The sequence below is a fragment of the Shinella sp. AETb1-6 genome (assembly GCF_009826875.1).
Taxonomy (GTDB): domain Bacteria; phylum Pseudomonadota; class Alphaproteobacteria; order Rhizobiales; family Rhizobiaceae; genus Shinella; species Shinella sumterensis.
Window position 1 is genome coordinate 228,527 of the sequence record NZ_WUMM01000008.1, and the last position, 48,195, is coordinate 276,721.

General features: G+C 65.5%; 46 protein-coding genes and 1 riboswitch (1 of these 47 running past the window's edge). Of the genes, 26 read left to right on the forward strand and 20 right to left on the reverse strand.

What is annotated here, in order from left to right; all coding sequences use genetic code 11:
- Positions 1 to 990, reverse strand: partial view of a glucan ABC transporter ATP-binding protein/ permease gene (locus GR158_RS16270; protein ID WP_160871790.1) — the 5' portion only. 771 nt of this gene lie to the left of the window's left edge; only the first 990 of its 1,761 coding nucleotides appear in the window; the start codon lies at positions 988 to 990; its stop codon lies beyond the left edge, outside the window.
- A gap of 304 nt (positions 991 to 1,294) precedes the next feature.
- On the opposite strand from GR158_RS16270, the gene GR158_RS16275 reads away from it, so the two are divergent.
- The 3 genes from GR158_RS16275 (at position 1,295) to GR158_RS16285 (ending at position 6,292) form a co-directional block, all read left to right on the forward strand.
- Positions 1,295 to 2,035, forward strand: coding sequence for an autoinducer binding domain-containing protein (locus GR158_RS16275; RefSeq protein WP_160871791.1), 741 nt, complete (start codon positions 1,295 to 1,297; stop codon positions 2,033 to 2,035).
- A 115-nt stretch (positions 2,036 to 2,150) separates the two neighbouring features.
- Positions 2,151 to 5,609, forward strand: coding sequence for a pyruvate carboxylase (gene pyc / locus GR158_RS16280; RefSeq protein WP_134648308.1), 3,459 nt, complete (start codon positions 2,151 to 2,153; stop codon positions 5,607 to 5,609).
- A 131-nt stretch (positions 5,610 to 5,740) separates the two neighbouring features.
- Positions 5,741 to 6,292 carry a GNAT family N-acetyltransferase gene (locus GR158_RS16285; RefSeq protein WP_160871792.1) on the forward strand — a complete coding sequence of 184 codons (552 nt, stop codon included), beginning with the start codon at positions 5,741 to 5,743 and terminating at the stop codon, positions 6,290 to 6,292.
- Positions 6,293 to 6,425: 133 nt separating this feature from the next.
- Here the strand turns inward: GR158_RS16285 and GR158_RS16290 are convergent, their stop codons facing one another.
- The 3 genes from GR158_RS16290 to acnA form a co-directional block, all read right to left on the reverse strand.
- Entirely contained in the window at positions 6,426 to 6,800 is a 375-nt protein-coding gene (locus GR158_RS16290; RefSeq protein WP_134648304.1) for a DUF2794 domain-containing protein, read from the reverse strand.
- Positions 6,801 to 7,126: 326 nt separating this feature from the next.
- On the reverse strand, positions 7,127 to 7,885 hold the full coding sequence (locus tag GR158_RS16295; protein ID WP_371731717.1) for a DUF1223 domain-containing protein: 759 nt from the start codon (positions 7,883 to 7,885) through the stop codon (positions 7,127 to 7,129).
- A gap of 210 nt (positions 7,886 to 8,095) precedes the next feature.
- Positions 8,096 to 10,789 carry an aconitate hydratase AcnA gene (acnA, locus tag GR158_RS16300; protein ID WP_160871794.1) on the reverse strand — a complete coding sequence of 898 codons (2,694 nt, stop codon included), beginning with the start codon at positions 10,787 to 10,789 and terminating at the stop codon, positions 8,096 to 8,098.
- A gap of 265 nt (positions 10,790 to 11,054) precedes the next feature.
- Between acnA and ccmA the strand changes: the two genes are divergently transcribed.
- The 5 genes from ccmA to GR158_RS16325 all read left to right on the forward strand — a co-directional run bounded on the left by ccmA (position 11,055) and on the right by GR158_RS16325 (position 14,159).
- Positions 11,055 to 11,696, forward strand: a complete 642-nt coding sequence (gene ccmA, locus GR158_RS16305; RefSeq protein ID WP_160871795.1) for a heme ABC exporter ATP-binding protein CcmA — start codon at positions 11,055 to 11,057, stop codon at positions 11,694 to 11,696.
- 181 nt (positions 11,697 to 11,877) lie between these two features.
- On the forward strand, positions 11,878 to 12,537 hold the full coding sequence (gene ccmB / locus GR158_RS16310; protein ID WP_134648296.1) for a heme exporter protein CcmB: 660 nt from the start codon (positions 11,878 to 11,880) through the stop codon (positions 12,535 to 12,537).
- 85 nt (positions 12,538 to 12,622) lie between these two features.
- A complete protein-coding gene (locus GR158_RS16315; protein ID WP_160871796.1) occupies positions 12,623 to 13,384 on the forward strand; it encodes a heme ABC transporter permease in 762 nt (253 codons plus the stop codon).
- Positions 13,381 to 13,548: a heme exporter protein CcmD gene (ccmD, locus tag GR158_RS16320; RefSeq protein ID WP_134648292.1), complete on the forward strand. Its 168-nt coding sequence runs from the start codon at positions 13,381 to 13,383 to the stop codon at positions 13,546 to 13,548. The genes GR158_RS16315 and ccmD overlap by 4 nt, the downstream gene beginning before the upstream one ends.
- The gene (locus GR158_RS16325; protein WP_134648290.1) at positions 13,545 to 14,159 is read left to right on the forward strand and encodes a DsbE family thiol:disulfide interchange protein; all 615 of its coding nucleotides are present in this window, start codon (positions 13,545 to 13,547) and stop codon (positions 14,157 to 14,159) included. Before ccmD ends, GR158_RS16325 begins: the two co-directional genes overlap by 4 nt.
- A gap of 48 nt (positions 14,160 to 14,207) precedes the next feature.
- On the opposite strand, the gene rlmN is transcribed toward GR158_RS16325, so the two are convergent.
- Both rlmN and GR158_RS16335 read right to left on the reverse strand, forming a co-directional pair.
- Positions 14,208 to 15,446 (reverse strand): 23S rRNA (adenine(2503)-C(2))-methyltransferase RlmN, encoded by a 1,239-nt coding sequence (rlmN, locus tag GR158_RS16330; RefSeq protein WP_160871797.1) that lies wholly within the window; start codon positions 15,444 to 15,446, stop codon positions 14,208 to 14,210.
- Between the two features lie 128 nt (positions 15,447 to 15,574).
- Entirely contained in the window at positions 15,575 to 16,495 is a 921-nt protein-coding gene (locus GR158_RS16335; RefSeq protein ID WP_160871798.1) for a LysR family transcriptional regulator, read from the reverse strand.
- Positions 16,496 to 16,621: 126 nt separating this feature from the next.
- Between GR158_RS16335 and GR158_RS16340 the strand changes: the two genes are divergently transcribed.
- Complete coding sequence (locus GR158_RS16340) at positions 16,622 to 18,034, forward strand: MFS transporter (RefSeq protein ID WP_160871799.1); 1,413 nt, start codon at positions 16,622 to 16,624, stop codon at positions 18,032 to 18,034.
- Positions 18,035 to 18,086: 52 nt separating this feature from the next.
- Here GR158_RS16340 and GR158_RS16345 read toward each other — a convergent pair whose 3' ends face one another.
- The 5 genes from GR158_RS16345 to GR158_RS16365 all read right to left on the reverse strand — a co-directional run bounded on the left by GR158_RS16345 (position 18,087) and on the right by GR158_RS16365 (position 21,741).
- Positions 18,087 to 18,590, reverse strand: a complete 504-nt coding sequence (locus GR158_RS16345; protein ID WP_134648282.1) for an invasion associated locus B family protein — start codon at positions 18,588 to 18,590, stop codon at positions 18,087 to 18,089.
- Positions 18,591 to 18,904: 314 nt separating this feature from the next.
- On the reverse strand, positions 18,905 to 19,294 hold the full coding sequence (locus GR158_RS16350) for a YkvA family protein (protein WP_134648280.1): 390 nt from the start codon (positions 19,292 to 19,294) through the stop codon (positions 18,905 to 18,907).
- Between the two features lie 71 nt (positions 19,295 to 19,365).
- Positions 19,366 to 19,674 carry a 4a-hydroxytetrahydrobiopterin dehydratase gene (locus tag GR158_RS16355; protein ID WP_160871800.1) on the reverse strand — a complete coding sequence of 103 codons (309 nt, stop codon included), beginning with the start codon at positions 19,672 to 19,674 and terminating at the stop codon, positions 19,366 to 19,368.
- Between the two features lie 73 nt (positions 19,675 to 19,747).
- Positions 19,748 to 20,473: a beta-ketoacyl-ACP reductase gene (locus GR158_RS16360; RefSeq protein ID WP_134648276.1), complete on the reverse strand. Its 726-nt coding sequence runs from the start codon at positions 20,471 to 20,473 to the stop codon at positions 19,748 to 19,750.
- Between the two features lie 86 nt (positions 20,474 to 20,559).
- Positions 20,560 to 21,741, reverse strand: a complete 1,182-nt coding sequence (locus GR158_RS16365) for an acetyl-CoA C-acetyltransferase (protein WP_160871801.1) — start codon at positions 21,739 to 21,741, stop codon at positions 20,560 to 20,562.
- A 294-nt stretch (positions 21,742 to 22,035) separates the two neighbouring features.
- Between GR158_RS16365 and phaR the strand changes: the two genes are divergently transcribed.
- Complete coding sequence (gene phaR, locus GR158_RS16370; protein ID WP_134648272.1) at positions 22,036 to 22,614, forward strand: polyhydroxyalkanoate synthesis repressor PhaR; 579 nt, start codon at positions 22,036 to 22,038, stop codon at positions 22,612 to 22,614.
- A gap of 34 nt (positions 22,615 to 22,648) precedes the next feature.
- On the opposite strand, the gene GR158_RS16375 is transcribed toward phaR, so the two are convergent.
- The 4 genes from GR158_RS16375 to mtgA all read right to left on the reverse strand — a co-directional run bounded on the left by GR158_RS16375 (position 22,649) and on the right by mtgA (position 25,036).
- Positions 22,649 to 23,056: a hypothetical protein gene (locus GR158_RS16375; RefSeq protein ID WP_160871802.1), complete on the reverse strand. Its 408-nt coding sequence runs from the start codon at positions 23,054 to 23,056 to the stop codon at positions 22,649 to 22,651.
- Positions 23,057 to 23,227: 171 nt separating this feature from the next.
- Positions 23,228 to 23,413: a 50S ribosomal protein L32 gene (gene rpmF / locus GR158_RS16380; RefSeq protein WP_134648268.1), complete on the reverse strand. Its 186-nt coding sequence runs from the start codon at positions 23,411 to 23,413 to the stop codon at positions 23,228 to 23,230.
- Positions 23,414 to 23,560: 147 nt separating this feature from the next.
- Complete coding sequence (locus tag GR158_RS16385; protein ID WP_160871803.1) at positions 23,561 to 24,208, reverse strand: glutathione S-transferase family protein; 648 nt, start codon at positions 24,206 to 24,208, stop codon at positions 23,561 to 23,563.
- Positions 24,209 to 24,280: 72 nt separating this feature from the next.
- Positions 24,281 to 25,036 (reverse strand): monofunctional biosynthetic peptidoglycan transglycosylase, encoded by a 756-nt coding sequence (gene mtgA / locus GR158_RS16390; RefSeq protein WP_202402305.1) that lies wholly within the window; start codon positions 25,034 to 25,036, stop codon positions 24,281 to 24,283.
- A 136-nt stretch (positions 25,037 to 25,172) separates the two neighbouring features.
- Between mtgA and GR158_RS16395 the strand changes: the two genes are divergently transcribed.
- The 3 genes from GR158_RS16395 (at position 25,173) to GR158_RS16405 (ending at position 28,064) form a co-directional block, all read left to right on the forward strand.
- Positions 25,173 to 26,090 carry a polyprenyl synthetase family protein gene (locus tag GR158_RS16395; RefSeq protein WP_160871805.1) on the forward strand — a complete coding sequence of 306 codons (918 nt, stop codon included), beginning with the start codon at positions 25,173 to 25,175 and terminating at the stop codon, positions 26,088 to 26,090.
- A gap of 4 nt (positions 26,091 to 26,094) precedes the next feature.
- Entirely contained in the window at positions 26,095 to 27,150 is a 1,056-nt protein-coding gene (gene hisC, locus GR158_RS16400; protein WP_160871806.1) for a histidinol-phosphate transaminase, read from the forward strand.
- Positions 27,151 to 27,419: 269 nt separating this feature from the next.
- Complete coding sequence (locus GR158_RS16405) at positions 27,420 to 28,064, forward strand: LysE family translocator (RefSeq protein WP_160871807.1); 645 nt, start codon at positions 27,420 to 27,422, stop codon at positions 28,062 to 28,064.
- Between the two features lie 15 nt (positions 28,065 to 28,079).
- On the opposite strand, the gene ispG is transcribed toward GR158_RS16405, so the two are convergent.
- The 4 genes from ispG to GR158_RS16425 all read right to left on the reverse strand — a co-directional run bounded on the left by ispG (position 28,080) and on the right by GR158_RS16425 (position 33,738).
- Complete coding sequence (gene ispG / locus GR158_RS16410) at positions 28,080 to 29,333, reverse strand: flavodoxin-dependent (E)-4-hydroxy-3-methylbut-2-enyl-diphosphate synthase (RefSeq protein ID WP_134648258.1); 1,254 nt, start codon at positions 29,331 to 29,333, stop codon at positions 28,080 to 28,082.
- Positions 29,334 to 29,540: 207 nt separating this feature from the next.
- Positions 29,541 to 30,284, reverse strand: coding sequence for a Bax inhibitor-1/YccA family protein (locus tag GR158_RS16415; protein WP_160871808.1), 744 nt, complete (start codon positions 30,282 to 30,284; stop codon positions 29,541 to 29,543).
- A 191-nt stretch (positions 30,285 to 30,475) separates the two neighbouring features.
- Positions 30,476 to 33,028: an ABC transporter permease gene (locus tag GR158_RS16420; protein ID WP_160871809.1), complete on the reverse strand. Its 2,553-nt coding sequence runs from the start codon at positions 33,026 to 33,028 to the stop codon at positions 30,476 to 30,478.
- The gene (locus GR158_RS16425; RefSeq protein ID WP_160871810.1) at positions 33,025 to 33,738 is read right to left on the reverse strand and encodes an ABC transporter ATP-binding protein; all 714 of its coding nucleotides are present in this window, start codon (positions 33,736 to 33,738) and stop codon (positions 33,025 to 33,027) included. Before GR158_RS16425 ends, GR158_RS16420 begins: the two co-directional genes overlap by 4 nt.
- A 59-nt stretch (positions 33,739 to 33,797) precedes the next feature.
- On the opposite strand from GR158_RS16425, the gene GR158_RS16430 reads away from it, so the two are divergent.
- From GR158_RS16430 to GR158_RS16465, 8 genes are all read left to right on the forward strand, one after another.
- Positions 33,798 to 34,442 (forward strand): arylesterase, encoded by a 645-nt coding sequence (locus GR158_RS16430; RefSeq protein WP_134648250.1) that lies wholly within the window; start codon positions 33,798 to 33,800, stop codon positions 34,440 to 34,442.
- An 82-nt stretch (positions 34,443 to 34,524) separates the two neighbouring features.
- Entirely contained in the window at positions 34,525 to 35,106 is a 582-nt protein-coding gene (gene thpR, locus GR158_RS16435; RefSeq protein WP_134648248.1) for an RNA 2',3'-cyclic phosphodiesterase, read from the forward strand.
- Positions 35,107 to 35,223: 117 nt separating this feature from the next.
- Complete coding sequence (locus tag GR158_RS16440) at positions 35,224 to 35,544, forward strand: hypothetical protein (RefSeq protein ID WP_160871811.1); 321 nt, start codon at positions 35,224 to 35,226, stop codon at positions 35,542 to 35,544.
- Between the two features lie 253 nt (positions 35,545 to 35,797).
- Positions 35,798 to 38,875 (forward strand): helicase-related protein, encoded by a 3,078-nt coding sequence (locus GR158_RS16445; protein WP_160871812.1) that lies wholly within the window; start codon positions 35,798 to 35,800, stop codon positions 38,873 to 38,875.
- A gap of 3 nt (positions 38,876 to 38,878) precedes the next feature.
- Positions 38,879 to 39,298, forward strand: coding sequence for an RNA-binding S4 domain-containing protein (locus GR158_RS16450; protein ID WP_160871813.1), 420 nt, complete (start codon positions 38,879 to 38,881; stop codon positions 39,296 to 39,298).
- A gap of 218 nt (positions 39,299 to 39,516) precedes the next feature.
- A complete protein-coding gene (fdxA, locus tag GR158_RS16455) occupies positions 39,517 to 39,855 on the forward strand; it encodes a ferredoxin FdxA (RefSeq protein WP_134652966.1) in 339 nt (112 codons plus the stop codon).
- Between the two features lie 369 nt (positions 39,856 to 40,224).
- Positions 40,225 to 40,794 (forward strand): CarD family transcriptional regulator, encoded by a 570-nt coding sequence (locus GR158_RS16460; RefSeq protein WP_119257839.1) that lies wholly within the window; start codon positions 40,225 to 40,227, stop codon positions 40,792 to 40,794.
- Positions 40,795 to 41,025: 231 nt separating this feature from the next.
- The gene (locus tag GR158_RS16465; RefSeq protein WP_160871814.1) at positions 41,026 to 41,886 is read left to right on the forward strand and encodes an RNA polymerase factor sigma-32; all 861 of its coding nucleotides are present in this window, start codon (positions 41,026 to 41,028) and stop codon (positions 41,884 to 41,886) included.
- Between the two features lie 96 nt (positions 41,887 to 41,982).
- On the opposite strand, the gene GR158_RS16470 is transcribed toward GR158_RS16465, so the two are convergent.
- Entirely contained in the window at positions 41,983 to 42,162 is a 180-nt protein-coding gene (locus tag GR158_RS16470) for a hypothetical protein (protein WP_160871815.1), read from the reverse strand.
- Between the two features lie 188 nt (positions 42,163 to 42,350).
- Positions 42,351 to 42,462: riboswitch (TPP riboswitch) on the forward strand.
- 36 nt (positions 42,463 to 42,498) lie between these two features.
- Here GR158_RS16470 and thiB point away from each other — a divergent pair.
- The 5 genes from thiB (at position 42,499) to GR158_RS16495 (ending at position 48,001) form a co-directional block, all read left to right on the forward strand.
- Positions 42,499 to 43,506, forward strand: coding sequence for a thiamine ABC transporter substrate binding subunit (thiB, locus tag GR158_RS16475; RefSeq protein ID WP_160871816.1), 1,008 nt, complete (start codon positions 42,499 to 42,501; stop codon positions 43,504 to 43,506).
- A 16-nt stretch (positions 43,507 to 43,522) separates the two neighbouring features.
- Positions 43,523 to 45,151: a thiamine/thiamine pyrophosphate ABC transporter permease gene (gene thiP, locus GR158_RS16480; protein ID WP_160871826.1), complete on the forward strand. Its 1,629-nt coding sequence runs from the start codon at positions 43,523 to 43,525 to the stop codon at positions 45,149 to 45,151.
- Positions 45,144 to 45,863, forward strand: a complete 720-nt coding sequence (gene thiQ / locus GR158_RS16485) for a thiamine ABC transporter ATP-binding protein (RefSeq protein ID WP_160871817.1) — start codon at positions 45,144 to 45,146, stop codon at positions 45,861 to 45,863. The genes thiP and thiQ overlap by 8 nt, the downstream gene beginning before the upstream one ends.
- A gap of 297 nt (positions 45,864 to 46,160) precedes the next feature.
- The gene (locus GR158_RS16490) at positions 46,161 to 47,582 is read left to right on the forward strand and encodes a M48 family metalloprotease (RefSeq protein ID WP_246665686.1); all 1,422 of its coding nucleotides are present in this window, start codon (positions 46,161 to 46,163) and stop codon (positions 47,580 to 47,582) included.
- 134 nt (positions 47,583 to 47,716) lie between these two features.
- Positions 47,717 to 48,001 (forward strand): GIY-YIG nuclease family protein, encoded by a 285-nt coding sequence (locus tag GR158_RS16495; protein WP_160871819.1) that lies wholly within the window; start codon positions 47,717 to 47,719, stop codon positions 47,999 to 48,001.
- The last annotated feature ends 194 nt before the right edge of the window (positions 48,002 to 48,195 follow it).

Below are 48,195 nucleotides of genomic sequence, written 5' to 3' on the forward strand. Positions count from 1 at the left end.
GCCGAGGTCGCCGGCGTCGCTCGGTTCCTCGCGATCCTTGACGGCATCCTCCAGGGTGAAGAAGTCCTCCAGCTTGGCGCGGGCTTCGAAGATCTGTTCGACGAAAGCCTTCATCTGGTCGAGACGGCCGATCAGCAGGCCGGCAAAGCCGATGAACGCGATGACGTCGCCCACCTTGATCTCGCCGCGCTGCACCAGGACCGTGCCGATGACGAGGATGACCATCATGGAGAGGGTCGAGGCGATGCGGTTGAGCGCACTCGCCAGCGCCCACCAGTCGAGCACGGGATACTGGGCGTTGATCAGCCGCTCGGCAAAGCGCTTCAGCTCGCGCGTCTCGGCTTCGATACGGTTGTAGCTGTGCACCACCGAGACGTTGCTGATGGAATCCGATACGTGGGAGAACACGGTGTGATAATGGTTCTCCACCGACGCCTGGCCTTCGCGGGTGCGGTTCATCACCACCTTGCCGATCAGCACATAGAGCGCGCCGAGCACGACCAGGACCATCGACAGGCGGTAGTCCATGGCAAATGCCGTGGGCACGAGCAGGACGAGCGCGACGGCCGTCGCCAGATGCGTGCGCATGAATTCCAGCCACAGGCCGAACAGCGTTTCGCAGGCGCGCAGCAGCGTATGCAGGGCGTTGGAGGTGCCGCGCTGGCTGTGCCAGGCAAGCGGCATGGAGATGATGCGGCCGAACGCTTCCGTCAGCAGGCTCGCGCGGCGGCCATGGGCCAGCCGGTCGGCCTCGCGGGCGACGAGAACGAAGGCGATGGTGTTGAACAGGCCGAAGCCGGCCCACATCAGCAGCAGGGGCGTGACATGCCCGTCAGCGCTGGAGATGGCATCGATGATACGGCCGAACAGGATGGGTTCGGCAATGGCGATGACTGCAAGCACGACGTTGGCGGCAACGACCGAGCCGACGCGCAGCTTGTAGACGCTCAAGTAGCTGAGAGCTCTTGCATAAACCTGAAACAAAGACACGAATTCGGGCCTTTCCGGCAAAACCTGTTGTGCGGTGCAGTGCGAGCACCTCGATCCCTTCGCTCCTGTGATTGGGTAACACGGGAGCGAGCGAGAAGTTCTTCACGCGTGTGAGAATCTCATGATGCAACTTGAAACGTGCACGATGGCTTTCTTTTGCATGGCGTGTCGTCCTTATCCGATTGATTTTCATCGCTCGATCCTGCCAATTGTATGTGGGGCAACATGAATGGGACATGACTGACCGGGGGCACCGGTCGGACATTTCCTCGAATTTGAGCGGGCGCTTCCGGGCGCGGGGTATATGAAAGTCAATTTGCTGGTGCAGTTTCTTGCACTGCTTGAGGAGATGCGCGGCCACGCGGAGACGACGTCCGAGTTCCAGCGCCTGCTCGAATTCTATGGTTTCGACTATTACGCCGTCGTCCGCGTGCCGCTTCCGGTGGACACGCCCGACGCGCTGCTTCTGGCCGGCCGCTGGCCGAAGGGCTGGCCGGAGACCTATGTGCGCAAGCGCTACATGCAGGTCGATCCGACCGTCCGCTATCTCGGCCACGCGCGGGAAGGGTTCCGCTGGCGCGACACGCTCGATGTCTATCGCGCCAGTCCCGACCGCAAGCGCATGGAGCGCATGATGGTGGATGCCCGCCAGAACGGGTTGGAGGACGGCTATATCTTCCCGGTTCACGGCCGGCGCGGCCTCTTGGGCAGCCTCAGCCTGGGCGGGCGGCCGGTGGATCTCGAAAGCATCGAGATGAGCCTGTTCGACGGCATCGCAAGACGCCTCTACTGGAAGCTGATCCACGAGATCGATCCGGAGATGGCGGCGCGCTCCTCCGCAGTCGTCGACGTGGACCTGACGCGTCGCGAGATGGAGGCGCTGATGCTGCTGGGCGCGGGCATGACCTCACCCGAGATCGGTCGGGAACTGGGCATTTCCAGTCATACCGTCGACTGGTACATGAACGGCATCCAGGAGAAGCTCGGCGCGCGCAACCGGCACCATGCCATCGCGATCGCGTTCCGGCTGGGGCTCGTTTCGTGACGACGCAAATCTTGCGTCTCATGACGAGTCCGAAATTGCACTTTGCAAATTAGCCGCTAATAATTCTCTTCGCGGGTGCAGCATTTCCCGCTTTCAAGTCATTGAGGAGTCCGACTTGCCCATTTCCAAGATTCTTGTCGCCAACCGTTCCGAAATCGCCATCCGCGTGTTCCGCGCAGCCAATGAGCTCGGCATAAAAACGGTGGCGATCTGGGCGGAAGAGGACAAGCTCGCGCTGCACCGTTTCAAGGCGGACGAGAGCTACCAGATCGGCCGGGGACCGCATCTGGCACGCGATCTCGGCCCGATCGAGAGCTATCTGTCGATCGAGGAGGTGATCCGCGTCGCCAAGCTTTCCGGCGCCGACGCCATTCACCCCGGTTACGGCCTTCTGTCGGAAAGCCCGGAATTCGTCGATGCCTGCGATGCCGCCGGCATCACCTTCATCGGCCCGCGCCCGGCCACCATGCGCCAGCTCGGCAACAAGGTCGCCGCGCGCAATCTCGCCATTTCCGTCGGCGTGCCGGTCGTGCCCGCCACCGATCCGCTGCCGGACGACGATGCGGAGATCCACCGCCTCGCCGAGGAGATCGGCTATCCCGTCATGCTCAAGGCGTCCTGGGGCGGCGGCGGGCGCGGCATGCGCGCCATCCGCGATCCCAAGGACCTGATCCGCGAGGTCCGCGAAGCCAAGCGCGAGGCCAAGGCCGCCTTCGGCAAGGACGAGGTCTATCTGGAAAAGCTCGTCGAACGTGCGCGCCATGTCGAAAGCCAGATCCTCGGCGATACGCATGGCAATGTCGTGCATCTCTTCGAGCGCGACTGCTCCATCCAGCGCCGTAACCAGAAGGTCGTGGAGCGCGCGCCCGCTCCCTATCTTTCGGAGGCGCAGCGCCAGGAGCTGGCCGACTATTCGCTGAAGATCGCCCGGGCGACGAACTATATCGGCGCCGGCACGGTCGAGTATCTGATGGATGCCGACAGCGGCAAATTCTACTTCATCGAGGTCAATCCGCGCATCCAGGTCGAGCACACCGTCACGGAGGTCGTGACCGGCATCGATATCGTCAAGGCGCAGATCCACATCCTCGACGGCGAGGCGATCGGCACGCCGGCATCCGGCGTTCCCGCGCAGGCGGACATCCGCCTCAACGGCCACGCGCTGCAATGCCGCATCACCACCGAGGACCCCGAGCACAACTTCATTCCGGACTATGGCCGCATCACCGGCTACCGCTCGGCGTCGGGCTTCGGCATCCGCCTCGACGGCGGCACGGCCTATCCGGGTGCGGTCATCACCCGCTTCTACGATCCGCTGCTCGTGAAGGTCACGGCCTGGGCGCCGAACCCGGTGGAGGCCATCGACCGCATGGACCGCGCGCTGCGCGAGTTCCGCATCCGCGGGGTTGCGACCAACCTCACCTTCCTCGAGGCGATCATCAGCCACGAGGCCTTCCGCAACAACACCTATACGACCCGCTTCATCGACACGACGCCGGAGCTGTTCCAGCAGGTGAAGCGCCAGGACCGCGCCACCAAGCTGCTCACCTATCTCGCCGATGTCACGGTCAACGGGCATCCCGAGGCGAAGGGCCGGCCGAAGCCGCCGGCGGATGCCGCGAAGCCCGTCGTGCCCTTCATCGAGGGCGACATCGTCGCCGGCACCAAGCAGAAGCTCGACGAACTCGGCCCGAAGAAGTTCGCCGAATGGGTGCGCGGCGAAAAGCGCGTGCTCATGACGGACACGACGATGCGCGACGGCCACCAGTCGCTGCTCGCCACCCGCATGCGCACCCATGATATCGCCCGCGTCGCCGGCACCTATGCGCGCGCGCTGCCGCAGCTCTTCTCGCTGGAATGCTGGGGCGGGGCGACCTTCGACGTCTCCATGCGCTTCCTGACGGAAGACCCGTGGGACCGTCTTGCCCGCATCCGCGAGGATGCGCCGAACCTGCTGTTGCAGATGCTGCTGCGCGGCGCCAACGGCGTGGGCTACAAGAATTACCCGGACAATGTCGTGAAGTACTTCGTGCGCCAGGCGGCGAAGGGCGGCATCGACGTGTTCCGCGTGTTCGACTGCCTGAACTGGGTCGACAACATGCGCGTCTCGATGGATGCGGTCGTCGAAGAGAACCGCATCTGCGAGGCGGCGATCTGCTACACCGGCGATCTGCTCAATTCGGCGCGCCCGAAATACGACCTGAAATACTACACCGCCCTTGCCGCCGAGCTGGAAAAGGCCGGCGCGCACATGATCGCGGTCAAGGACATGGCGGGTCTCCTGAAGCCCGCGGCCGCGCGCGTCCTGTTCAAGGCGCTGCGCGAGGCGACCGACCTGCCCATCCATTTCCACACGCACGATACGTCGGGCATTGCGGCCGCCACGGTGCTGGCGGCCGTCGAATCCGGCGTCGACGTGGTCGATGCGGCGATGGATGCCCTCTCCGGCAACACCTCGCAGCCCTGCCTCGGCTCCATCGTCGAGGCGCTGAAGGGGTCGGAGCGCGATCCGGGCCTCGATCCCGAATGGATCCGCCGCATCTCCTTCTACTGGGAGGCTGTGCGCTTCCAGTACGCCGCCTTCGAAAGCGACCTCAAGGGGCCGGCCTCCGAAGTCTACCTGCATGAAATGCCGGGCGGCCAGTTCACCAACCTCAAGGAACAGGCCCGTTCGCTCGGCCTTGAGACCAAGTGGCACAAGGTCGCCCAGGCCTATGCCGACGCCAACCAGATGTTCGGCGATATCGTCAAGGTCACGCCGTCCTCCAAGGTGGTGGGCGACATGGCGCTGATGATGGTCAGCCAGGATCTCACCGTCGCCGATGTCGAGAACCCGGCCAAGGACATCGCCTTCCCGGAATCGGTCGTCTCGATGCTGCGCGGCGATCTCGGCCAGCCTCCGGGCGGCTGGCCGGAAGGCCTGCAGAAGAAGGCGCTGAAGGGCGAGGCGGCCTATACCGAGGTGCCCGGCTCGCTCCTGCCGCCGGCCGATCTCGATGCCGAGCGTACGGCGATCGAGGAGAAGCTGGAGCGCAAGGTCGACGATTTCGAATTCGCCTCCTACCTGATGTATCCGAAGGTCTTCACCGACTATGCGCTGGCCGCCGACCTGTACGGCCCCGTCAGCGTGCTGCCGACGCCGGCCTACTTCTACGGCCTGTCGGCCGGCGAGGAACTCCAGCCCGAGATCGAGAAGGGCAAGTCGCTCGTCATCCTGCACCAGGCGACGAGCGAGCCGGATGCGCAGGGCATGGTGAAGGTGTTCTTCGAGCTGAACGGCCAGCCGCGCCTCATCAAGGTGCCGGACCGCAACCGCGCCGCCTCGTCCGCCGTACGCCGCAAGGCCGACAACGGCAATGCCGCCCATCTCGGCGCGCCAATGCCGGGCGTCATCTCGACGGTCTCCGTTTCGGCCGGCCAGGCCGTCAAGGCCGGCGACGTGCTGCTCTCCATCGAGGCGATGAAAATGGAAACGGCGCTGCATGCCGAAAAGGACGGCACGATCTCCGAGGTGCTGGTCAAGGCCGGTGACCAGATCGACGCCAAGGACCTCCTCATCGTCTACGGCGCCTGATCGCCCGCGGCGGAGCCATAAAGCAATGAACCGGTTCGGGGGTGAGGGTTAACCTCACCCCCGACTTCGTCTTGATTTCTGCCCGGCGCGGACGCAAAAGGCATCGAACCGTTCAACAGCTGCCGGCGCCCATGAACTTCATCATCCGCACCGCCGTTTCCGGCGACATCGCCGCCTTCACCGAGATCTACCGCGAATCCGTGCTGAACGGCGTGGCGAGCTACGAGATCGATCCGCCGTCGCCCGACGAGATGGCGGCGCGCTTTGCGGCGATCACCGGCAAGGGCTATCCCTATATCGTGGCGGTGGAGCAGACCGGCCTCATTCTGGGCTATGCCTATGCCTCCGCCTTCCGTACGCGCCCGGCCTATCGCTGGCTTGTCGAGGATTCCGTCTATCTGGCGCCGGAAGCACGCGGCAAGGGCGTCGGCCGCGCGCTTCTGGCGGAGCTCATCCGCCGGTGCACGGCGCTCGGCTTCCGCCAGATGGTGGCCGTCATCGGCGGGGCGCATCCCGCCTCCATCGCCGTTCACGCCGCCGCAGGTTTTGCGCACAGCGGCCACATGAAGGCGACGGGCTTCAAGCACGGCCGCTGGCTGGATACGGTGTTCATGCAGCGCGCGCTCGGCGACGGCGCGGAGACGGAACCGTCGGCGACGGATTACCCGGGCACGATGGCATGAAAACGCGGTGGTGAAATCCCGGGGCGCTGCCTAGAGCATTTCCAGCCGAAGCGAAGTCGCTTCGGCGTCGGATAATGCGGTAAAAACAGGAACCTAGAGCTTTTCCAGTGAACCGGAGTTCACCGGAAAAGCTCTAGGTCTCGACGAGACGCAGCACCTTGTCGAAGACCTTGAGCACCTGCTTCAACTCGTGGCCGCGCTTCAGGATCGTGCCGTGCTGGTTGATGACGCTGTAGGCCCCCTGCTTGGCGGCGAGCTTGGGGTCCTTCTCGATGCGGTAGAGCGGCATTTCGCCGGAGCGCTTGAAGATGGAAAACACCGCCCGGTCGCGCATATGGTCGATCGCGTAATCGCGCCAGGCACCCTCGCCGACCATGCGGCCATAGACCCAGAGGATTGCGTCGAGCTCCCTGCGATCGAAGGTGACCGGCAGCGGATCCTTGCTGCTGCGGTATTCCCTGAGGTCGACCACGACGTTGGACGCCTGCAAATCCGGCTGATCTGTCATCGAATCTCCGTACCTGCTGTATGACGGCACGGTGACAGTTTGCCTGAGTGGCCTTGAAATGCAAGCCGAAGCGCCGAGACCTGCGATTTCGCAAAAAAGCGGTCCCGCCGCATTTCAGACAAACAGACGCCCAAATTTGAGACGACAGTCCCGCTGTCCGCTCCCGCCGGCCTGCTGCCTTGTGCACAAAGCAGGTTTCGGGGAGTGCGTCACTCGGAGCTGCCTTGTATTCCGTTGCCGGCAGCTTCGTCCAGGTCCGGTCCGTCTCTCTTCGAACCCTCAAGCCCCAGCCCCTCGAGGAAGCCGGGCCGGACCTCCCTCCAGGCCTATCGCGAAGCCTTTTCGCCCGTCAGCACGGTGGCGCCCAGAATGGCGCCGGGCGTGTCCGCCGTCTTCATGCGCTGGACCAGCACGGCGCAGCCGCCGGCCTTCTTTTTCTTCTTCAGCATGTCGGCCGGAAGCACGAGATTGGTCTCCTTGCCTTCCCACATGCCGATCGTTTCCATCGAGGTCACGGCGTGCCAGTAGTTGACCGTCTTGCCGCGGTTTTCGCCCTTGTCGATGTTGATCGTCCGCTCGCGCTCGAAATAGGCGATGACGATATTGGCCTTGCCTTCGCCGGCGCCGACGCGGATACGCAGCTCGTCGTTCGCCACAGCCACGTCGACCGGAACCTTCAGGCCCTTGCCTTCGGTGGACAGGGCGCTGATGCGGTCGCGGATGCCGGAAATATTGGCCCCGTTGAGGTGCTCGCGGCCGTTCAGCACGGCCTGGGGCGTGTAGACGCCGTTGCGGCCGAACATGCGGGCATAGGCATATTGCCGGTCGGTATTGTCCTTGGAGGCGAGCGTGTCGGCCCAGCCGAGATAGTTCCAGTAATCGACGTGATAGGCAAGCGCCACGACCTCGCCCTCGCGCACCAGGGTTTCCAGCGCCTTGTCGGCGGGCGGACAGGACGAGCAGCCCTGGCTGGTGAAGAGTTCGACCACACCCTTGGGCGCGACGGCCTCCTGCGCATGGGCAGCGCCGGCAGCGAGCGTCAGCAGGATCGCCAGACATTCCGGAAGATGCGGTCTCGGCATGATCATTCCCAATGGAGCACCGGCACGGGCCGGCCTTTTCGAGCCCGTCATACGCCGTTGCGGCTTCAACAGGAAGTCACGATGGAGTGAGATTTTCGGGGGCCAAATCCGGCAAACATGAACCGATTTTGCGTTCGGAACGGCGAAACGCACCCCGAAAACGGAAAATGCCGGGGCAAAAGCCCCGGCATCGTGTCTTTCACGCCGGATCGTTCAGGCGGCGAGGTCGCGAAGAACGGTCTGCAGGATGCCGCCGTTGTTCATGTACATGACCTCGTCGAGCGTATCGATGCGGCAAAGCAGCGGTACGTCCTTCACCGTGCCGTCGGAGTAGGTGATCTTGGCGATCTTCTTCTCGCGCGGCTTGATGTCGCCTTCCAGGCCCTCGATCGTGACGATCTCGTCGCCCTTGAGGTCGAGCGAAGCCCAGGTCGTGCCTTCCTCGAAGACGAAGGGCACGACGCCCATGCCGACGAGGTTCGAGCGGTGGATGCGCTCGAAGGACTGGGCGATCACGGCCTTGACGCCGAGCAGGTTGGTGCCCTTTGCCGCCCAGTCGCGTGACGAGCCGTTGCCGTATTCGACGCCGGCGAAGATGACGAGCGGAACGCCCTCGGCCTTGTATTTCATGGCCGCATCGTAGATCGAAAGCTCTTCCTTCGTCGGGTAATGGATGGTGTAGCCACCTTCCTTGCCGTTCGGGCCGAGCATGTGGTTGCGGATGCGGATATTGGCGAAGGTGCCGCGCATCATGACTTCATGGTTGCCGCGGCGCGTGCCGTACTGGTTGAAGTCGGCGACGGCGACGCCGTTTTCCGTGAGGTAGGCACCGGCAGGCGAGGCCGCCTTGATCGAACCGGCCGGCGAGATGTGGTCGGTCGTGATCTTGTCGCCGAAGAGACCCAGGACGCGGGCGCCCTTGATGTCCTTCAGGCCCGAGCCGGTCTTGCCCATGCCCACGAAGTAGGGCGGGTTCTGCACATAGGTCGACTGGTCGTCCCATGCATAGGTCTGTCCATCCGGCACCTGAACGGCCTGCCAGTTGGCGTCGCCCTTGAAGACGTCGGCGTACTTCGCGGCATAGAGCGCGCGGGTGACGTATTTCAGGATGAATTCCTGGATTTCCTGCGAGGTCGGCCAGATGTCCTTGAGGTAGACGGGGTTGCCGTTCTGGTCTTCACCGAGCGGTTCCGTCGTCAGGTCCTTCTGGACCGTGCCGGCAAGGGCGTAGGCCACGACGAGCGGCGGGGAGGCGAGGTAGTTCGCCTGCACGTCCGGCGAGATGCGGCCTTCGAAGTTGCGGTTGCCGGAGAGAACGCCGGCGGCGATCAGGCCCTTGTCGTTGATCGTCTTGGAGATCGGCGCCGGCAGTGGGCCGGAATTGCCGATGCAGGTCGTGCAGCCGAAGCCGACGAGGTTGAAGCCGAGCTTGTCGAGATCGGCCTGGAGGCCGGACTTGGCGAGGTATTCGCCCACCACCTGCGATCCCGGTGCCAGCGACGTCTTGACCCAGGGCTTGGTCTTCAGGCCCTTGGCGACGGCGTTGCGGGCGAGCAGGCCGGCGGCGATGAGGACCGACGGGTTGGACGTGTTGGTGCACGACGTGATGGCCGCGATGGCGACGTCGCCATGGCCGAGATCGTAGTCGGTGCCTTCGACCGCGTAGCGGGTGGAGAGCTGGCCGGGCTTCTTGTAGTCGTTCTCAAGTGCCGTGGCGAAGCCCGATGCGATGTTCTCGAGCGGGATGCGGCCTTCCGGACGCTTCGGGCCGGCCATGGCCGGAACGACGTCGCCGAGGTCGAGTTCGAGCGTGTCGGTGAAGACGAGGTCGGCGCCGTCGCCGTCACGCCACATGCCCTGGGCCTTCGAATAGGCTTCGACGAGTGCGATGCGCTGCTCTTCGCGGCCGGACATGGTGAGGTAGTTGACGGTTTCGCTGTCGACCGGGAAGAAGCCGCAGGTCGCGCCGTATTCCGGGCCCATATTGCCGATCGTCGCGCGGTCGGCGAGCGTCATGTTGTCGAGGCCGGGGCCGAAGAATTCGACGAACTTGGAGACCACGCCCTTCTTGCGCAGCATCTGCACGACCATCAGCACGAGGTCGGTCGCGGTGACGCCTTCCTTGAGCTTGCCGGTCAGCTTGAAGCCGATGACCTCGGGCAGCAGCATGGAGACCGGCTGGCCGAGCATGGCGGCTTCGGCTTCGATGCCGCCCACGCCCCAGCCCAGGACGCCGAGACCGTTGATCATGGTCGTGTGGCTGTCGGTGCCCACGCAGGTATCCGGGTAGGCGATGGTCTCGCCGTCTTCTTCCTTGGTCCAGACCGTCTGGCCCAGATATTCCAGATTGACCTGGTGACAGATACCCGTGCCCGGAGGAACGACGCGGAAGTTCTTGAAGGCCTGCTGACCCCACTTGAGGAAGCGGTAGCGCTCGCCGTTGCGCTCGTATTCGAGCTCGACGTTGCGGGCAAAGGCGGTCGGCGTGCCGAATTCGTCGACGATGACGGAGTGGTCGATGACGAGGTCGACGGGAACGAGCGGGTTGATCTTTTCCGGATCACCGCCGAGCGAAACCATCGCGTCGCGCATGGCGGCAAGGTCGACGACGGCGGGAACGCCGGTGAAGTCCTGCATCAGAACGCGCGCCGGGCGATAGGCGATCTCGTTTTCGACGGTGCCCTTGTTCTTGAGCCATTCGACGACGGAGAGGATCTGCTCCTTGGTGACCGAGCGGCCGTCCTCGAAGCGCAGCAGGTTTTCCAAGAGCACCTTCATGGAGTAGGGCAGCTTGGAGATGCCGGCGAGGCCGTTCGCTTCAGCCTTGGGCAGGCTGTAATATACGTAGTCTTTGCCGTTGACCGTGAGGACCGAACGACAATTGAAACTGTCTAGGGATTTGGACACTTGATACCCCGTCTCGTCTGGCGCCAGAAATCTGACGTACGAACGCCCGTGCGCGTTGAGCGCGAATGGGATGCGGGTGCGGTCATTTCCGCTGTCCGTACGCGGAAATCATTCCCGTGTTCGGCGCTTGGATGATATTCACGCCGACCGCTGGCGTGTTGCGGGCGTTATAGATAATTTCTAAGGAACGATCCAGAGCGCCGAACGGTAAAACGGCACAATTTTTTGCATTGCGACCCGGGTCGTAAAGGGAAAGTGAAGCACCATGCGGCTCGTCGCCGAAGGATTGAGCGCCAGGCGCGGCGAAGACCTGATTTTCCGGGATATTTCCTTCGAGATCGCCGGCGGCGAAGCGCTTGTCGTCACGGGTGCGAACGGCTCGGGCAAGTCGACGCTCCTGCGCGTGCTGGCCGGATTGCTGGCCGCCGAGGCCGGCACGGCGCGGCTTCTTGCTGCAGCGCAACCGGTGGAGCGTCTTGCCGAGGCCGCCCATTATCTCGGCCACCGCAACGCCATGAAGCGCGAACTGACCGTCGACGAGAACCTCACCTTCTGGAAAGCCTTCCTCGGGGATTTCGCCGGCGGCGCGGGCCTGTCCGTCGATGAGGCGGCCGACAGGGTGGGACTTGGCGGCATCGTGCATCTGCCCTTCGGCACGCTCTCCGCCGGCCAGCAGCGCCGCATGGCGATGGCCAAGCTGCTCGTCGCCTGGCGCCCGGTCTGGATCCTCGACGAGCCGACGGCTGCGCTGGACGTGGCGGCCGAAAGCATGTTCGCCGGGCTGGTGACGGCCCATCTGTCGCGCGGCGGCATCGCGATCGCCGCAACGCACCAGCCGCTCGGGCTCGACGGGGTGAGGGAACTGCGGATGACGGGGTTTACGGGCGTGGCGGAGACGGTGTGGTGATGACGCCTGCATATGCCACTATCCCCCCTCATCCGCCTGCCGGCCCCTTCTCCCCGGTGGGGAGAAGGGGAAAATCGCAAACGTTTCCTGTTTCCTTCTCCCCACCGGGGAGAAGGTGGCCCGAAGGGTCGGATGAGGGAGGCGAACAGGCGCCACCGCTGCTGTTCACCAAGGTTCCCGCATGATCGCCCTCCTCGCCCGCGACCTCAAACTCTCCATGCGTGCCGGCGGCGGGGCGCTGATCGGCGTGCTGTTCTTCATGACGGTCGTTGCCGTCATTCCCTTCGGCGTGGGGCCGGACCTCAACCTTCTCGCGCGCATCGGACCCGCCATTCTCTGGATCGGCGCGCTGCTCGCCTCGCTGCTCGGGCTCGACCGGCTGTTCCAGGCGGAGCGCGAGGACGGTTCGCTCGATCTTCTGTTGATGCAGGAGACGCCGCTGGTGCTCACCGTCTTCATCAAGTGCCTGGCGCACTGGCTGGCGACCGGCCTGCCGCTCGTCATCGCCTCGCCGCTGCTCGGCCTCTTCATGAACATGGACGAGGTGGCGATCGGTGCGACGACGCTGACGCTTCTGGTCGGCACGCCGGCGATCACCTTCATCGGTGCGGCCGGGGCCGGCATCGCCGTTGCCTTGCCGCGCGGCGGGCTGCTCGTCTCGATCCTGGTGCTGCCGCTCGCCATTCCCGTGCTGATCTTCGGCGTCTCCGCCGTCTATGCGGCGATCCAGGATCCCGCCCCCTTCCTGCCGCCCTTCCTCATCCTCGTGGCGCTCAACCTGTTCTTCGCGGTGATCGGCCCCGTGGCGGCGGCCGCCGCGCTTCGCCTGTCCAGCGATTGACGGGCCGATTGACAGGCCGAATTGACAGGAATGTGATTGCGGCAGATCAATTGAAGAGACGGGGCTGACGCGTTAAAGAACCATCATGAGCGAACCGAGCCTTGCCATCCGAAAATTCAGCGACCTTGCCAACCCGACGCGGTTCCTGGCGCTGGTCGCCATCGTCTGGCCGTGGCTTGCCGCGCTGACGGTCTGTCTGTTCGCCGTCGGGCTCTACCTCTCCTTCGCATCGGTGGATGATTATCAGCAGGGCCAGACCGTGCGCATCATGTATGTGCATGTGCCGGCCGCCTGGCTGTCGATGATGTGCTACACGGTCATGGCGCTGTCGGCGCTCGGCACGCTGGTCTGGCGCCACCCGCTGGCCGATGTCTTGGCCAAGGCCGCAGCCCCGCTCGGCGCCGGCTTCACCCTCGTCGCGCTGATTACCGGCTCGCTGTGGGGCAAGCCGATGTGGGGCACATGGTGGGTGTGGGATGCGCGGCTCACCTCGGTCTTCGTGCTGTTCCTGATGTATCTCGGCCTCATCGCGCTCAACCGCGCCATGGACGACCCGACGCGCGCCGCCAAGGCCAGCGCCATCCTCATTCTGGTCGGCTTCGTCAACATCCCGATCATCAAGTTCTCGGTCGAATGGTGGAACACGCTGCACCAGCCGGCCAGCGTGATGCGCATGGATGGCCCGACCATCGACCCGGCCTTCCTGTGGCCGCTGCTGATCATGGCCGTCGCCTTCACCATGCTGTTCTTCACGCTGCATATCCTTGCCATGCGCAACGAGATCCTGCGCCGCCGCATCGCCGTGCTGCGCCGCCATGCCGCCCGTTCCGCCGGAGAGGCCGCATGAGCCACGCCTTCTACGTCACGGCGTCCTATATCGCCGCCTTCGCCGTTGTCTTCGGCCTCGTGCTGTGGGTCTGGCTCGACCATCGCGCGCGCCACCGCGAGCTTGCGCGTCTTGAAGCCGCCGGCATCCGCCGCCGCTCCGCGCGCCAGGAGAATGCGGGATGAGCGAGACCGAAGGCAATGCGGGAGCCGGCGGCAAGCGCATGCGCGTCATCCTGGCCGCCCTGCCGCTCGCCATCTTCGTCGGCCTCGCGCTGATCTTCTGGACGCAGCTCACCTCCGGCCGCAGCACATCCGAAATCCCGTCGGCGCTCATCGGCACCAAGGCGCCCTACCGTGATCTGGAGCCGCTGGCCGGCGCCATCAGGAACGGCGCGCCGGTGCCGGCGCTCACCACCGAAACCGGCAAGGGCAAGCTGACGCTGGTGAATTTCTGGGCCTCCTGGTGCGTGCCCTGCCGGCAGGAACACCCGATCATTCTCGCCCTCTCGCAGGACCCTCGGCTCAACGTCGTCGGCGTCAATTACAAGGATCGCGCGGAGGGTGCGCTCGGCTTCCTCGGCGAGCTCGGCAATCCCTTCTCGGCCATCGGCCTCGATCCCGTCGGCAAGATGGCGATCGACTGGGGCGTCTACGGCATCCCGGAAAGCTATCTCGTCGGCCCTGACGGCACGATCCTCTACAAGCGGGTCGGCCCGTTCGACGACAGGAGCCTGAAGGAAGGGCTGTTCCCGGCCATCGAGAAGGCACTGGGCACGCCCGCGCAGGCCGGCTGACGGCCGGTCCTCACCTCACGATGTCCTGCAATGGCCGACGCGAAGGCCTCAGTCGTCCTCGCCGTGGCCGACGATCATCATGGCCTCGAAGGCCATGCGCTCGACCTTGCGCATGCGCTCGGATTCCGATTTCAGCTGGCCGCAGGCGGCGAGGATGTCGCGGCCGCGCGGCGTGCGGATCGGCGAGGCATAGCCGGCCTGGTTGATGAAATCGGCAAAGCGCTCGATCTGCTCCCAGTCCGAACACTGGTAATTCGTGCCCGGCCAGGGATTGAACGGAATGAGGTTGATCTTGGCCGGAATGCCCTTCAAGAGCTGGATGAGCAGCTTGGCGTCTTCCAGGCTGTCGTTCACGTCCTTCAGCATCACATATTCGAAGGTGATGCGGCGGGCGTTCGACAGGCTCGGATAGGCGCGGCAGGCGTCGAGCAGTTCCTTCAGCGGATATTTCTTGTTGATCGGCACCAGCATGTCGCGCAGCTCGTCGCGCACGGCATGCAGCGAGATTGCCAGCATGACGCCGATTTCCGAGCCGGTGCGGTAGATTTCCGGCACGATGCCCGATGTCGACAGCGTGACGCGGCGCTTGGAGAGCGACAGGCCGTCGCCATCGGTTGCAATCAAAAGGGCGGTCTTGACGTTCTCGAAATTGTAGAGCGGCTCGCCCATGCCCATCATGACGATGTTGGAGACCTTGCGGCCTTCGGCGGGCACGATCGCGCCGGCCGGCGTGTCGCGGTCCGGGAAGTCGCCCAGCCGGTCGCGCGCCAGCAGGAGCTGGGAGAGGATTTCCTCCGCCGTCAGGTTGCGCACCAGCTTCTGCGTGCCGGTGTGACAGAAGGAGCAGGTGAGCGTGCAGCCGACCTGGCTGGAAATGCACAGCGTGCCGCGGCCTTCCTCGGGAATGTAGACGGTCTCGATCTCCACCGGGCGGCCGGCGCCGCGCGCGGGAAAGCGCAGCAGCCACTTGCGCGTGCCGTCGCTGGAGATCTGCTCGTCGACGATTTCCGGGCGTGCGATGGTGAAATGCGTCTTCAGCATTTCGCGCATGTCCTTGGAGACATTGGTCATGTCGTCGAAATCGGAGACGCCGCGCACATAGAGCCAGTGCCAGAGCTGGCTGACGCGCATCTTCACCTGGCGCTCGTTGACACCCTTTTCGACCAGCGCGCGGCCCATGTCCTCGCGGGAAAGACCGATCAGCGTCGGCTTTTCGGCGGCCGGGACGTTGCGGACGACGGGTGCCTTCACCGGCTCGGCCGTATTGAGAAAATCCATGCTTGCCATCGGGTCATTCCCCAGGAACAGGCTGCCCCGGCGCAGGCTTTTGCGCCACAAGCGGTCCATGCTCGACAGAAGTTACGACGGGCCAAACAGCGCGTGGTGATGCGGTTTGCGGCCCAGTTGCGCGCCCTTTAGCACTGTTCCGGCGGAAAGTCACCAGTCTTGCCCGTGCACACCTCGCGGAAGCAGGCGCGCAGCCAGCGGTGCGCCGGGTCGGCATCCATGCGCGGATGCCACAGCATGGAAACCGTGAAGTCCGGCAGGTCCACCGGCAGCGCGAAACTCGCGACGCCCTCGCGGAAGGCAGCCGTCGCACGGTCGGAGACCTGCGCGATGAGGTCGGAGCTGCGGGCAAGCGCCACGGCCTCGGAAAAGCTCGCGACGGTCACGGCGATGCGGCGCTTCAAGCCCATCCGTTCCAGCGCCTCGTCGACGGGCCCGCGCTCGCGGCGTCCGCGCGAGACGAGGATATGGCCGCCCCCGGCATAGCGCGCCGCGTCCAGCGGGCCGTCGAGCAGCGGATGGCCCGCGCGCACGATGCCGATGAAGCGGTCGCGAAACAGCGCCTGCGCGCGCACCTCCGGCCCCGTCGTGTCGCCGATCACGCCGGTTTCGAGATCCACCGTGCCGTCGCGCAGTGGCGTGCTTTCCTTGTCGGGTTTCGCCACGAAGCGCAGCACGACGCGCGGCGCCTCGCTGGCGATGCGGGCGACGAGTGCGGGGCCGAACGTCTCCACGAAGCCCTCGCGGTTGCGCAGCGTGAAGGTGCGCTCCAGCGTTTTGAGATCGAGGCTGCGCGCCGGGCGCAGCAGCGCTTCGGCGTCCTCCACCACTTGGCCCACCAGCCCGCGCAGTTCCAGCGCACGCGGTGTCGGCACCAGTCCGCGCCCGGCGCGCACCAGCAGCGGGTCGCCGGTGACGTCGCGCAGCCGCGCCAGCGCCCGGCTCATGGCGGAGGGGCTGAGCCTCAGCCGTTGGGCGGCCCGCGCGACATTGCCTTCGGCAAGCAGCACGTCGAGCGTCACGAGGAGGTTGAGGTCGGGTCTGGCCATGCGGGCCATCCTAGCACGGCTGCGAGACGATGACATGGCGTCAGGCGCATGAATGAAGTGCAAAGGATGCGCCTTCCGCCATATTTCGCACAGTCTTATCTCTCTGCGCAAACAGAGGATCAGACCATGGACCATATGCACGTCATCGCAACGGATCGATCGGGCCGGATGGGCGCGCTGGCGGGCCTGTCGCTCGCCATTCTGCTCTCGTCGCTCGGCACCAGTATCGCCAATGTCGCCCTGCCGACGCTTGGCCACGTCTTTTCCGCCAGCTTCCAGCAGGTCCAGTGGGTCGTGCTGGCTTATCTGCTCGCCAGCACCGTGCTGATCGCGGGGATCGGGCGTCTCGGCGACCTCTTCGGCCGGCGTCTCCTGCTGCTCGGCGGGCTTGCGCTCTTTTCCGTCGCCTCGCTGCTGGCGGCCGCCGCACCGTCGCTCGCGGTGCTGATCGTCGCCCGCGCGTTCCAGGGGGCCGGGGCTGCCGCGATGATGGCGCTCGCCATGGCCTTTGTCAGCGAAACGGTGCCGCAGGAGCGTATCGGCAGCGTCATGGGGCTGTTCGGCACGACATCCGCCGTCGGCACGGCGCTCGGTCCGTCGCTCGGCGGCCTGCTGATCGCGACCTTCGGCTGGCCGTCGATCTTCCTCGTCGCGGTCCCCTTCGGCATCCTGGCCTTCGCGCTTGTGTGGCGCTTCGTGCCCGCCGGGCAGGTGGCGAAAGGTGCGGGCCGCTTCGATCTGGCCGGCGCCGCGCTGCTCGCCGCAGCACTCGGCGCCTATGCGCTGGCCATGACGGTGGGTGCGGGCGGTATCGACGCCTGGAATGTGGGCCTGCTCGCCACGGCAGCGGTGGCGGCGGCGCTCTTCGTCATCCGGCAGCGCGGGGCGGCTTTCCCGCTCATCCGCCCCGCGGCGTTTCGCCGCCCGGGCTTTGCGGCCAGCCTCGTTGCCAGCATGCAGGTGGCGACGGTCATCATGGTCACGCTGGTCGTCGGGCCCTTCTACCTGTCGCGCACGCTCGGCCTCGGCCCCGCCCATGTCGGCTTCGTCCTGGCGACCGGCCCTGTGGTCTCCGTGCTGACCGGGGTCGTGGCGGGGCGCATGGTCGATCGCTTCGGTGCCGTCAGGATGACGCTTGCCGGGCTTGCCGCCATGGCGGCCGGTGCGGGCGCACTGCCCGTGCTTTCCGAACTCTTGGGCCTTGCCGGCTATATCGCGGCCATCGTCGTGCTGACGCCCAGCTACCAGCTTTTCCAGGCGGCGAACAATGCGGCCGTCATGTCCGGCGTGCCCGAGGGCGAACGCGGCGTCACGTCAGCGCTCCTGAACCTGTCGCGCAATCTCGGCCTGATCACCGGGGCATCGCTGATGGGCGCGATCTTCACGCTGGCGGTCGGAACCAAGGATGTGGCCAATGCCGGCGGTGCCGCCGTCGCGACCGGCCTTCATGCCACCTTCGGCGTGGCGGCGGCGCTTCTCTTGGCTGCGCTCGCGCTGATGGCTTTCCGTTTCGCGTCCAACCGGTCCGGCACCGCCTGAAACGACAAAGGCCGGCGTGACGCCGGCCTTTGCGTGGATTGGACGAGCGCGCTCAGCGGCAGGTTTCGATCTGCTTCAGCGCCGCCGAAATGCCCGAGAGCGAATAGGAATAGTTGGTGCCGGTGCCGCGGCGCGAGGTCGCCTGCACCTTCATGTCGCGGCCGCTGCGCATGGCGTTGACGAGGGCCGGTTCTTCGGCGGCGTTCTCCACCCAGGCAGAGTTGCCCTTGACGAACATCACGAAGTTGCGGCCGTCGATGTTGACGTTGACCTTGGAGCCTTCCTTCAGCGGATAGCCCATCATGGCCTGCGGCTCGTAGGAGATGTTCTGGCCCGGGCGCTGCGAGACGAGGAAGAAGATGTCGCCGTGGTCGACGCCGGCCGGGTTCTTCTCCTTGGGAACGGAAAGGACGTAGCACACCTTGCCGCCATTGGCCTGGTAGGAATAGGCACCCCAGGCATTGAACTGCTGAATGCGCGTCGGCGACTGCGCCGAGGCAACGCCTGCGGTCGCGAGAACGAGGGCGAGTGCGGTTGCGAGCTTTCTTACAAACATGTTTTCCTGCCGGTTGTCTTGCCAGTGGTTGCGGCCGAAGGCGATGCCTGTCCTGCCGGTGTCGGCCATGCATGGTGACGATTTGATTTATTTTGACTTAATTCAGGTTACCAAACCGTCAACATGCACGCATTTTACGAAGGCCATCCGCGCCGCACCGGGACGTGATTGCGTCGAACCGCGCCGCTGCCTTCTGGAAGAAAGGCGGGCGTCCCCAGTCCCAATTTGGTGAGATAGAACCCGTCGAACCCTTAAAGGCACAAGGAATAGGGCAAGAATTTGTCCCCGATCGCGGCAGCCCTGCGGCAGGCGGCCTATCGCGTCGGTTGCAGGTCCGGTTCGTCCGCAAGCGCCTTGTCGGCGGCGACATAGTGATCGTCGCGCACATGGCCGCGGACGGCGGCAAACGCGGCCGTCAGGACGGCGATGTCATCGGTGAAACCCACCACCGCCAGGAAGTCGGGAACGACGTCGATGGGCATCACAAAATAGGCGAGAGCGCCGAGCAGCGTGCCGCGGACGCGCAGCGGCGTGCGGGGATCGAGCGCGCAATAATAGGAGGCGATGAGGTCGCGCGAAAACGGGATCTGCCGCACGGCGCGCTTGAGAACCGGCCAGAACCGCTTCTTCACGCGGTCGCGCTGACGCTCCTGTTCGGCTTCGTCTCCCGGCAGAAGAATCTCGCCGATCTTCACATCATCCATGCACGGCCTCCTTCAGGTGGCGATGCCGGTTTCGCCCGGCGTTCCTCATATGGGAATGCAGTCACGTCGCTTCAACTCTTCGTGCGCAGGGCCGCCGCGCCGTCCATCGCCGCCGCCAGCTTGAAGTCGAGCGCGGTCAGGCCGCCCGCATCGTGGTTGGTCAGCCGCACGTCGACGCGGTTGTAGACGTTGAACCATTCGGGGTGATGGTTGAACTTCTCCGCGGCGAGCGCGCCCTCGGTCATGAAGCCGAAGGCCTCGCGGAAGGATTTGAACCGGAAGGTCTTTTCGATGGCGATGCCGTCTTTGGAGCGGGACCAGCCGTCCACGGTGGCGAGCGCCTCGGTGATGGCGGCTTCGTCGAGCTTTTCCTGTTTCATCGGCCCTTCCTCTCTGTCGCGCCATGGAGAACGGCGCCGCAAGGCGCCGTGTTCCGTGGCATGGGCGTCGGCGTCAGACGAAGAACTGCCCGCCATTGGCCGAGATGGTCGAGCCGGTGATGAAGCCGGCATCGTCGGAAGCGAGGAAGACGACGACGCGGGCGATCTCCTCGGGTTCGCCAAGGCGCCCGACGGGGATCAGCGGAATGATCCGCTCGTTCAGCACCTTCTCGGGAATGGCGCGCACCATCTCGGTGCCGATATAGCCGGGGCAGATGGCGTTGACGGTGATGCCCTTGGCGGCTCCCTCCTGCGCCAGCGCCTTGGTGAAGCCGAGATCGCCGGCCTTGGCGGCCGAATAGTTCGCCTGGCCCATCTGGCCCTTCTGGCCGTTGATCGAGGAAATGTTGATGACGCGGCCGAAATTGCGGTCGCGCATGCCCGACCAGATCGGATGCGTCATGTTGAAGAGGCCGGTGAGGTTGGTGCCGATCACCGCACCCCATTGCTCCGGGGTCATCTTGTGAAACATCGCGTCGCGCGTGATGCCGGCATTGTTGACGAGAACGTCGACCGGGCCGAGATCCGCCTCCACCCTGCCGATGCCCTCCACACAGGCCTCGTAGCTAGAGACGTCCCACTTGTAGACCGCAATCCCGGTCTCGGCCTTGAAAGCTTCGGCAGCCTCGTCATTGCCGGCATAGTTGGCAGCCACCCTGTATCCGGCTGCCTTCAGCGCCACCGAAATGGCTGCGCCGATGCCCCGCGATCCGCCCGTTACCAGTGCTACCCTGCTCATTTGGCTCACTCCCCTTGTGTTTTTTTCAGTGAGACCCGACGCCCCGCTGGCGGCGGGTCATGGCAAAGCAGCGTGCAAGTCGGCGCTTACAGGCGCTCGACGCACATCGCCACGCCCATGCCGCCGCCGATGCAGAGCGTGGCAAGGCCCTTGGACGCGCCGCGGCGCTTCATTTCGAAGAGCAGCGTGTTGAGGATGCGGGCGCCCGATGCGCCGATCGGGTGGCCGATGGCGATGGCGCCGCCGTTGACGTTGACGATCGAAGGATCCCAGCCGAGGTCCTTGTTGACCGCGCAGGCCTGCGCTGCGAAGGCTTCGTTGGCCTCCACGAGGTCGATGTCGCCGATCGACCAGCCCGCGCGCTCCAGGGCCTTGCGCGAGGCCGGGATGGGGCCGGTGCCCATGATCTTCGGGTCGACGCCGGCCGTCGCCCAGGACACGATGCGGGCAAGCGGCTCGATGCCGCGGCGCGCGGCTTCCGCCTCGCTCATCAGGAGTGTGGCGGCCGCGCCGTCATTGAGGCCGGAGGCGTTGCCGGCGGTCACCGTGCCTTCCTTGTCGAAGGCCGGACGCAGCTTCGCCATGGAATCGAGCGTGGCGCCATGGCGGATATATTCGTCGGCATCGACGGTCACGTCGCCCTTGCGGCCCTTGACGATGAAAGGAACGATCTCGTCCTTGAAGCGGCCTGCCGTCTGGGCGGCCTCGGCCTTGTTCTGCGAGGCGACCGCGAAGGCATCCTGCTCGTCGCGCGACAGCTGCCACTGCCGGGCGATATTCTCCGCGGTGATGCCCATGTGGTAGCCGTAGAAGGCGTCGGTCAGGCCGTCCTTGATCATCGTGTCGATCATCTTGAAGTCGCCCATCTTCACGCCGCCGCGCAGATGCGCGCAATGCGGCGCCATGGACATGGATTCCATGCCGCCGGCCACGATGATGTCGGCGTCGCCGGTTGCGATCTGCTGCATGCCGAGCGCGACGGCGCGCAGGCCCGAACCGCAGAGCTGGTTCAGGCCCCAGGCGGTCGCCTCCTGCGGAATGCCGGCCTTCATGGCGGCCTGGCGGGCCGGGTTCTGGCCTTCGCCGGCCGGCAGGACCTGGCCGAGAATCACTTCGTTCACCTCGCCGGCCTCCACGCCCGCGCGCTCCAGCACCGCCGAGATCGCCGCGGCCCCGAGTTCGTGGGCGGGCGTGTTGGCGAAGGCGCCGTTGAAGGCGCCGACGGCTGTACGGGCGGCACTGGCGATGACGATGGACGAGGTGCTCATGGTATGTTCTTCCTCAGTTCTGCGGCCGGGCTTGCGGCCTTGGAACCAGGCTCCAGCGTGCAGACGACGCAGGCCCGGCGGTTCTCCCGACGTCAAAACTGGCAAAGCGGAGGGGGAGAGTCAAACCCGATATCCGGCCTCGCTAAAATTTCATCGGCGCGCCATGCAGCATGAAAATTCATGTTGCGCAGCATTCCTCGCCGCATCGCACAATTCGATTGTCAGGCGGGGTGTTTTTGCCGATACTCGAAACGACCAAAAAGAAAATGGGAAGACGGGTATGAGGAGACCCTAATGGCCAGAAACGACGGTCAGATCGTCATCAAGAAATATGCAAACCGCCGGCTCTACAACACGGGCACGAGCACCTATGTGACGCTCGACGATCTCGCGGTCATGGTGAAGAAGGGCGAGGACTTCACCGTGCAGGACGCCAAATCGGGTGACGACATCACCCATTCGGTGCTGACGCAGATCATTTTCGAGCAGGAATCGAAGACGGGCAATACGCTCCTGCCGATCTCCTTCCTTCGTCAGCTGATCTCCTACTACGGCGACCAGATGCAGATGGTCGTGCCGAGCTATCTCGAACATTCCATGCAGGCCTTCACGGACCAGCAGGTGCAGATGCGCGAGCAGATCAACAAGACCTTCGGCGACACCCCGCTCGGCAAGAATCTTCAGGTGCCCATGGCGCTCGTCGAGGAGACGGTGCGGCGCAACACCGAGATGTTCCAGCAGGCGATGAAGATGTTCTCGCCCTTTGCCAATGCCGCTCCGCCCAAGGAAACGCGCAAGGCCGAGGCCAAGGACATCGACGAGCTGAAGGAGCAGCTGCGCGCGCTCCAGACGAAGCTCGACAATCTCGGCTGACGCCGGGAGAATGGCGCGGGTCTGACCCGCGCCGTCAAAGCCCGATCGAGAGATCGCGGCTCGCCGTGCGGATCGAGACCGCGAAACCGGCGACGACATCGATGAAGATGATGGTCATCAGGATGAAGAAGATCTGCGTCGCCGCGCCCTGCACCAGCAGGAACTCGACGAGCGCGACGACGAACAGCACCATCGACAGCATGTGATCGAGCAATGCGCGCGAACCCGGCCGCGTGGCTTTCAGGATTTCCACGAACAGCAGCGCCAGTGCGATGAGGATGATGAGGTCGCCGAAGGCGAGCGTCCACGTCGCGCCCGAGAGCATGTTGACGGAGAGGACCTCGCTGTCGAGCACGGCAATGCCGCCGGTGCCGAACAGGCCGGTCATGGCGAGATTGTAGAGCGCGAAGGGCAGGATCAGCAGCGGTATGGCCAGCAACATCGGCAAACTCCCGGTGGCCGCGCGTCATGGCGGCGTCCGGGCCCTCTTAGCCGAAGATCGCCCGCAAGGAAACGGCGGCGTGCCGGAATGGGGCGGATCGGCCAAAAATGCCGGCAAAAGAAAAGGGCCGGTCGCCCGGCCCCTGATCTCAGCTGACGCTGGAAACGCGGATTACGCGCTTTCCTTCGGCGTCAGAACCTGGCGACCGCGGTACATGCCGGTCTTCAGGTCGATGTGGTGCGGACGGCGCAGTTCGCCCGAATTCTTGTCTTCGACGTAGGTCGAGCCCTTCAGAGCGTCTGCGGAACGGCGCATACCGCGCTTGGACGGGCTCACTTTTCTTTTCGGTACAGCCATTTGACTAACTCCACTTATCAGGCAAACACATCCTCGCGCCACCGAATGGCTGACAAGAACATGTCGTTATCTCGGAAATTGGGCCGGCTTATACACAGCAAAACCCTGCTTGACCAGTCCCCGCGCGGTTTTTTTCGATTCCGTCGCCTAGGCCTCGTCCTCCGGCACGATCCACGGTTCGGCCAACGCGGCCGCCTGCCACTTCTGCCATGCCGGATGCGCCTTCACGCGGGCGATATAGGCGAGCACGGCGTCGTCCTCAGTGAGGCGGTAGGTTTCGAAGCGGTTGACCACCGGCGCGTACATCGCATCCGCTGCCGAGAAGGCGCCGAACAGGAAGGGGCCGCGGGAGCGCGCCAGCGCCTCCTTCCAGATCGTCTCGATGCGCGCGACGTCGTCCGTCACGCCGTCGGGAAGTGCTATGGCGCGCGGTTCGCGGCGAATGTTCATCGGGCAGGCATTGCGCAGCGCGCGGAAGCCGGACAGCATCTCCATCGAAATCGCGCGGGCCTCGGCGCGGGCGCCCGCATCCTTCGGCCAGATGCCTTTATCGGGAAACAGCTCTGCGACATATTCGATGATGGCGAGCGATTCCCACACGCGCACATCGCCGTGATGCAGCACCGGCACGCGCCCCGTCGGCGAGATCGCCTTGAACTTCGGATTGCCCGCCGGAAAATCGAAGGGGATCACCTCATCGGTGAACGGCACGCCGGCCGCTTCCATGGCGATCCATGGCCGCAGCGACCAGGATGAATAGTTCTTGTTGCCGATATAGAGGATGAGGTCGGACATGGCATGGGCTCCGTGTGAGAGGCCGCATGGTTACGCGCTCACGGGCGCCCGCGCCAATGAAAAGCCGTGACGTCAGTCATAAAGGCATTTGATGTAATCGCCCGAGCGGCCCGCCCGCCGGTCGATCAGCCGCGCCAGGCTCTGGAGGCCCGGGCCGGGTTTGCCGGCATTGCGGGTATAGGGATTGGGCAGCGAGACCGCCAGCAATGCCGCCTGGCGGCGCGAAAGCTTGGCGGCGGAAACGTTGAAATGATACTGTGCCGCCGCCTCGATGCCGTAGATGCCCGGCCCCCATTCGGCGACGTTGAGGTAGATTTCCATCAGGCGGCGCTTGCTCCAGACGAAGTCGGCGACCACGGCGAGCGGCACCTCCATCGCCTTGCGCACGAAGGAGCGGCCGTTCCACAGGAAGAGGTTCTTGGCGGTCTGCATGGGGATGGTGCTGGCCCCGCGCGTCTGCTCGCCGGCCAGCGCCTCGTTGACGACCTCGCGCATGGCGCCCCAGTCGACGCCGGCATGACGGCAGTACTGCCCGTCCTCCGACATCATCACGGCGCGCACCACATTGGGCGAGATGTCCTCGAAATCCACCCATTGCCGGTCGTAGCCGCGCAGCAGCACGACATCGCGCAGCATGAGGGTGGAGATCGGGCGGACGAACTCCGCAGTATAGAGCACGATCAGCACATAGGGCAGCGCGACGAACGCCAGGAGCGCCAGACAGAGGCGACGCCAGTTCTTGCGCAGGCGGGTCATCCAGCCATCCCTGGCATCGGGCTCAGCCTTTCCTTCGATCGTGTCTTCCCGCGTCTCAGGTACGATGTCCAAGTGCCGGCGCCCGTCCTTCCAGTGTTGCGACTTCATACCGTTCCGGCGCGCCAAAAACCAGCACTGTGCCGCGATTCTTTGTCGCCATCCCGTCCTTCCCGTTGCTTCGGCCGGGGGGCCATGCCAAAGAGCGGCCATGAGCGAGCGTCATCAGGAATTTCTGTCCCTCTTGAAGAGCAACGGCGAGGCGGTGGAGACCGTTCTGGCCACGCTGCTCTCTGCGGATGTGCAGCCGGGCGAGATCGCACGCCCGGCGCGGCTTCTCGCCGCCATGCGCCACGGCGTGCTGAACGGCGGCAAGCGCCTGCGCCCGTTCCTCGTCATCGAGGCGGCCGCGCTGTTCGATGGGGTGGAGCGCGAAACGGCGGTGCGCGTCGGTGCCGCTCTGGAGTGCATCCACTGCTATTCGCTGGTGCATGACGACCTGCCGGCCATGGACGACGACGACCTGCGCCGCGGCCAGCCGACCGTGCACATCGCCTTCGACGAGGCCGCGGCGATCCTTGCCGGCGACAGCCTTCTGACGCTCGCCTTCGATATCGTCGCTTCGCCCGAAACGCGGCTGCCCGACGCCACCAAAACGGCGCTCGTGCTGGCGCTTTCGCGCGCGGCGGGCATCGGCGGCATGGCCGGCGGCCAGGCGCTCGATCTCGATGCCGAGAAGACGGCGCCGGACGAGGCTGGTATCGTCACATTGCAGGCGATGAAAACGGGTGCGCTGCTGCGCTTTGCCTGCGAGGCCGGCGCGATCATCGCCGACGCGTCGCCTGCCGACCGCGCGACGCTGCGCCGCTACGGCGAAACCGTCGGCCTGGCGTTCCAGATCGCCGACGACCTGCTCGATCTCACCGCCGACGCCGCCACGCTGGGCAAGGCGACGGGCAAGGATGCGGAGCGCGGCAAGGCGACGCTGGTGGCGCGCCGCGGCCAGGCCTGGGCGGAAGACCGCCTCCAGGCGCTTGTGAAGGAGGCCGAGGCGCTTCTTGCGCCCTTCAGCCATCGGGCCGGAATCCTCGTCGAAACCGCCCACTTCATCGCCAATCGCAGGAACTGACGCCATGAGCAAATTCTGGTCGCCGATCGTCGCCACGCTCAAGCCCTATGTCGCGGGCGAACAGCCGCGCATTCAAGATCTCATCAAGCTCAACACCAATGAAAATCCCTACGGGCCGTCGCCCAAGGCCATCGCCGCCATGCAGGCGGTCGTCGCCGACAGCCTGAAGCTCTATCCCGATCCGTCGGCGCTGGCGCTGCGCCAGTCGATCGCCCGCTTTTATGGCGTGGCGGAGGACGAGGTCTTTGTCGGCAACGGTTCCGACGAGGTGCTGGCGCATGTCTTCGCCGCCCTGCTCAAGCACGAGAAGCCGCTGCTCTACCCCGATATCACCTACAGCTTCTACCCGACCTACTGCCGCCTGTTCGGCATCGAGGCGGTGGAGATCGCGCTGAAGGACGATTTCACCGTCGATCTCAAGGATTATGACCGTCCCTGCGGCGCCATCATCCTCGCCAACCCGAACGCGCCGACGGGCATCGGCCTGCCGCTTTCCGCCATTGAGGCGCTGGTCGCCGCCCATCCCGACCAGCCGGTGGTGATCGACGAAGCCTATATCGATTTCGGCGGCGAAAGCGCCATTCCGCTGACGAAGACATACGACAACCTGCTCGTGGTGCACACGCTGTCCAAGTCGCGCTCACTTGCCGGCCTGCGTGTCGGCTACGCCATCGGCCAGCGCCCGCTGATCGATGCGCTCGAGCGCGTCAAGGACAGCTTCAACTCCTATCCGCTCGACCGCATCGCCCAGGCCGGCGCGACCGCCGCTATCGACGATCGCGCATGGTTCGACGAGACGCGCGGCAAGGTCATCGAAAGCCGCGAGCGCGTCACCGGCGCGCTGCGCCAGCGCGGCTTCGAGGTTTTGCCCTCGCAGGCCAACTTTGTCTTCGCCCGCCATCCCGATCACAGCGGCGAGGCGCTCGCGAGCGGCCTGCGCGAGCGGGCGGTGCTCGTGCGCCACTTCGCCAAGCCCCGCATCTCGGATTTCCTGCGCATCACCATCGGTACGCCGGAAGAATGCGACCGCCTGATCGCGGCGCTTGAAGAGATCGTCTGAGGTTTCGCAAGCCCCCTCATCCGCCTGCCGGCACCTTCTCCCTGCCGGGGAGAAGGTGATGACGGCGCCCTCTCGTCCTCCCGATGCCGACGGGTCGAGCAACACGTCGCCCAACTTCCCCTTCTCCCCGGCGGGGAGAAGGTGGCCCGAAGGGCCGGATGAGGGGGACGCGTCACATCACGACCCGACAGGGACATGTGGTGCAATTCTCCGGCTGTCAGACGGCAAGCGGATCGCGTATCGTTGCCGGAAATCCATCCGGTGACCCCATGACCGACCTTACCCCCTATCTGCCGCAGCTCGCCGTCGCCTGGACGGCCTATCTTATCGGGACCGCCTCGCCGGGCCCGGCGATCCTCGCCATCATCTCGACATCGATCAGCCGCGGCCGGCAGGCGGGCGTGGCGCTCGCGCTTGGCGTCCTTACGGGCTCCTATGTCTGGGCGATCCTCACTGCCTCGGGCCTGTCCGCCCTCATCCGCACCTATGGCGAGGCGATCGTCATCCTGAAGATCGTCGGCGGCTGCTACCTGCTGTGGCTGGCCTGGAATGCCTATCGCGCCGCACGCAAGAGCGAGGAGACCTACCGCGCGCAGATCGCGGCCATGCCGGCGCTTTCGCTGCGGCGGCAATATCTCAAGGGTCTCGGCATCCACATCACAAACCCCAAGGCGATCTTCAACTGGATCATGCTGACGTCGCTCGGCATGCCGCCGGGCGCACCGGGCGGCGTCATGGCGACCTTCATCGCGGGCTGCATGGTGATGGGCGTCTGCGTCTTCCTCGGCTTCGCGCTGGTCTTCTCGCTCGCGCCGGTGCACCGCGCCTATCTGAAGTCGCGCCGCGCCATCGAAGGCGTCATGGCCGCCTTCTTCGCCTTTGCCGGCTTCAAGCTCCTGACGACGCGGCTCTGAGCCGCGCCGGAAGGCTCATTCCGCCGCCGCCTGGCCCTGGCCGTAGCGCTTCTCGATATAGTCGTTGACCAGCGCCTCGAAGTCGCCGGCGATGTTGGTGCCGCGCAGCGTCATCGCCTTCTTGCCGTCGATATAGACGGGCGCGATCGGCAGTTCGCCGGTGCCGGGCAGCGAGATGCCGATATCGGCATGCTTGCTCTCGCCCGGCCCGTTGACGATGCAGCCCATGACGGCGACCTTGAGGCCTTCGACGCCGGGATATTTCCCGCGCCACACCGGCATGTTCTTGCGGATGTCGTCCTGGATCTTCTGGGCGAGTTCCTGGAACACCGTGGAGGTGGTGCGGCCGCATCCCGGACAGGCGGCGACCACGGGAATGAACTGGCGGAAGCCCATGACCTGCAGCAGTTCCTGCGCCACCTGCACCTCGCGGGTGCGGTCTCCGCCGGGCTCCGGCGTCAGCGAGATACGGATCGTGTCGCCGATGCCCTGCTGCATGAGAATGCCGAGCGAGGCGGAGGAGGCGACGACGCCCTTGGTGCCCATGCCGGCTTCGGTCAGGCCGAGATGCAGCGCATGGTCGGAGCGCGACGAGAGCATGGCGTAGACGGCGATGAGGTCCTGAACGGCCGACACCTTGGCCGAGAGGATGATGCGGCTGCGTGGCAGGCCGATCTCCTCGGCCATCTCGGCCGAAAGCAGCGCCGACTGGCAGATCGCCTCGCGCATCACCTGCTGGGCGGTGAGCGGCGAGCCCCTGTCCTGGTTCTCGTCCATCAGCCGGGTCAGGAGCTCCTGGTCGAGCGAGCCCCAGTTGACGCCGATGCGCACCGGCTTGTCGTAGCGGATGGCGGTCTCGACGATGGCCGAGAACTGCTTGTCCTTCTTGTCCTTGAAGCCGACATTGCCGGGATTGATGCGGTATTTCGCCAGCGCCTCGGCGCAGGCCGGGTGATCGGCCAGCAGCTTGTGGCCGATATAGTGGAAGTCGCCGACCAGCGGCACGTCGAGGCCCAGGCGCTCCAGGCGCTCGCGGATCTTCGGCACGGCGGCGGCACTTTCGTCGCGGTCGACGGTGATGCGCACGATTTCCGAACCGGCGCGATGCAGGGCTGCGACCTGGGCCACCGTGCCATCGATATCGGCGGTATCGGTGTTGGTCATCGACTGGACGACGACAGGCGCGCCGCCGCCGACCAGCACGCCGCCGACATCGACACCGACGGACTGGCGCCGCGGCTTCGGTTCAAAGTCGAAGGAGAAGGACATTTTGGAGCCTCTTGCGCGAACGCGGCCGTGCGGGGCTTGCAGCGCGGCCTTTGCCCTCAGGTGGCGCAGGAAAAGGGGCTTGTCAACCGCAGGCCCCGGCAGGCGCGACGATTTGATCGCCGCAGGGGCACGCCAGAGGAGAGCGCACCATAAAAAACCCCGCCGTCTCCGGCGGGGTTTCGATGACCAGCCCTTCGGCTGCCGGGCTTACTCGCGGTTGCCGAGGAAGCGCAGCAGGAAGAGGAAGAGGTTGATGAAGTCGAGGTAGAGCGTCAGCGCGCCCATGATGGCCTTGCGGCCGGCCATGGCGGTGTCGTCTGCTTCGAAGTACATTTCCTTGATCTTCTGCGTGTCCCAGGCGGTCAGGCCGGCGAAGACGAGAACGCCGATCGCGGAGACGGCGAAGTCGAGCGCCGACGACTTGAGGAACAGGTTGACGAGCGAGGCAATGATCAGGCCGAACAGGCCCATGATCAGGAACGAGCCCATCGCGGAGAGATCACGCTTCGTCGTGTAGCCGAACAGCGACAGCGCGCCAAAGGCGGCGGCCGAGACGAAGAAGGTCTGCGCGATGCTGGCGCCCGTGTAGACCAGGAAGATCGACGAGAGCGACAGGCCCATCAGGCCCGCATAGATCCAGAACGTCGTCTGCGCCGCGCCGACGCTCATCGACTGGATGCGGAAGCTCAGGAAGAAGACGAGGGCGAGCGGGGCGAGCATCACGACCCACTTCAGCGGGCTCACATAGATGGCGTAGCCGAAGCTCGTGAGCTGGCCGCCGGCAAAGGCAGCCTGCGAAGCGAAGTAGGCGACGACACCCGTGATCGCGAGACCCAATGCCATCAGGTTGTAGACCCGAAGCATGTAGGCGCGCAGGCCCTCGTCGATGACGGCGCCGGCCTGAGCGCCGGTGTTCACCGTTCGAGTCTGGTAGTTACGGAGATCAGCCATGTTTTCCTCTATGTTCAAGCCCCATGGTCTATACGGTGTCGGGCGCCCGGTTATTCGCTTCGACGGTTCGAAACGCGTTTTCCGGGTCCGGGCAGCCGCTGCGGGGCTCCAGCTTGCCTGACGTAAATATGCGCATCAATTGTGTTGTGCACAAGACCTGCGACCCCAGGGAGAATAGCGGGGCGTGCGATTTAGAGCTCCCGCAGCACCGGCGCGGCCTTCTGTCCCAGAATGCGCCACGTCCCGGCCAGGCCGATACCGACCGTCATGATCAGCGCCGTCGCCACCGTCATCACGGCCACATCAGGCAGGAAGCTCGACGGCAGCTTCATGATGCGGGCCACCACGAACCAGGCCGATACGCCGCCGGCAAAGAGCGCAAACAGCGCCGTCGCCAGTCCCAACATCAGATATTCGTAGCTGAAGGCGCGGATCAGCGTGGCGCGGGTGGCGCCCAGCGTCTTCAGCACGACGGCATCGTGCACGCGCGCCCGGTTGCCGGCGGCCAGCGCGCCGGCCAGCACCAGGATGGAGGCGATCAGCGCCACGGCGGCGGCGGCGCGGATGGCGGTCGCCAGCTGGCCGACCAGCTCGTTCACCACATCGAGTGCATCCTTGACGCGCACGCTGGTCACGGTCGGATAGGCATTGGTGATGGCTCTCAGCGTCGTGGCTTCCTGCGCCGCCGTCGCGCCCGGATCGATCACGGTGGCGAGCCAGGCATGCGGCGCACCGGCGAAGGTGTTGGGCGAGAAGACCATCACGAAGTTGATCGACAGCGATTCCCACTCGACATTGCGGAAGTTGGCGATGCGCGCCGTGATGTTGCGGCCGAGCACGTTGACGGTCACGGTGTCACCGAGCTTCAGGCCCAGTTCGCGACCCTCGTCGGTCGAGAACGAGACGAGCGGTTCGCCCGTATAATCCTCCGGCCACCATTCGCCCGCGCTCAGGGTGGAATTCTCCGGCACGTTCTTCGCATAGGTGATGCCGCGGTCGCCGCGCAGCACCCATTGACCCTCCGGCGGCACCTCCACCTTGGCGACATCCACGCCGTTCAGCTCCATCACGCGGCCGCGCAGCATCGGCACCTCGATGATCTTGCCCTCGGGCATGTTGGCGGAGAGCACGTCGCGGAAGCCGTCGAGCTCGCTGCCCTGGATGTCGACGAAGAAGAAGTTCGGCGCGCGGTCCGGCAGGCTGCCGGTCAGTTCGCGGCGCAAATTGCCGTCGATCAGCGTCAGCGTCACCAGCAGCGCGAGCCCCAGGCCGAGTGACAGCACCACCGAGGACGTGAGCGCGCCCGGCCGATGGATGTTGCCGATGGCGAGCCTGAGCGAGGGCGAGTTCACCCGCGGGCTGCGTTTGGCGATTGCCGTGATCAGCATGGCGACGGCGCGCAGCACCACGAAGGCGAAGGCAATGGCGCCGAGGAACACCGAGGCGATATAGCGGTCATAGGCGGTGAAGATCGCCAGTCCCGCCAGCGCCGCGAGGAATGCGGCAGCACCCAGCACATAGGGCCAGCTCGGCAGGCGTGACGATTGGAATCCCTGCTCGCGGAACAGCGCGGTCGCCGGCACCTCGCGGGCATGGCCGAGCGGCATGATGGCGAAGGCGAGCGCCGTCAGAAGGCCGAACACGGCGGCCAGCAGCAGGGCGGACGGATAGAGCTGCGCCTCGGCCGGCACCGGCAGCACGCCCTCGAGGAACTGCATGGCAACGAGCGGCATCAGCGCGCCCGCGACGAGGCCGATGAGAATGCCGACGGCCGCAATCAGCGCGATCTGCGTGAGATAGACGAGCGCCACCAGCGAGGCCGGCGCACCCAGGCATTTGAAGGTGGCGATGACCGAGCGCTTGGAATCGAGATAGGCCCGCACCGCATTCGCCACGCCCACGCCGCCGACGATCAGCGCCGTGAGGCCGACCAGCGTCAGGAACTGCGAGAAGCGCGTGATGTTGGCGGTGAGCGAGGGGGCCGCGCTGTCGGCGGTGCGGATCGACCATCCCGCGGTCGGGAACGCCTTTGCCGAATCGTCCCGGATCGTCGCGATGGACGCATCGGGATTGGTCAGGCGGATGCGGTAGGCGTTTTCGACGAGGCTGCCGGTCTGGATCAGCCCGCTCGCCTGCAAGGCCTCTTGCGAAAGCATCAGGCGCGGGGCAAGCCCGAACCCTTCGGAAACGGCATCCGGCTCGCGCGCCATGGTCGCCGTCACCTTGATCTTCGCATTGCCGAGCAGGATCTCGTCGCCGACGGCGATGTTGAGCCGGTCGAGCAGCAGCGGCGCGACGATGGCGCCCCAGGCATCGCCCTGCCGGGCCATCAGGTCGGCGGAGGGCTGTTGCGGCACGGTTTCCAGCGCGCCGTAGAGCGGATAGGCGCCGTCGACGCCGCGCGCCTCCACCAGCGTCTGGTCGGACCCGTCGGGCAGGCGCGCCATGGAGCGCAGCCCGGTCGACAGCGACACGTCGCCGAGGCCCTGGAAATAGGCCATTTCCTCCGGCGTCGCCATGCGGTTGCGCAGCTCGAAACGCACGTCGCCGGCCAGTAGCGACTGCCCTTGCGAGGCGATCGCCTGCGTGATGGCGCTGGAAACGGAGTTGACGCCGGCAATGGCCGCCGTGCCGAGCGCGATGCAGGCGAGGAAGATGTAGAAGCCCTTCAGGCCGCCGCGCATCTCGCGCAGCGCCAGGCGAAGGGCAAGCGGAAACTGTTTGAGGACCGCACCGATCCTCATGCCGGCACCGCCTCGGAAACGGCTGCCGCGGGCGCGGCCCCCGAGACGATCTCGCCCGAGCGCATGGCGACCTGCCGGCTGCACCGGGCGGCAAGGGCGGGGTCGTGCGTCACCAGCACCAGCGTCATGCCGCGCTCGGCCTGCTTGGCAAACAGGAGGTCGGCGATCTGCCGGCCGGTTTCCGTGTCGAGATTGCCGGTCGGCTCGTCGGCGATCAGCAGCTTGGGCGAGGGTGCCAGCGCGCGGGCAATCGCCACGCGCTGCTGCTCGCCGCCCGAGAGCTGGCCGGGATAGTGCGACAGGCGCTCGCCCAGCCCGACGGCCGTCAGCTCGCGTCGCGCGATGTCGAAGGCGCCGGCCACATTGGCCAGTTCCAGCGGCACAGCGACATTCTCCAGCGCCGTCATGTTGGGAATGAGGTGAAAGGACTGGAACACGATGCCGATATTGCGGCCACGGAAATCGGCGACCTGGTCCTCGTTCATGCCGTGCAGCCCGGCGCCGTCGATGTGGATTTCGCCGCTGTCGAGCCGCTCCAGGCCGGCCAGAACCATCAGCAGCGTCGACTTGCCGGAACCCGAGGGTCCGACAATGCCGACCGATTCGCCTGCATCGATCGAAAGGTCGATCCCCCTGAGCACATGCACGGAGGCGGCCGCCTGGCCCAGGGTGAGATCGGCTTTTTTGAGATCGATGATGCTTTTGGCCAAGGAATTCTGCCCTATATGATTGTGAAGAACCGCAATGCCAGCAATCTAGGAACCTCGCCATGGCGTTTAAAGCGACGCTCGGATTTTTAACCGCCCTTGCGATCACAGCTTTGTTATCCGTCGGTGCCGCGCGCGCCGAGCCCGTCAAGCTCGTCGGTTTTGGTGACAGCCTGATGGCCGGCTACCAGCTTCCGGCGGGCGATGCCTTCCCCGTCAAGCTGGAAGCCGCCCTGCGCGCCAAGGGGCATGAGGTGGAGATCGCCAATGCCGGCGTTTCCGGCGATACGACCTCCGGCGGCCTTGCGCGCCTCGACTGGTCGATCCCCGACGGCACGCAGGGCGTGATCCTCGAACTCGGCGCCAACGATGCGCTGCGCGGCATTGCGCCCGAAGAGACCGAAAAGAACCTCGACACGATGATCACGCGGCTGAAGGAGCGCGGCATCGCCGTGTTGCTCGCCGGCATGCTCGCGCCGCCGAACATGGGCCCCGAATACGCCGAGCGTTTCAACGCCGTCTACGGCAAGCTTGCCGAGAAGCACGACGTGCCGCTCTATCCGTTCTTCCTCGAAGGCGTCGTCACCAAGGCCGATCTCCAGCTGGAGGACGGCATGCACCCCAACGCGAAAGGCGTGGATGCGATGGTGCAGGCGATGCTTCCGGCCGCCGAACGTTTCCTGACCTCCCTCAAGGCCGGGGAGTAATTCTCGCGGGTGCGAAATTAGGGTTGCGCGAAACGGCTTTGCGTGATTCGCTGACGTTACATTCCAGTAGGGAGAGGTCATCATGCCGAGACTTTTCGTCGCCCTCGAAGTGCCGCGCAACGCGGCGATGAGCCTCTCGCTTTTGAGAGGCGGCCTTCCCGGAGCCCGCTGGATCGATGTCGAGAACTTCCACATAACCCTTCGTTTCATCGGCGACATCGACGGCCGCACGGCCGACGAGGTGGTCGACCGGCTCGACCGCATCGAGCGGCCGGAATTCCAGCTGGCGCTGTCCGGCATCGGCTCCTTCGGGTCGAAGAAGCCCCATTCCGTCTTCGCCGGCGTCACCCAGGCGCCGGAAATGTATGCGCTGCAGGCGGAAATCGAGCGCATCTGCCAGCGGCTCGGCCTGCCGGCCGATCCGCGCAAGTTCACGCCGCATGTCACGCTGGCGCGCCTGCGCAACGCCCGCACCGAGGATGTCGCGCGCTACCTTACCGGCCGCGGCAACTTCCACACCGCCCCCTTCATGGTGAACCGCTTCGTACTGATGTCCTCCAAGGAATCCGTCGGCGGCGGCCCCTACCTCACCGAGGAGGTCTTCCCCCTCTACGACACCGGAAGCGCCTGGGACGGTACGGATATCTACGACCATCCGGTGTGAGGGGTGTCCACGCCTCTTTAACCGCCTGTTGTCTTTTTCATGCGATTCAACCCTGAATATCGGGGCGATTGGTATGGTCTTGCAGGTTGGCGGCAATGATGTGGCGGGGAAATCGCGATGACGCGGTTCAAGCGGATTCTCGTGTTCGCTCATCTCCTGCTTTGGGTCGGGTTCGCGTCAGCCGCCTATCTGGAGGCGGGGCCGTTCAGGGCGCGGAGCTGCTGGCAGCTCATCATGCTTTATTTCCCGCCCCTTCAGTTTGTCTTTATGGCAATCGCTGTGATCAGCGTGGTTACGCTCTTCATGTGTCTGTTCGACGGGAAGCTGCGCATGCATCCACGGATCGATCTCGCCTGGCACGGGCTGATCCTCGTGGCGGGCCTGACGGCATGCGGTCTCGCCGGCTATGCCGCATCGGGGCCGATAGCCTGCCTCTAGAGGTGTCCTGACGAGCAGCCCGATTCAGCATCTTGTGGCGGGATCGTGAGTCCGATCAAGCACTTGCGGTGAACAAAGCCGGAATGCGGGCGAGTCAGCGATTCGTCTCCGTTTCGTTCCGCGGCTGTTCCCTGAGCCGGCAAAACATCGGAAAATCCGGCGCATTTCGCCTTGCCCCTTGCCATCGGTGGCTGCGATGGGCATCTGTTGCCGGAAACGGAACCAGCCGGGGCATGTCTTGTCGCAAGCACCCATGATTGTGAGCGGCCGCGGGGTCACCGCGGTGCTCGGCCCGACCAATACGGGCAAGACCCACTACGCAATCGAACGCATGGTGGCACATGAGACGGGCATTATCGGCCTGCCTCTGCGCCTTCTGGCGCGCGAGGTCTATACGCGCCTCGTCGAGCGGGTCGGCCAGCACAATGTCGCGCTCATCACCGGCGAGGAGAAGATCACGCCGCATATGGCGCGCTTTTCGGTCTGCACGGTGGAGGCCATGCCGCGCGAGACGCGCGCCTCCTTCGTCGCCATCGACGAGGTGCAGCTTGCCGGCGATCTGGAGCGCGGCCACATCTTCACCGACCGGGTGCTGCATCTGCGCGGGCGCGACGAGACGCTGCTTTTGGGTGCGGGCACCATGAAGCCGATCCTCGAGCAGATGCTGCCGGGCATCCATGTCATCGAGCGTCCGCGGCTTTCCCAGCTGTTCTATTCCGGCTCCAAGAAGATCACCCGCCTGCCGCAGCGCACGGCCATCGTCGCCTTCTCCGCCGACGAGGTCTACGCCATCGCCGAGCTCATCCGCCGTCAGCGCGGCGGGGCGGCGGTGGTGCTCGGCGCGCTTTCGCCGCGCACCCGCAACGCGCAGGTCGCGCTCTACCAGGAGGGCGATGTCGAATATCTCGTCGCGACGGACGCGATCGGCATGGGCCTCAACCTCGATGTCGATCACGTCGCCTTCGCGCAGGACCGCAAGTTCGACGGCTACCAGTTCCGCAATCTCAATCCGGCCGAGCTTGCCCAGATCGCCGGCCGCGCCGGCCGGCATCTGCGCGACGGCACGTTCGGTGTCACGGGCCGCGTCGATCCCTTCGACGAGGAGCTTGTCGAGCGCATCGAGACGCACCAGTTCGATCCGGTCAAGGTTCTGCAATGGCGCACGACCCGCTTCGACTATTCCTCGCTGCAATCGCTTCGCCTGTCGCTCGAGGCCGCCCCGCCGATCGGCGGGCTGACGCGCGCGCTGCCGGCGGTCGACCAGCAGGCGCTGGAGCACCTGTCGCGCTATCCCGATATCCGTGAGCTCGCCAGCACGCCCGAGCGCGTCGAAAAGCTGTGGGAAGCCTGCGCGCTGCCCGACTATCGCCGCATCACGCCCGCCCAGCATGCCGACCTCATCTCGACGCTCTATGCGGATCTCGTCCGGCGCGGCACGGTCAACGAGGACTTCATGGCCGACCAGGTCCGCCGCTCGGATCGCACGGACGGCGAGATCGACACGCTTTCGGCGCGAATCGCGCAGATAAGGACGTGGACCTATGTGTCGAATCGGCCCGGATGGCTTGCCGATCCGACACACTGGCAGGAAAAGACGCGGGAAATCGAAGACCGATTGTCCGATGCGTTACATGAACGGTTGACGAAACGCTTTGTTGATCGCAGGACATCTGTGCTCATGAAGCGCCTGAGAGAGAATGCGATGCTGGAAGCTGAAATCAGTGTGAATGGCGATGTCTTCGTGGAAGGACATCATGTCGGGCAGTTGGCCGGTTTCCGGTTCACGCTCGTCTCCGGAACGGAAGGTCCCGATGCGAAGGCCGTGCAGGCGGCTGCGCAGAAGGCGCTCGCGCTGGAGTTCGAAGCCCGGGCCGCGCGCCTGCATGCGGCCGGCAATGGCGACCTCGCGCTCGGCTCCGACGGCACCGTGCGCTGGCTCGGCGATCCCGTCGCGCGTCTTGCCGCGTCCGATCACATCATGCGCCCGCGCGTCATCCTGCTCTCCGACGAGCAGCTGACGGGCAATGCGCGCGACCATGTCGCCGCCCGCATCGAGCGTTTCGTGAACCATCACATCGCCACCGTCCTGAAGCCGCTCGACGATCTTTCCCGTGCGGAAGACCTGCAGGGTCTCGCCAAGGGCCTGGCCTTCCAGCTCGTCGAGAACCTCGGCGTGTTGTTCCGCCGTGACGTGGCCGACGACGTGAAGTCGCTCGACCAGGACGGCCGCGCCTCCATGCGCAAGCACGGCATCCGCTTCGGCGCCTATCACATCTTCATGCCCGCGCTGCTGAAGCCGGCCCCGGCCGAACTCATCACGCTGCTCTGGGCGCTGAAGAACGACGGTCTGGACAAGCCGGGTTACGGCGATCTCATTCCGGTTCTCGCCGCCGGCCGCACGTCGGTCGTCACCGATCCGAGCTATGAGCGCACCTTCTACAAGCTCGCCGGCTTCCGGTTCCTCGGCAAGCGCGCCGTGCGCATCGACATTCTCGAGCGTCTCGCCGACCTCATCCGCCCGCTGCTTCAGTGGAAGCCGGGCACGCCGCGTCCGGACGGCGCCTATGACGGCCGCCGCTTCACCGCGACGACCGCCATGCTTTCCATCCTCGGCGCCACGCCCGACGACATGGAAGAGATCCTCAAGGGTCTCGGCTACCGCGCCGACAGCGTGACCGCCGAAGAGGCCGCCGCCTTCCTCGCCGCCCAGGCCCCGGCCGATGCGGGTGCTGCCACTCCGGCGGACGCCGCAGGCGAGCAGGATGGCGATGCCGACGAGGCGCAGGCCGACGTTGCCGAAGAATCGGCCGCCGAAGCCCCTGCCGCGGAAGCACCCGCGTCCGAAACGCCCGTTGAAGAGACGCCGGCCGCCGAGACGGCGGAAGCCCCGGCTGCATCGGATGCCGCAGCCCCCGAGGCTGCCGGCGAAAGCGCCGATCCGGTCGAGGCCAAGCCCGTGCTGCTCTGGCGTCCGGGTTCGCGCCACGACAACCAGCGCCAGGGCGGCCACCGCCATGGCGGCGAGCGGTCCGAGCGTGGCGAACGCCGTGGCGGCGACCGCAACCGCGGCCAGCAGGCCGGGGAGCGCGGTGAACGCGGCGAGCGTCGCGAAGGCGGCCGCGGCCGTCCCGACCAGAATCGCGGCGGCCGCGACGGAAAGCCGCAGGGCGGCAACCGCGACCGCAACGAGCAGCGCAACGATCGCAACGAGCGCGGCGGAAAGCCGCAGCAGGCGAAGTTCGAGGCCCGTCCGCCCCGCAAGGAGAAGCCGATCGATCCGGATTCGCCCTTCGCAAAGCTCGCGGCGCTCAAGGAGCAGCTGAAGAAGTAAGCCATGGCGCGCGACGAGGAACAGCCGGCCGGTCAGGCGCGACAGCGCATCGACAAGTGGCTGTTCTTCGCGCGCCTGCGCAAGTCGCGCTCGCTGGCGGCGAAGTCCGTCGAGGCGGGCGATGTGCGCGTCAACGATCTCGCCATCCGCCAGCCCTCCTATGCCGTGCGTCCCGGTGATGTCGTCGTGCTTTCGCTCGAGCGCCACGACATGGTGGTGAAGGTGCTCCAGACCGGCGAGCGCCGCGGCCCCTATGAGGAGGCCCGCCTTCTCTACAGCGACATGACGCCGCCCCCGCCGCCGCGCGAGGAACGCAATCTCTTCGCCCAGGCCACGCGCGAGCGCGGCGCTGGCCGGCCCACCAAGCGCGAACGCCGCGAGATCGACCGCCTGCACGATTATCCGGGCGAAGGCGACGGCTGAGTGCCGGGCCGTTCCGGGCCGCGCTTTAGAATTCTATACCTCGCAAGCCGCAGATCGCGCATGTATTACGCTTGCAAAGCGCCCGCAAAGCCTTTACCTCAGCCACCGGACAGCCTGCTTCTCGCATCTCCTGCTGTCTGCCAGCCGATTGCGTGACAGGCTTTGCGGCAATGGACGGTTCCGCCGTCCGCCTGCTTGTGATTTTTCTGGAGTTCATCATGACGTATGTCGTGACCGACAACTGCATCCGCTGCAAATATACGGACTGTGTCGAAGTCTGCCCTGTCGACTGCTTCTACGAAGGCGAGAACTTCCTGGTCATCCACCCGGACGAGTGCATCGATTGCGGCGTCTGCGAGCCGGAATGTCCCGCCGAGGCGATCAAGCCCGATACGGAGCCGGGTCTCGACAAGTGGTTGAAGATCAACACGGAATTCGCGTCGATCTGGCCCAACATCACCGTGAAGCGGGATGCGCTGCCCGAGGCCAAGGAAATGGACGGCGTGGAAGGCAAGTACGAGCAGTACTTCTCGCCCAATCCGGGCAAGGGCGACTGACCGGCCGCACCGCGGCCGCCGAAGCTGGGGAAAAAAGCCTGTCCTCGCCAAAAGGCGATAGGGCAGGCTTGATGACCCATGCGAAGCAAATTATTGATTTCGGCACTTTTTTGTGGTAGGGTCCTGATACTGATCCACATCGCGGCATTTTGCGTGCCCGAACACCACCACGAAAGCAAACGATCCCTCACCGTCGCTCACCTCCCATAGGCAACCTCGGTTGCTCGCATGTGATCGCGTTGCAGTGGACCTCTTTGCGCATGGCGGACGGACCAGAGTGGTGACACCGCAGGGTGCCCCCCGTCTTTCCCGGGTCCCCGGACCCACCCCGGCCTCATCGGGGAGTGTAACAGGGAGTATTTGAACAGAATGACGACCCAGCAGAAGAAATCTTCCACGCGCCAGGGCTTCAAGACCGGCGAGTCGATCGTCTATCCCGCCCACGGTGTCGGCCAGATCGTGGCCATCGAGGAGCAGGAAGTCGCCGGCATGAAGCTTGAGCTTTTTGTCATCGATTTCGAAAAGGACAAGATGCGTCTCAAGGTGCCGGTTGCCAAGGCCGTTTCCATCGGCATGCGCAAACTGTCGGAGACCGATTTCGTCGACCGCGCGCTGAAGGTTGTCCAGGGCAAGGCCCGCGTGAAGCGCACCATGTGGTCGCGCCGCGCGCAGGAATACGATGCCAAGATCAATTCCGGCGACCTGATCTCGATTGCCGAAGTGGTCCGTGACCTCTATCGCGCCGAGAACCAGCCGGAGCAGTCCTATTCCGAGCGCCAGCTTTACGAAGCTGCCCTCGACCGCATGGCCCGCGAAATCGCCGCCGTCAACAAGATGTCGGAAACCGAAGCCGTCCGTCTCGTCGAGACGAACCTCGCCAAGGGTCCGAAGCGCGGCAAGGCCATCGAGGAAGATGACAGCCAGGACGAGGCCGCCTGATCTAGGGCACTCCGTCACGATTTAAAGCCCGGCTGGCGACAGCCGGGTTTTTTTATGGAACTTTTTTGCGGCACGCCCGTTTGACTGGCCGAGGATGACCGAAGGGCGCTGTGCCGCGGCATCGTCCCGGCCATGCCGGGCGATCCACTGGCCTCTCCGGACTGTCTTCTCTATGGGCGAACGGGTGGTTCATGCCTCCCCGGAGCCGGTTCGGTTCACGTGGAGAGACGCATGGCTACGACGACCGCAGAGCGCCGCATGATCAAGCTTGCCATGTCCGCGCCCTACCTTGAGAGGGACGAGGAACAGGCTCTTGCCCAGGCCTGGAAGAACAATCAAGACCAGGAAGCCCGTAACCGCATTGCCATGGCCCATATGCGCCTGGTCGTTTCGATGGCGGGCAAGTTCCGCAATTTCGGCCTGCCGCTCAGCGATCTCGTGCAGGAAGGCTATATCGGCCTTCTGGAAGCCGCCGCCCGCTTCGAGCCGGAGCGGCAGGTGCGCTTCTCCACCTATGCCAGCTGGTGGATCCGCGCCTCGATCCAGGATTACGTGCTTCGCAACTGGTCCATCGTGCGCGGCGGCACCAGTTCGGCGCAGAAGGCGCTGTTCTTCAACCTGCGCCGTCTGCGTGCCCGGCTCGCCCGCGGCGACACCCGTCTGACCGCCGAGGCCATGCATCAGGAAATCGCCGCCGCCATCGGTGTCAGCACCGCCGACGTGCGCACCATGGATGCGCGCCTGTCCTCGTCGGATATCTCGCTGCAGGCGCCGATCTCGCCCAATGAAGGCGAGGGCGCCAGCCGCATCGATCTTCTCGCCAGCGAGGCCCCCCTGCCGGACGAGCAGGCCGAAGGCTCCATCGATGGCGAACGCCGCCATCTCTGGCTCTATTCGGCGCTCGGCGAACTCAACGAACGCGAGATGAAGATCATCCGCGCCCGCCGCCTCGCCGAAAACGGCGCAACGCTCGAGGAACTGGGCGTCCTGCTCGGCATCTCCAAGGAGCGCGTCCGCCAGATCGAGAACCGGGCGCTGGAAAAGCTGAAGGCCGTCCTGGTCAGCAAGACCACGGATTTCGCCTACGCCTGAGCAGCCAGACGCCGGCTGTTTCCTCGCGCTCCCGACAGCAAAGGACCCGGATGCAGGGACATCCGGGCCTTCGGGGGAGGTCATTCACGATGCCGCTCAGTTGCAGACCTTGATCTTCCGGATCACGACGTCGCCGTAATAATCGTAGGATTTCACCTTCTTGATGAAGCATTGCGGCTGCTCATAGCCGTAGCTGTCGTAGCAGGCATATGAGGGCGCTGCGAAGGAAACGGCGGCGACGAGGGCAATAGTGGCGGAAACGATGGTCTTGCGCATGGGTCTCTCCTGATCTCTGGCCTGATGGATGCGACGAGCTGTTCTCGTCCGGTGATGAGAAGATCGCACAGCGCCGCCTTGCCCGCTGTTTCCCACGGAACAGGCCGATTTTCCGTCCATTCCCGCCTGCCGGGCTTTGCTCTCCCGTCCGCCCCTTGCGCGCCGTCGCGGGCCGGATTATGCCTTGTCCTGCTCTAACGGGGTGCCCGCAGGTTTCGGTCTGCTGGCTGAGAGGCGTCACGCCAACCCGAAGAACCTGATCCGGCTCGTACCGGCGGAGGGATTAGACGGCTCAATCCAGCGCCCTATTCCCGTTGTGACAACAAGGAGGCGCGGATGCGCACGCTACTTTCCACATTGGTTACGGCGCTCGCCGTTTGTGTCGCCGTCCCCGCATCGGCGCAGGAAAAGACGCTGACCGTCTACACCTATGAGAGCTTCATCGCCGAATGGGGCCCGGGCCCCAAGGTCAAGGAAGAATTCGAGAAGACCTGCGGCTGCAAGGTCGAATGGGTCGGCGTGGCCGATGGCGTGGAGCTCCTGACCCGCCTCAAGCTGGAGGGCGAGGGCACCAAGGCCGACGTGGTGCTCGGCCTCGATACCAATCTCATCGCCGAGGCGAAGGCCACGGGCCTGTTCGAGGCGCATGGCCTCTCGCCGAAGGATCTGACGGTGCCCGGCGGCTTCTCCGACGATACGTTCCTGCCCTACGACTACGGCCATTTCGCCGTCGTCTATGACAGCGAGACGCTGAAGAACCCGCCGGCGAGCCTCAAGGACCTGGTCGAGGGCGATCCGGCGGAGAAGATCGTCATCGAGGATCCTCGCACCTCCACGCCGGGCCTCGGCCTGCTGCTCTGGGTCAAGTCGGTCTATGGCGACAAGGCGCCCGAGGCCTGGGAAAAGCTCAAGCGGCGTGTCCTGACCGTCACGCCGGGCTGGTCGGAAGCCTATGGCCTGTTCACCAAGGGTGAGGCGCCGATGGTGCTGTCCTACACGACCTCGCCGGCCTATCACGTCATCGCGGAGAAGAACGAGCGCTACAAGGCGGCCGCCTTCTCGGAAGGCCACTATATCCAGATCGAGGTTGCCGGTCTCACCCGCACCGCCGACGACAAGGCGCTGGCCCGCCAGTTCCTCACCTACATGACGGGCCCGGATTTCCAGTCGATCATCCCTGAAACCAACTGGATGATGCCGGCTGGCAAGACCCGCGATCCGCTGCCCGCGGCCTTCGATGCACTGGTCAAGCCGGAAAAGACCTTCCTCATGTCGCCGGAAGAGGTCGCGGCCAACCGAAAGGCCTGGATCGACGAATGGCTCGCCGTGATGAGCGCCAAGTAGCCGGGTAAACACCGTGATCTTCGCCCGCGCCGAAAGACGCACGCTCGATATCGCCGGTGCGCTCGCGCTTGGCGGCGTGCTGGCCTTCGTCGGCGCGGCGACGGTCGTGCTGCTCGGTCATGCCGGTTCAGGGAGCGGTGAAGGCGCGCCGCTGTTCGATGCCTATATCCTGCGGGTGGCGCGCTTTACCTTCCTTCAGGCCGCGCTTTCCACGCTGCTGTCGGTGGCGCTCGCCATTCCCGTGGCGCGTGCCCTGGCGCGCCAGCGCGCCTTTCTCGGCCGTGTCTGGATCCTGCGGCTGTCGGCCGTGCCGCTCGGCCTGCCGGCGCTCGTCGCCGCCCTCGGCATAATCGAGATCTGGGGGCGCCAGGGCGTGGTGAACGATCTCCTGCGGCTTGCCGGCCTGCAAAACCCGGTCAGCGTCTACGGGCTGACGGGCATCCTCATCGCCCATGTCTTCTTCAACCTGCCGCTCGCCGTGCGCTTCCTCGTCGCCGCGCTCGACCGCATCCCGGCGGAATACTGGCTGAGTTCGGCCAATCTCGGCATGGGCGGCGGCGCGGTGTTCCGGCTCATCGAATGGCCGGTCATCCGGCGCGTGCTGCCGGGCATCGCCGGCCTCGTCTTCATGCTGTGCGCCACGAGCTTCACCCTCGTCCTCACGCTCGGCGGCGGGCCGGCCGCCACCACCATCGAGGTCGCGATCTACCAGGCGCTGCGCTTCGATTTCGATCCCGCCCGCGCCGTCCTGCTCGCCTTCCTGCAGATCGCGGTCACGGCGCTGTTGCTTTTCGTGCTCTCGCTGTTCGGCCGGCCGCAGGATGAGGGCGTGACGGCGGGCCGCGCCATCCGACGCTTCGACGGCCGCCGGCGGCGCGTCACGGACGGGTTCGTCATCCTCGCCTTCACCCTCTTCACCGCCGCGCCGCTGCTGGCGACGCTCGTTTCGGGCCTCGCCGCCGATTTCGGCCGGCTCGCGCTCGATCCGATGCTGCACCGCGCACTTCTGACCAGCCTTGCGATCTCGCTTGCCTCCGCCAGCCTCAGCCTCGCCATCGCGCTGCCCGTCGTGCTGGTGCCGCAGCTTGCCGAAAGCGGCGCGGCGGGGCCGGCGCGGCTGATAATGGCGGGCGCGCTTCCGGCGGTCGGCTCGCTCATCCTGCTCGTGCCGCCGGTCGTCGTGGCCACGGGCTGGTTCCTCATGCTGCGGCTTTTCGGCGAGACCGGCCGCTTCGCCCCGGCCATCGTCACCGTCATCAATGCGCTGATGGCGCTGCCCTTCGTGGTGCGCGTGCTGGGGCCTGCCTATCGCACCCATCTCGCCCGCACGGCGCGTCTGGCGCTCAGCCTCGGCATCACGGGTCGCCGCCGCCTTGTGACGATCGACTGGCCGGCGCTGAAGAAACCCTTCCTCACCGCCTTTGCCTTCGCCATGGCGCTGTCGCTCGGCGATCTCGGCGCCGTTGCCATCTTCGGCGCGGAGGGTTTCGTGACGTTGCCCTGGCTGCTTTACTCACGCATGGCAAGCTACCGCACCGCCGATGCCGCCGGCATCGCGCTCATCCTGGGCGTGCTCTGCCTGCTCCTGACGCTGCCCTCGACCGCCCCCGATCGCGCCCCCGAAAGGCCCGGCCCCGATGCCTGATACCGCCATCGCCCTTTCCGATGTCACCGTGCGCTTTGCCGAAAAGACGCTCGCCTTCGACTGCGCCATAAAGCCCGGCGCGGCCGTCGCGGTGGTCGGGCCGTCGGGTGCGGGCAAGTCGACCCTGTTCAACGTCATCGCCGGTTTCCAGCCGCCTGCGGCCGGTTCGGTCCGCCTGCTGGGCGAGGACATGGCGGGCCGTGATCCCGCCGAGCGGCCGGTCTCCATCGTCTTCCAGGACAACAACCTGTTTTCCCACCTCACCATCGCCGACAATGTCGGCCTCGGCATCGATCCGGGGCTGCGTCTGGATGCGGCGGGGCGGCGCGGCGTGTCCGAGGCGCTCGCCCGCGTCGGCCTCGGCGGCTACGAGACGCGCCTGCCCGGTTCGCTGTCCGGCGGCGAGCGGCAGCGGGTGGCGCTGGCCCGCGCGCTGGTGCGCCGCCGGCCGATCCTGCTGCTCGACGAACCCTTCGCCGCACTCGATCCCGCCATGCGCGCGGATATGGCGGCGCTGCTTGCCGATCTCGTCGCCGAGACGCAGGCGACCATGCTGTTCATCACCCACCAGCCCGAGGATATCGGCCGGCTGGCGGGCGAGGTGATCTATGTGACGGACGGCAAAATCCGCTTCCACGAGCCGGCCGGCGATTTCCTCGCCCGGCGGGAGCCCGCCGACATCGCGAAATTCCTCGGCCGTTCCGTGCCTTAGCGACGGCCGCGGCGGTTTTGCCGCGTCCGATGCCACAATTTGGTCGCCCCCCTGTGTCACCGGAGCCACATGGGAACCGTTTGTTGAATAGGGAGTTGCCGACCGTATGGGGCGCGTCTATCTCCTGCATTCACAAACGCACGATCCGCGCCGTGTCCGCATGCTTTGGCTGCAGACCGGGAGCGGACCCATCAAGGGGCGTGGGCTAGAGACATGGCGAAGGCAAGGCAGGCAGCTGCAATCGTATCCGGACGCGGGGTGAACAGGCCCGTCGCGGCCCTGTTGCTCGCCGCCACGATGCTGACCGGCTGCCAGTCGCTGATCGAGCAGAGCTACGAGCCGACGATCGCGCCGTCCTCCAATCCGCAGATCGTCGATGAAGTGCAGAAGAACGACCCGCGGGCCCAGATGGGCGCGCGCGAGCATCCGCGCATCGTCGCGAGCTATGGCGGCGAATACAAGGACGCCAAGACGGAGCGGCTTGTCGCGCGCATTACCGGCGCGCTGACGCAGGTCTCGGAAAACCCGAACCAGTCCTACCGCATCACCATCCTCAATTCGCCGGCGATCAACGCCTTCGCGCTGCCGGGCGGCTATCTCTACGTGACGCGCGGCCTCTTGGCGCTTGCCGACGATGCCTCCGAAGTCGCCGCCGTGCTGTCGCATGAAATGGCGCATGTCACCGCCAACCACGGCATCGAGCGGCAGAAGAAGGAAGAGGCCGAGGTCATCGCCAGCCGCGTGGTGGCCGAGGTCTTGTCCAGCAACATTGCCGGCAAGCAGGCGCTGGCGCGCGGCAAGCTGCGCCTTGCCGCCTTCTCGCGCAACCAGGAGCTCCAGGCCGACGTCATCGGCGTGCGCATGCTGGGCGAGGCGGGTTACGATCCCTACGCCGCCGCCCGCTTCCTGGATTCCATGGCGGCCTATGCCCGCTTCACGGCGGTCGATCCCGATGCCGACCAGAGCCTCGACTTCCTGTCGAGCCATCCCAATGCGCCGCAGCGCGTGGAACTGGCGCGCATGCATGCCCGTGCCTTCGGCGCGGAAGGGCAGGTGGGTGATCGCGGTCGCGACTACTATCTCGCCGGTATCGACGGGCTGCTCTACGGCGATGCGCCGGAAGAGGGCTATGTGCGCGGGCAGACCTTCCTGCACGGCAAGCTCGGCATCCGTTTCGACGTGCCGGCCGGCTTCCAGATCGACAACAAGGCCGATGCGGTGCTGGCGACCGGCCCCGGCGATGTCGCCATCCGCTTCGACGGCGTGGCCGACAGCCGCGGCCAGAACCTCGTCAACTACATTTCCAGCGGCTGGGTGACGGGCCTGAGGCCCGACACGATCCGCTCCGTCAGCCTCAACGGGCTGGAGGCCGCGACCGCGCGCGCCGCCGCCGACCGCTGGGAGTTCGACGTGACCGTCGTGCGCATCGACAAGAAGATCTACCGTTTCCTGACGGCCGTGCCGACCGGCTCGCCGGCGCTGGAGCCGACGGCGAACACCCTGCGCACCTCGTTCCGCAAGCTCACGCCGGCGGAAGTCGAGAGCCTGAAGCCGCTGCGCGTGCGCGTCGTCACCGCGCGCCCGGGCGATACCGTCGCCACGCTGGCCGGCCGCATGCTCGGCACCGACCGCAAGCTCGACCTCTTCCGCCTGATCAACGCCATGACCGTCACCAGCATGGTGCGCCCCGGCGAGAAGTACAAGATCATCGCCGAATAACCCGCACCGACCGTCTGGTGCCGGTGGGATGATGCGCGGATGACGGAAGGAAGGTGCTGGTTTCCCCCCACGCTTCTCTCCTGGCGTCATCTCCGGGCTTGACCCGAGGACCCACAGCCGCTCACTCTGCGCGTATGGCGGGATATGTCTACATCGTCACCAACCGCAGGAATGGCACGCTCTATATCGGCGTGACATCCGATCTCGAGCGTCGCGTCCACGAACACCGCGAAGGTCTGACACCAGGATTTTCCTCGACATACGGCTGCAAACGGTTGGTCTGGTATGAGGAACATGACAGCATCGTCACGGCCATCCAGCGGGAGAAGTCGCTGAAGCGGTGGTATCGACAATGGAAGATAGAATTGATCGAGACAATGAACCCCGACTGGCGCGATCTGTACGAGGCGTTCGGTTGAGGGCATTCCCATCGCATAAAGACCCCGTCGCCGCACGGACGGTGACGCAATAGCTGCGTGCGGAGCCATGGATCCTCGGGTCAAGCCCGAGGATGACGGAGGGGAGGCGTGGGTTTCCAGCCAGTGCATCGGTGCCGCATGCGGTGTCGTCAGTTTGGCTCCGGCACATCTCTTCTGGCGTCATCCTCGGGCTT

Bases quoted from the DNA above. Each gene is read 5' to 3' on its own strand.
- GR158_RS16285 (WP_160871792.1), top strand. From the start codon at position 5,741: ATGAACTTCATCATCCGCACCGCCGTTTCCGGCGACATCGCCGCCTTC.
- GR158_RS16290 (WP_134648304.1), bottom strand. From the start codon at position 6,800: ATGACAGATCAGCCGGATTTGCAGGCGTCCAACGTCGTGGTCGACCTC.
- GR158_RS16350 (WP_134648280.1), bottom strand. From the start codon at position 19,294: ATGGATGATGTGAAGATCGGCGAGATTCTTCTGCCGGGAGACGAAGCC.
- GR158_RS16355 (WP_160871800.1), bottom strand. From the start codon at position 19,674: ATGAAACAGGAAAAGCTCGACGAAGCCGCCATCACCGAGGCGCTCGCC.
- GR158_RS16490 (WP_246665686.1), top strand. From the start codon at position 46,161: ATGCTGACCGGCTGCCAGTCGCTGATCGAGCAGAGCTACGAGCCGACG.
- ccmA (WP_160871795.1), top strand. From the start codon at position 11,055: ATGCGGCTCGTCGCCGAAGGATTGAGCGCCAGGCGCGGCGAAGACCTG.
- phaR (WP_134648272.1), top strand. From the start codon at position 22,036: ATGGCCAGAAACGACGGTCAGATCGTCATCAAGAAATATGCAAACCGC.
- thiQ (WP_160871817.1), top strand. From the start codon at position 45,144: ATGCCTGATACCGCCATCGCCCTTTCCGATGTCACCGTGCGCTTTGCC.
- GR158_RS16495 (WP_160871819.1), top strand. From the start codon at position 47,717: ATGGCGGGATATGTCTACATCGTCACCAACCGCAGGAATGGCACGCTC.
- GR158_RS16460 (WP_119257839.1), top strand. From the start codon at position 40,225: ATGACGACCCAGCAGAAGAAATCTTCCACGCGCCAGGGCTTCAAGACC.
- GR158_RS16450 (WP_160871813.1), top strand. From the start codon at position 38,879: ATGGCGCGCGACGAGGAACAGCCGGCCGGTCAGGCGCGACAGCGCATC.
- GR158_RS16385 (WP_160871803.1), bottom strand. From the start codon at position 24,208: ATGTCCGACCTCATCCTCTATATCGGCAACAAGAACTATTCATCCTGG.
- GR158_RS16470 (WP_160871815.1), bottom strand. From the start codon at position 42,162: ATGCGCAAGACCATCGTTTCCGCCACTATTGCCCTCGTCGCCGCCGTT.
- thiB (WP_160871816.1), top strand. From the start codon at position 42,499: ATGCGCACGCTACTTTCCACATTGGTTACGGCGCTCGCCGTTTGTGTC.
- GR158_RS16415 (WP_160871808.1), bottom strand. From the start codon at position 30,284: ATGGCTGATCTCCGTAACTACCAGACTCGAACGGTGAACACCGGCGCT.
- GR158_RS16345 (WP_134648282.1), bottom strand. From the start codon at position 18,590: ATGTTTGTAAGAAAGCTCGCAACCGCACTCGCCCTCGTTCTCGCGACC.
- hisC (WP_160871806.1), top strand. From the start codon at position 26,095: ATGAGCAAATTCTGGTCGCCGATCGTCGCCACGCTCAAGCCCTATGTC.
- GR158_RS16340 (WP_160871799.1), top strand. From the start codon at position 16,622: ATGGACCATATGCACGTCATCGCAACGGATCGATCGGGCCGGATGGGC.
- GR158_RS16275 (WP_160871791.1), top strand. From the start codon at position 1,295: ATGAAAGTCAATTTGCTGGTGCAGTTTCTTGCACTGCTTGAGGAGATG.
- GR158_RS16440 (WP_160871811.1), top strand. From the start codon at position 35,224: ATGACGCGGTTCAAGCGGATTCTCGTGTTCGCTCATCTCCTGCTTTGG.
- GR158_RS16375 (WP_160871802.1), bottom strand. From the start codon at position 23,056: ATGTTGCTGGCCATACCGCTGCTGATCCTGCCCTTCGCGCTCTACAAT.
- GR158_RS16325 (WP_134648290.1), top strand. From the start codon at position 13,545: ATGAGCGAGACCGAAGGCAATGCGGGAGCCGGCGGCAAGCGCATGCGC.
- rpmF (WP_134648268.1), bottom strand. From the start codon at position 23,413: ATGGCTGTACCGAAAAGAAAAGTGAGCCCGTCCAAGCGCGGTATGCGC.
- GR158_RS16465 (WP_160871814.1), top strand. From the start codon at position 41,026: ATGGCTACGACGACCGCAGAGCGCCGCATGATCAAGCTTGCCATGTCC.
- ispG (WP_134648258.1), bottom strand. From the start codon at position 29,333: ATGTCCTTCTCCTTCGACTTTGAACCGAAGCCGCGGCGCCAGTCCGTC.
- GR158_RS16365 (WP_160871801.1), bottom strand. From the start codon at position 21,741: ATGAGCACCTCGTCCATCGTCATCGCCAGTGCCGCCCGTACAGCCGTC.
- GR158_RS16405 (WP_160871807.1), top strand. From the start codon at position 27,420: ATGACCGACCTTACCCCCTATCTGCCGCAGCTCGCCGTCGCCTGGACG.
- GR158_RS16430 (WP_134648250.1), top strand. From the start codon at position 33,798: ATGGCGTTTAAAGCGACGCTCGGATTTTTAACCGCCCTTGCGATCACA.
- GR158_RS16360 (WP_134648276.1), bottom strand. From the start codon at position 20,473: ATGAGCAGGGTAGCACTGGTAACGGGCGGATCGCGGGGCATCGGCGCA.
- GR158_RS16445 (WP_160871812.1), top strand. From the start codon at position 35,798: ATGATTGTGAGCGGCCGCGGGGTCACCGCGGTGCTCGGCCCGACCAAT.
- ccmD (WP_134648292.1), top strand. From the start codon at position 13,381: ATGAGCCACGCCTTCTACGTCACGGCGTCCTATATCGCCGCCTTCGCC.
- GR158_RS16315 (WP_160871796.1), top strand. From the start codon at position 12,623: ATGAGCGAACCGAGCCTTGCCATCCGAAAATTCAGCGACCTTGCCAAC.
- GR158_RS16335 (WP_160871798.1), bottom strand. From the start codon at position 16,495: ATGGCCAGACCCGACCTCAACCTCCTCGTGACGCTCGACGTGCTGCTT.
- GR158_RS16420 (WP_160871809.1), bottom strand. From the start codon at position 33,028: ATGAGGATCGGTGCGGTCCTCAAACAGTTTCCGCTTGCCCTTCGCCTG.
- fdxA (WP_134652966.1), top strand. From the start codon at position 39,517: ATGACGTATGTCGTGACCGACAACTGCATCCGCTGCAAATATACGGAC.
- ccmB (WP_134648296.1), top strand. From the start codon at position 11,878: ATGATCGCCCTCCTCGCCCGCGACCTCAAACTCTCCATGCGTGCCGGC.
- rlmN (WP_160871797.1), bottom strand. From the start codon at position 15,446: ATGGCAAGCATGGATTTTCTCAATACGGCCGAGCCGGTGAAGGCACCC.
- thpR (WP_134648248.1), top strand. From the start codon at position 34,525: ATGCCGAGACTTTTCGTCGCCCTCGAAGTGCCGCGCAACGCGGCGATG.
- GR158_RS16395 (WP_160871805.1), top strand. From the start codon at position 25,173: ATGAGCGAGCGTCATCAGGAATTTCTGTCCCTCTTGAAGAGCAACGGC.